At 50.4% G+C, this 57,671-nt stretch carries 49 protein-coding genes and 4 tRNA genes (1 of these 53 running past the window's edge); 30 read left to right on the forward strand and 23 right to left on the reverse strand.

Translation table 11 applies throughout. The annotated features are described in order from the left end of the window. The 3 genes from QEH52_RS01000 to QEH52_RS01010 all read left to right on the forward strand — a co-directional run. The coding region (locus QEH52_RS01000; protein WP_308948061.1) for a hypothetical protein at positions 1 to 1,482 on the forward strand (1,482 nt) is incomplete at its 5' end. 600 nt (positions 1,483 to 2,082) lie between these two features. Continuing rightward, complete coding sequence (locus QEH52_RS01005) at positions 2,083 to 3,096, forward strand: hypothetical protein (RefSeq protein WP_308948062.1); 1,014 nt, start codon at positions 2,083 to 2,085, stop codon at positions 3,094 to 3,096. Positions 3,097 to 3,421: 325 nt separating this feature from the next. Then, on the forward strand, positions 3,422 to 4,483 hold the full coding sequence (locus QEH52_RS01010) for a hypothetical protein (protein WP_308948063.1): 1,062 nt from the start codon (positions 3,422 to 3,424) through the stop codon (positions 4,481 to 4,483). 355 nt (positions 4,484 to 4,838) lie between these two features. On the opposite strand, the gene QEH52_RS20470 is transcribed toward QEH52_RS01010, so the two are convergent. Beyond that, a complete protein-coding gene (locus QEH52_RS20470; RefSeq protein WP_345785432.1) occupies positions 4,839 to 5,294 on the reverse strand; it encodes a GxxExxY protein in 456 nt (151 codons plus the stop codon). 252 nt (positions 5,295 to 5,546) lie between these two features. Between QEH52_RS20470 and QEH52_RS20475 the strand changes: the two genes are divergently transcribed. The 7 genes from QEH52_RS20475 to QEH52_RS01045 all read left to right on the forward strand — a co-directional run bounded on the left by QEH52_RS20475 (position 5,547) and on the right by QEH52_RS01045 (position 12,507). After that, complete coding sequence (locus QEH52_RS20475; RefSeq protein ID WP_345785433.1) at positions 5,547 to 6,530, forward strand: hypothetical protein; 984 nt, start codon at positions 5,547 to 5,549, stop codon at positions 6,528 to 6,530. A gap of 294 nt (positions 6,531 to 6,824) precedes the next feature. Then, entirely contained in the window at positions 6,825 to 8,357 is a 1,533-nt protein-coding gene (locus tag QEH52_RS01020; protein WP_308948065.1) for an O-antigen ligase family protein, read from the forward strand. A 236-nt stretch (positions 8,358 to 8,593) separates the two neighbouring features. Next, positions 8,594 to 9,055, forward strand: coding sequence for a rhodanese-like domain-containing protein (locus QEH52_RS01025; protein ID WP_308948067.1), 462 nt, complete (start codon positions 8,594 to 8,596; stop codon positions 9,053 to 9,055). Further along, the gene (locus QEH52_RS01030; protein WP_308948068.1) at positions 9,052 to 9,588 is read left to right on the forward strand and encodes a MauE/DoxX family redox-associated membrane protein; all 537 of its coding nucleotides are present in this window, start codon (positions 9,052 to 9,054) and stop codon (positions 9,586 to 9,588) included. The genes QEH52_RS01025 and QEH52_RS01030 overlap by 4 nt, the downstream gene beginning before the upstream one ends. Before the next feature lie 38 nt (positions 9,589 to 9,626). Continuing rightward, positions 9,627 to 10,019: a hypothetical protein gene (locus QEH52_RS01035; protein WP_308948069.1), complete on the forward strand. Its 393-nt coding sequence runs from the start codon at positions 9,627 to 9,629 to the stop codon at positions 10,017 to 10,019. Positions 10,020 to 10,086: 67 nt separating this feature from the next. Beyond that, entirely contained in the window at positions 10,087 to 12,012 is a 1,926-nt protein-coding gene (locus tag QEH52_RS01040) for a hypothetical protein (protein WP_308948070.1), read from the forward strand. 114 nt (positions 12,013 to 12,126) lie between these two features. Then, positions 12,127 to 12,507 (forward strand): hypothetical protein, encoded by a 381-nt coding sequence (locus QEH52_RS01045; RefSeq protein WP_308948071.1) that lies wholly within the window; start codon positions 12,127 to 12,129, stop codon positions 12,505 to 12,507. Between the two features lie 56 nt (positions 12,508 to 12,563). Here QEH52_RS01045 and QEH52_RS01050 read toward each other — a convergent pair whose 3' ends face one another. The 3 genes from QEH52_RS01050 to QEH52_RS01060 all read right to left on the reverse strand — a co-directional run bounded on the left by QEH52_RS01050 (position 12,564) and on the right by QEH52_RS01060 (position 18,976). Then, positions 12,564 to 12,854 (reverse strand): TonB-dependent receptor, encoded by a 291-nt coding sequence (locus tag QEH52_RS01050; RefSeq protein ID WP_308948072.1) that lies wholly within the window; start codon positions 12,852 to 12,854, stop codon positions 12,564 to 12,566. A gap of 2 nt (positions 12,855 to 12,856) precedes the next feature. Beyond that, positions 12,857 to 14,707: a TonB-dependent receptor domain-containing protein gene (locus QEH52_RS01055; protein ID WP_308948073.1), complete on the reverse strand. Its 1,851-nt coding sequence runs from the start codon at positions 14,705 to 14,707 to the stop codon at positions 12,857 to 12,859. A 432-nt stretch (positions 14,708 to 15,139) separates the two neighbouring features. Then, positions 15,140 to 18,976 carry an ATP-binding protein gene (locus QEH52_RS01060; protein WP_308948074.1) on the reverse strand — a complete coding sequence of 1,279 codons (3,837 nt, stop codon included), beginning with the start codon at positions 18,974 to 18,976 and terminating at the stop codon, positions 15,140 to 15,142. Between the two features lie 365 nt (positions 18,977 to 19,341). On the opposite strand from QEH52_RS01060, the gene QEH52_RS01065 reads away from it, so the two are divergent. Both QEH52_RS01065 and QEH52_RS01070 read left to right on the forward strand, forming a co-directional pair. After that, on the forward strand, positions 19,342 to 20,232 hold the full coding sequence (locus tag QEH52_RS01065) for a hypothetical protein (RefSeq protein ID WP_308948075.1): 891 nt from the start codon (positions 19,342 to 19,344) through the stop codon (positions 20,230 to 20,232). 48 nt (positions 20,233 to 20,280) lie between these two features. After that, positions 20,281 to 20,931 (forward strand): response regulator, encoded by a 651-nt coding sequence (locus QEH52_RS01070; protein ID WP_308948076.1) that lies wholly within the window; start codon positions 20,281 to 20,283, stop codon positions 20,929 to 20,931. Positions 20,932 to 21,574: 643 nt separating this feature from the next. Here the strand turns inward: QEH52_RS01070 and QEH52_RS01075 are convergent. After that, positions 21,575 to 21,665, reverse strand: a tRNA-Ser gene (locus QEH52_RS01075). 309 nt (positions 21,666 to 21,974) lie between these two features. On the opposite strand from QEH52_RS01075, the gene QEH52_RS01080 reads away from it, so the two are divergent. The 3 genes from QEH52_RS01080 to QEH52_RS01090 all read left to right on the forward strand — a co-directional run bounded on the left by QEH52_RS01080 (position 21,975) and on the right by QEH52_RS01090 (position 24,041). Beyond that, positions 21,975 to 22,050 (forward strand) — tRNA-Phe (locus QEH52_RS01080). 80 nt (positions 22,051 to 22,130) lie between these two features. Further along, a tRNA-Leu gene (locus QEH52_RS01085) sits at positions 22,131 to 22,212 on the forward strand. Between the two features lie 422 nt (positions 22,213 to 22,634). Beyond that, a complete protein-coding gene (locus QEH52_RS01090; protein WP_308948077.1) occupies positions 22,635 to 24,041 on the forward strand; it encodes a hypothetical protein in 1,407 nt (468 codons plus the stop codon). 53 nt (positions 24,042 to 24,094) lie between these two features. Here the strand turns inward: QEH52_RS01090 and QEH52_RS01095 are convergent, their stop codons facing one another. Together QEH52_RS01095 and QEH52_RS01100 are read right to left on the reverse strand one after the other, a co-directional pair. Further along, entirely contained in the window at positions 24,095 to 24,598 is a 504-nt protein-coding gene (locus tag QEH52_RS01095; protein WP_308948079.1) for an ankyrin repeat domain-containing protein, read from the reverse strand. 60 nt (positions 24,599 to 24,658) lie between these two features. Next, a complete protein-coding gene (locus QEH52_RS01100; protein ID WP_308948080.1) occupies positions 24,659 to 26,098 on the reverse strand; it encodes a catalase in 1,440 nt (479 codons plus the stop codon). Between the two features lie 130 nt (positions 26,099 to 26,228). On the opposite strand from QEH52_RS01100, the gene QEH52_RS01105 reads away from it, so the two are divergent. Further along, positions 26,229 to 27,113: a LysR substrate-binding domain-containing protein gene (locus QEH52_RS01105; RefSeq protein WP_308948081.1), complete on the forward strand. Its 885-nt coding sequence runs from the start codon at positions 26,229 to 26,231 to the stop codon at positions 27,111 to 27,113. Between the two features lie 39 nt (positions 27,114 to 27,152). Here QEH52_RS01105 and QEH52_RS01110 read toward each other — a convergent pair whose 3' ends face one another. Then, positions 27,153 to 27,413, reverse strand: coding sequence for an HPr family phosphocarrier protein (locus QEH52_RS01110; RefSeq protein WP_308948082.1), 261 nt, complete (start codon positions 27,411 to 27,413; stop codon positions 27,153 to 27,155). 89 nt (positions 27,414 to 27,502) lie between these two features. Between QEH52_RS01110 and QEH52_RS01115 the strand changes: the two genes are divergently transcribed. Then, on the forward strand, positions 27,503 to 27,919 hold the full coding sequence (locus QEH52_RS01115; protein WP_308948083.1) for a hypothetical protein: 417 nt from the start codon (positions 27,503 to 27,505) through the stop codon (positions 27,917 to 27,919). 49 nt (positions 27,920 to 27,968) lie between these two features. Here QEH52_RS01115 and QEH52_RS01120 read toward each other — a convergent pair whose 3' ends face one another. Further along, complete coding sequence (locus tag QEH52_RS01120; RefSeq protein ID WP_308948084.1) at positions 27,969 to 28,928, reverse strand: aldo/keto reductase family protein; 960 nt, start codon at positions 28,926 to 28,928, stop codon at positions 27,969 to 27,971. 178 nt (positions 28,929 to 29,106) lie between these two features. On the opposite strand from QEH52_RS01120, the gene QEH52_RS01125 reads away from it, so the two are divergent. Both QEH52_RS01125 and QEH52_RS01130 read left to right on the forward strand, forming a co-directional pair. Next, positions 29,107 to 29,805 (forward strand): DUF6515 family protein, encoded by a 699-nt coding sequence (locus QEH52_RS01125; RefSeq protein ID WP_308948086.1) that lies wholly within the window; start codon positions 29,107 to 29,109, stop codon positions 29,803 to 29,805. A 91-nt stretch (positions 29,806 to 29,896) separates the two neighbouring features. Further along, entirely contained in the window at positions 29,897 to 31,150 is a 1,254-nt protein-coding gene (locus QEH52_RS01130; RefSeq protein WP_308948087.1) for a S1 family peptidase, read from the forward strand. 17 nt (positions 31,151 to 31,167) lie between these two features. Here QEH52_RS01130 and QEH52_RS01135 read toward each other — a convergent pair whose 3' ends face one another. From QEH52_RS01135 to QEH52_RS01165, 7 genes are all read right to left on the reverse strand, one after another. Beyond that, positions 31,168 to 31,938: an alpha/beta fold hydrolase gene (locus tag QEH52_RS01135; protein WP_308948088.1), complete on the reverse strand. Its 771-nt coding sequence runs from the start codon at positions 31,936 to 31,938 to the stop codon at positions 31,168 to 31,170. Between the two features lie 149 nt (positions 31,939 to 32,087). Then, positions 32,088 to 32,555: a peptidylprolyl isomerase gene (locus QEH52_RS01140; RefSeq protein WP_308948089.1), complete on the reverse strand. Its 468-nt coding sequence runs from the start codon at positions 32,553 to 32,555 to the stop codon at positions 32,088 to 32,090. Positions 32,556 to 32,601: 46 nt separating this feature from the next. Beyond that, a complete protein-coding gene (gene cobA / locus QEH52_RS01145; RefSeq protein WP_308948090.1) occupies positions 32,602 to 34,137 on the reverse strand; it encodes a uroporphyrinogen-III C-methyltransferase in 1,536 nt (511 codons plus the stop codon). A gap of 116 nt (positions 34,138 to 34,253) precedes the next feature. Beyond that, positions 34,254 to 35,108, reverse strand: a complete 855-nt coding sequence (gene hemC, locus QEH52_RS01150; protein ID WP_308948091.1) for a hydroxymethylbilane synthase — start codon at positions 35,106 to 35,108, stop codon at positions 34,254 to 34,256. Between the two features lie 136 nt (positions 35,109 to 35,244). After that, complete coding sequence (ilvC, locus tag QEH52_RS01155; RefSeq protein WP_308948092.1) at positions 35,245 to 36,273, reverse strand: ketol-acid reductoisomerase; 1,029 nt, start codon at positions 36,271 to 36,273, stop codon at positions 35,245 to 35,247. 227 nt (positions 36,274 to 36,500) lie between these two features. After that, positions 36,501 to 36,974 (reverse strand): acetolactate synthase small subunit, encoded by a 474-nt coding sequence (gene ilvN, locus QEH52_RS01160; protein ID WP_308948093.1) that lies wholly within the window; start codon positions 36,972 to 36,974, stop codon positions 36,501 to 36,503. Positions 36,975 to 37,026: 52 nt separating this feature from the next. After that, positions 37,027 to 37,103, reverse strand: a tRNA-Val gene (locus QEH52_RS01165). A 192-nt stretch (positions 37,104 to 37,295) separates the two neighbouring features. Between QEH52_RS01165 and QEH52_RS01170 the strand changes: the two genes are divergently transcribed. From QEH52_RS01170 to QEH52_RS01180, 3 genes are all read left to right on the forward strand, one after another. Then, positions 37,296 to 37,565, forward strand: coding sequence for a hypothetical protein (locus tag QEH52_RS01170; protein WP_308948094.1), 270 nt, complete (start codon positions 37,296 to 37,298; stop codon positions 37,563 to 37,565). Continuing rightward, positions 37,566 to 37,964, forward strand: coding sequence for a YdbL family probable chaperone protein (locus QEH52_RS01175; protein WP_308948095.1), 399 nt, complete (start codon positions 37,566 to 37,568; stop codon positions 37,962 to 37,964). A gap of 100 nt (positions 37,965 to 38,064) precedes the next feature. Then, complete coding sequence (locus QEH52_RS01180; protein WP_308948096.1) at positions 38,065 to 41,088, forward strand: ATP-binding protein; 3,024 nt, start codon at positions 38,065 to 38,067, stop codon at positions 41,086 to 41,088. A gap of 25 nt (positions 41,089 to 41,113) precedes the next feature. Here the strand turns inward: QEH52_RS01180 and QEH52_RS01185 are convergent, their stop codons facing one another. Beyond that, a complete protein-coding gene (locus QEH52_RS01185) occupies positions 41,114 to 42,574 on the reverse strand; it encodes an amidohydrolase (RefSeq protein ID WP_308948097.1) in 1,461 nt (486 codons plus the stop codon). Between the two features lie 360 nt (positions 42,575 to 42,934). On the opposite strand from QEH52_RS01185, the gene QEH52_RS01190 reads away from it, so the two are divergent. The 3 genes from QEH52_RS01190 to rbsK all read left to right on the forward strand — a co-directional run bounded on the left by QEH52_RS01190 (position 42,935) and on the right by rbsK (position 46,444). Then, positions 42,935 to 44,377, forward strand: coding sequence for a sulfatase family protein (locus QEH52_RS01190; protein WP_308948098.1), 1,443 nt, complete (start codon positions 42,935 to 42,937; stop codon positions 44,375 to 44,377). A gap of 120 nt (positions 44,378 to 44,497) precedes the next feature. Continuing rightward, entirely contained in the window at positions 44,498 to 45,394 is an 897-nt protein-coding gene (locus QEH52_RS01195) for a nucleoside hydrolase (protein WP_308948099.1), read from the forward strand. 81 nt (positions 45,395 to 45,475) lie between these two features. Continuing rightward, entirely contained in the window at positions 45,476 to 46,444 is a 969-nt protein-coding gene (gene rbsK, locus QEH52_RS01200; RefSeq protein ID WP_308948100.1) for a ribokinase, read from the forward strand. Positions 46,445 to 46,508: 64 nt separating this feature from the next. Here the strand turns inward: rbsK and QEH52_RS01205 are convergent, their stop codons facing one another. Both QEH52_RS01205 and rho read right to left on the reverse strand, forming a co-directional pair. Continuing rightward, positions 46,509 to 47,069 (reverse strand): PEP-CTERM sorting domain-containing protein, encoded by a 561-nt coding sequence (locus QEH52_RS01205; RefSeq protein WP_308948101.1) that lies wholly within the window; start codon positions 47,067 to 47,069, stop codon positions 46,509 to 46,511. Positions 47,070 to 47,189: 120 nt separating this feature from the next. Next, the gene (gene rho / locus QEH52_RS01210; protein ID WP_308948102.1) at positions 47,190 to 48,419 is read right to left on the reverse strand and encodes a transcription termination factor Rho; all 1,230 of its coding nucleotides are present in this window, start codon (positions 48,417 to 48,419) and stop codon (positions 47,190 to 47,192) included. Between the two features lie 321 nt (positions 48,420 to 48,740). Between rho and QEH52_RS01215 the strand changes: the two genes are divergently transcribed. Then, entirely contained in the window at positions 48,741 to 49,838 is a 1,098-nt protein-coding gene (locus QEH52_RS01215; RefSeq protein ID WP_308948104.1) for a mechanosensitive ion channel family protein, read from the forward strand. A gap of 19 nt (positions 49,839 to 49,857) precedes the next feature. Here QEH52_RS01215 and QEH52_RS01220 read toward each other — a convergent pair whose 3' ends face one another. Further along, positions 49,858 to 50,319: an SRPBCC family protein gene (locus QEH52_RS01220; RefSeq protein ID WP_308948105.1), complete on the reverse strand. Its 462-nt coding sequence runs from the start codon at positions 50,317 to 50,319 to the stop codon at positions 49,858 to 49,860. 85 nt (positions 50,320 to 50,404) lie between these two features. On the opposite strand from QEH52_RS01220, the gene QEH52_RS01225 reads away from it, so the two are divergent. From QEH52_RS01225 to QEH52_RS01235, 3 genes are read left to right on the forward strand one after another with little or no spacing between them, the layout of a single operon-like run. Further along, positions 50,405 to 51,307 carry an acyl-CoA desaturase gene (locus QEH52_RS01225; RefSeq protein WP_308948106.1) on the forward strand — a complete coding sequence of 301 codons (903 nt, stop codon included), beginning with the start codon at positions 50,405 to 50,407 and terminating at the stop codon, positions 51,305 to 51,307. 13 nt (positions 51,308 to 51,320) lie between these two features. Next, entirely contained in the window at positions 51,321 to 52,094 is a 774-nt protein-coding gene (locus tag QEH52_RS01230; protein WP_308948107.1) for a DUF1295 domain-containing protein, read from the forward strand. Beyond that, entirely contained in the window at positions 52,067 to 53,299 is a 1,233-nt protein-coding gene (locus tag QEH52_RS01235; protein ID WP_308948108.1) for a cyclopropane-fatty-acyl-phospholipid synthase family protein, read from the forward strand. Before QEH52_RS01230 ends, QEH52_RS01235 begins: the two co-directional genes overlap by 28 nt. A 3-nt stretch (positions 53,300 to 53,302) precedes the next feature. Here the strand turns inward: QEH52_RS01235 and QEH52_RS01240 are convergent, their stop codons facing one another. Both QEH52_RS01240 and QEH52_RS01245 read right to left on the reverse strand, forming a co-directional pair. Continuing rightward, positions 53,303 to 54,097: a DUF1365 domain-containing protein gene (locus tag QEH52_RS01240; RefSeq protein WP_308948109.1), complete on the reverse strand. Its 795-nt coding sequence runs from the start codon at positions 54,095 to 54,097 to the stop codon at positions 53,303 to 53,305. Further along, positions 54,094 to 55,371, reverse strand: a complete 1,278-nt coding sequence (locus QEH52_RS01245; protein WP_308948110.1) for an NAD(P)/FAD-dependent oxidoreductase — start codon at positions 55,369 to 55,371, stop codon at positions 54,094 to 54,096. The genes QEH52_RS01240 and QEH52_RS01245 overlap by 4 nt, the downstream gene beginning before the upstream one ends. Before the next feature lie 254 nt (positions 55,372 to 55,625). Here QEH52_RS01245 and QEH52_RS01250 point away from each other — a divergent pair, with 254 nt between their 5' ends. After that, positions 55,626 to 56,147, forward strand: a complete 522-nt coding sequence (locus QEH52_RS01250) for a nuclear transport factor 2 family protein (RefSeq protein WP_308948111.1) — start codon at positions 55,626 to 55,628, stop codon at positions 56,145 to 56,147. Positions 56,148 to 56,219: 72 nt separating this feature from the next. Here the strand turns inward: QEH52_RS01250 and htpG are convergent, their stop codons facing one another. Further along, positions 56,220 to 57,671, reverse strand: partial view of a molecular chaperone HtpG gene (gene htpG / locus QEH52_RS01255; protein ID WP_308948112.1) — the 3' portion only. 441 nt of this gene lie beyond the right edge of the window; 1,452 of the gene's 1,893 nt are visible here — the last part of the coding sequence; its start codon lies beyond the right edge, outside the window; its stop codon occupies positions 56,220 to 56,222.

A 57,671-nucleotide genomic window follows, 5' to 3' on the forward strand; every position in this document is an offset into this window, starting at 1 on the left:
GCGAGGTTCCTGATTCTTACTTTTATCTTTTTGCTGCTCTCGATTGCTGCGCAAGCGCGGTTGTTGGATTTAGATGCGCGTAACAATGCCTTGGGATCCGCTAATTCTTTTGGGCATGGACGAATCGTGCGTGTATTGGGTGAGCTTCCCATGGGTGGAGCGAGTTTTCCTATCAACTTGGTTTTTAATACCAATCCTGCCGACGCTCCCGGAGCTTTCGGGCCTTACTGGCGTATCCCTTTACTGGCATCGACCGTCGTCCAATATAAACAGTACAAACTTTATTGGGATGGTCCTCACGAGCGACGTCAATTCTTCTCGCTGGATCAAAGCGGTGATACGCGGCGTGGGGAAAAGGTGTTTGTCGAACGCGGGCAAGACTGGAAGGCGACCATCGGTCGCAGGGGGGAAGTCTTGATCGAAGCGCTCGGCGAGTCAGGCTATTCGTTTCTCTACGATGAGGGGGAGCTTAAAGAGTTTAAGCTGGGCGAATCCGCAGCACGATGCCGTGTGACCTACTCGGGGAGAGGGTATCCGCTCTACATCACAAACGCTGAAACCAATCGTCGGATTTTCGAGATTGAATACCGGGGCGCGACCGACCCTGAGCGTATTCTTCTCGGCGAGCAGCGCATCGAGGTAGAGATGGGCGATGGGGAGTTAACCGCGCCCGATGGCTCAACAAATTACCGGAATTACCGTGTCAATTTCCTGCGTAGCTTACGATTTGGTGAAAACAATACGGAGTATTTTTCATACAGTAAAGCAGACGCACGCAAGCGAGAAGTGTCCATTGTGGATGAAGCGGGCAAGAAGCTAACGAAGGCACTCGATCTCGCAGTAAATCGAATGGAGATTGCGGATGCCGAGAACGGAGGTGCAGATTCGGATAATTGGATCGAGTGGGAAGCTGGGAGTGGTTTTGTGACCGCAGATGCCGGTTCCACTTACTCCGTTAAAAACAACTCATGGGACCCGAATATTAATGAGGGCAATTGGGATGTCACCCCGGACGCGGTCGAAATGACACGGCTTCCCCTTGGTGGTGAAGAGCAACGCTGGTCTTATGTCTGGAATTCCGGGGTGCGGGTGTACACTGATTTGGCGACGGGTGAAGTGATTCGCCGCACTGTGATTAGCTCAAAAGGCCCCGCTAATGGAAAGTTGCGTAAGCGCGAAGTGCTCAAAGATGGCAAATGGGTGCTTGATCGTCAGAATTCATACGATCCGAAGGGGAGACCCATTCGTGCCGTGCATGGCGACTCGATGCGTATTTGGAGTTGGGAGGACACTCGTGATGGAAGCGAAGTGACGGAATACTTGAATGGCAGTCTCACTAGTTTAACTGCCTATGACCAAAATGGGATTTCGCACGATTTAATTTCAACAGATTCTGAAGGGAATATTTTCGAAATTTTTGATGACGGGCTTGTCATTAGAGTAAATAAAAATGGTAAAAATATATATGAATATGAAAAATAGCGTTATAAAAACAATAGTTCAACTCGGCTTGATTGTGGTACCTGTTATATCAGCAGTGGCTGCCGATTGCACCAGAAATACAACGCCGACAGGTGACTGCTGTGGCTGGCAAGTTACCGTACCATCACATGAAAAGAGTTTCATTCTGGAGTCGGAGTCCTGTGACTCCTGTAATAGTGGAATCTGCGTCTACAGGCTGTCAACCATGGAAGAAAGTTCCGCGAAGTTCCCTGAGGTCGATGTGACTTGGACTCCTCCCGCTAGCGATCCGAACTGCACATGCGATTCTGACGGAATATCTTGTGAAGGGACTGCGTGCGAAACCAAGACCGAATCTTCGCTAGTGCGGACATTTGAAAATTGTGGGTCTTCTTCTTAGGATTCGTGCTGCCTTCTCCGCTGAGAAGCGCATGATATTGTTTAATTCGCCTTGCCGCATTGGTATTCACATGCAGTCAACTGCTCACTCTGTATCTTAATAGCGATTTAGGGTGTTTTTTTGGTCTGACTAATATAAAAATAATTCTTATGAGACTGTTTATCCTATTCTTGATCCCTACCTTAGCTTACTGCCAGTCGTATGATAGCGCTAAAAAAATAATGTCTCCAGGTAGTCCAATGTATCAGTTTACTTGGGAGCTCTTGAAGCAAAATTCGGTTGAAACAGTTCGTTCTCGCGTTGTAGAAATTGACAATGAAAAGGTAGATGTTTTTGATTTGAAAGGCTTCGTGCAGACTAAGAACCTATTTATCTCCCATTCTTCTGGTTCTCTATCTGATTATAATCCTAGGGAAATGTCCTTAGGCTCGTCGGATAAGGTTACGTATCGCTATTACTGTCCTGATGGAGTTTTTCGCATGGATAACGGAAGTGGTCACGTCAAAGAGTATACCAGAGTTTTTTCCAGCTCTACTGATAATGCCGATCTTTTCGTTAAAGCTGTTGCTTATGATAAGTCTGACTATTTAAGTGATTTGAGAAATGTTTTTCTATTAAGATCCTCAGTTTATCAGGAACAGGCAGATCACCTGACTGCCGCAAGATACAGAGATGCTGCTCAAACGATGTTAAATGAGTTTAAGCAAATTCCTTTTTGTAAGTCTTCTAGTATGAGCCTTATGGGTTATGATGTAGATCTGAAACTGACTAAGCTGGGGCTCATTTCGTCATTGTCGATCGCGTCGGAAGATCGTGGGAAGCTAATTGAGATAACGAATCAATATGATACGCTCCAAGATTTTCCTGTTTTCGACATGTGGGATCCGCTTGACAGTATAGAGCTACGCAGGCGTTCTAGCGATAGTTTTGGTCTCGAGTTAACCAAAAACTCTGACGGCCAAATGAAGTTACACCCATCTGAAGTATGGAGCACTTACCTTTATAGTTTCGATGATTTTAACTTTTTAAATGATTTCGAAGTCGTTGCAATTAACGGTGAGTCGGTTAATCCTTTAACTCAGATAGATGATATCTCTGATGATATTTACCTTCAAGTCACATTCAGAAAAGGTGCCACATCGATTATTAGAAAGTTCAATCGAATATCTGCTCGTGAGGCTGAGATTTTAGAAATTTTGGAGTCAGTAAATTTTCCATCGTCTCATTTATTTTAATAGTGCTATTGTATGCTCAGCATGTTTGGTGGCGTGACGAGGAATAATGATTGGTTCATCTCTATTCGTCTGAGGCGGTGATGCTTTTTCGTTAGTGTCCGAAGATTAGGCAGGAATGGGGGCAGTCAGATCAATGGTGTCAAACGCGGGCGTGATTAAAAGCAGGAGGAGCCTTTGCGTTGGTTGGAGTCCCGCCTTTAGGCGGTCATTATCATGGGCTCATGCACGGTAGCCGCCTAAAGGCGGGACTCTGACAGGTGCATAACTGAACTAATTCCCCGCACTTTTAATCAAACCCGTCAAACGCAAAATATAAAGATTCTACGTGAACTACATTTCTAAATTTACCTTCATTGCAGGGCTGTTGTTCTTTTTTCTGATTCACTCGAGAGCTTTTGCGGCTGAAGAGATTTACGAACTCGTTGAGCCAACCAAGTTAGCTCGTTTCAGTGATATCACTTACTATGTTCGATTCCCACAAGGGCGTGGCTTTGAAGATCCGGGGCGAGCTTCTTCCCGAAAGGAAGTATCGGTCAGAGGGGTGCTCGCCTTAGTCACTTGGAGTACCGAACTAGAGGATGTACGGACTAATATCATGTCGGGAAAGCGTTTTCAAAACTATGTAAAGTTTGCCGATAAACACAACCTAGCTTTGATTACTTGGACGAATTTTAAGGGTTACAAGACGGGTGTGAGTGGTGATGTGATGGATGAGGATCGCCTAAAAGATTACGAAAAATCCTATCGGGAGCGAGCGCGCGAGTGGAAGAATGGTTATCGGCGTTTGTGCCGTCGTTTTTCTCTGCCGGAAAAGAACCTGATGATTTATGGGATCAGTGGAGGCGGTCAGATGTCACACCGCCTCGCGCTCCAAGAACCTGACTATTTCTTTGCAGTGCATATTCATGTCAATAGTAGCTACGACTCCATACGTAGAGATGGGGAGCAAATTCTTTGGTTGGTGACCACTGGCACGCGTGAGTATGGCTACCCCGCGGGTATTCGTTTCTATCGTGAGGCACTCTCGCGAGGTTACCATATGATTTTTCGAGCCGAGGAGAACCTTGGGCATGCGGGGAGCCCGGCGACGGAGCGCACCAGTTTGGCTTTTTTTGAGTATTGCATGAATTTCTTGCCCGATGCCAGTGACCCTGAATGGCGTCCGCCACCTGTGGATCAGTTTTACCTGATGAAGTATCCCACCTACATTGGGGATTATTTAAACAGTGAAGCATTCACTACGGCAGAGGCACCCAAATACATGGCACCCGAAGTGATGGTCGCGCTACCGAATAAAGCAATCGCGGAAGCCTGGGGCACAGTGTTGGATTTTAATCAGCCTGAAAAGAGTCAGCCTAGTGCTCCATTGCTGAATACGATTCGCTAGTATGGAGATTCACGCACATAGCATGAAGGATTGTGATCGCCGCGTAAAAAGACTTCGTCTCACGCGGCAGGGTTTAACTACGCTTCCGTTTTTATTGCACTACACCGTGACGATGAATTTACGCTTAACTTTGTCTCGGTCTTATTCTTCTGCAGTGTGCTGGTTTAAGCGTTCTTTAAGCGTGATTAAGCGGTGTGATTCTGTGCGTTTGATTGGTACAGATTACGTGGAAATAGAATCTATGACTTTTGACCGCTTAACTACGCTTAAACTACGCTTAACTTTGGCTCGGCTTTATTTTTATGCGTTGGGTTGGTTTAAGCGTTCCTTAAGCGTGATTAAGCGGTTGGAAAATTTACGTTTGATCGGTGCTAGGAATGTATTCCTTCAATATGTAGCGTTTCCATTCGACAGATTTCGGAGTGCTGAAGTTAATCAAATACCCGACTGCTCTCCTAGTGACATGCATGTAATTGAGCAGTTGTTGTTCATGTTCCGGAAGGATCGTTTTAACGGCTTTCAATTCGACAATAATAGAGTCATGCGTGATGAGGTCGGGGACGTATCGTTTTTTAAGCTCTCTACCTTTGTAGTAAACCTTCAAGGTTTGTTGCGCAGAAAAAGGAATGCCCCTGTCGCGAAGTTCCATCTCCAAGCTTTCTTGGTAAATCTCTTCACTCATTCCCGCACCCATTTCTTTATAAACTTCAAATGCTGCGCCCATCAGTGCGTAACCTTCATTACCAAGATATTCCGTATTTTTAGTCATAGCATGTATGGTGATTGTATTCTCTTTGCCATGCGATCTCATTTTAATTCAGTAATTTGGGGGCACCGCTTAAAAACGCTTAAATCACGCTTAACTTTGAGTTCCCTCACGTCGTGCTGGTTTAAGCGCAATTTAAGCGTGATTAAGCGGTTAGAAAATCCGTTCGATCGGTCAGTGCTTTGGTTCGGTGCCCTGAATTTAGACCGCCGCGTAAAAAGACTTCGTCTCACGCGGCAGGCTTTAAAAACGCTTAATTTTCGCTTAACTGCTCCAGCGTGGCCGATATCTGTGCCTATGATTACGTCTGTTTGGTTTAATCGGTTTAAAAATGCGTCAGCCTTGGTCTTACTCTTTGTCTCTGGTTTGCAGCCTGCAGCTGCGGCGGATGTTTACGAATTCACCGATCGTTCGGGGCGAAAGTTGGAAGCCATTATCGTTAAATTTAACGAGACTGAGGTGGATGTGCAGCGAGTCAGTGACAGACGTTCTTTTACTCTCGCACTAGAAGATTTAAGCGACGCGGATCAGCGTTATCTTAAAAAGGCTTATTCGAGTGTTGCTGCGGATGAGGCTGGGCAAGCTGACGCGCTCATCCCAGGAGAAGTGATCACCCTTGATTTTCCAGAACTCGGTTCGATGGCAAAGGGCAAATCTGCGCAATGTCAGTTGAGTGTGCCTAAGCACTACGATCCGCTTAGACCGACACCATTGCTTGTTTGGTTTTCAGGTGGTGCTGGCTCGCATTTAGTTCAGAGTGCTCAAGGTCTGGTAGATTTTGATGGATTTTTAGTACTGACCTTGCCTTACCCCGACGGTCGATTGCCTCGTTTAGCAGTGAATGCTGGTGAGGACGAGATCAATGCATTCTGGGATTTCCAAAAGCCTATGTTGGATAGAGTCATTGAACTGGTTCCTAACATCAGTGAAGAGATTCGGATTGCTGGCGGCTCTAGTAGTGGTGGTCATTTAGTGGGCTCTGCACTGGATCAAAAGTGGCGCGGTTTTTGTGATTACTTCACTGGGTATATTTTGCATGAGGGTGGGCATTGCCCAGAGATGAAATTTTCCGGCACACGAAGCAGTCACCACATTCTCGTCATCTATGGCGAGAAATCGACCTCTCGGGAGTGGCAGGATTTTTTTATGGAGCGTTTCGACCAAGCGCGTGGCCGCATAGAGTATATTGAAGTTCCAAACGCCGGTCATGGTCTCAATGGCGATGGGAAAGCGCTGATTCGTGAATGGATTCAAGCGAAATTTGGAAAGGATCTTGGTTAGCATGGATGGGCGATTACATATGAGTGAAGAGATTTACCGCTTAATCACGCTTAAATTGCGCTTAACTTTAATAGGTGCTAAAATGAGGGAAAGTTTGTCATTTGGTTCTGATTCTATCTCTTATTTAATTTTGGACTCTTTGGTTATATTTAAGCGGTCTGCAATAAGGATTCTGTGGAATGAGGGGCACCGCTTAAGGACACTTAAATCACGCTTAATTTTGAGTTTCCTTACGTTGTGTTTGTTTAAGCGCAATTTAAGCGTGATTAAGCGGTTAGAAACTCCGTGTTCTCTATGCCTAGCTCACTGATGGAATTTCTTTTCCCAGAATACCGCCTCGATTGGTTCGGGGCGGGGCCTTCGAGTCCGAATAAGACGGGTGCTTTGTTGGCGATTGTCTTCATTGCTGCTTGGTGGCCTGCGTTACGCTTTCGCTGGGGCTATTGGCTGAGTCTGCCAGTCGCGTTTGTGGCGGCGGGTATCTTATTGCAGACTGAATCGCGGGGAGCAATTATGAGTGCTGTTTTTGGGCTGCTGATTTTGGTTGTTGGGGGATTCTTAACTAAAACTAAAGTTGACCGCTTAAAGACGCTTAAAAAACGCTTAAAAAGTAATGCTTTTATGCTACGTGCACTGTCGCTCGTGGTTGCACTTTGTTTGCTGGTCTTTTATTCGCAGCAGCTTGGGGTCAATGATCGAATGACTGCGATGACTTCAGGTGAGGATGGTTCGACGAATGTGCGCTTCGCACTCTATTCGGCTGGTTTGCAAATGATCGCCGACGCGCCCTCGGGCTGGGGGCATGGGCAGGCTGGAAATGCTTATGGGCAATGGTATCAGGAGGTCGGTGACAGCCGATCGTATCTGTCTTTAGTTAATTCGCACCTTACTTGGATGGCGGATTATGGGATGTTGTTTCAGTTCGTCTACATCGCTGGATGGGTGTTGGTTCTTTTGCTTTGTTGGCCGTTGGGACCGATGCGTGATCGAGAAGACGCCATTGGCATGGCGTCGCTACAAGAGATTGAGTGGAGCGATGTCTCGATCGAGAGGTCCTCTGGGCGGACTGGCGCCTTATCGCTGAGGTTGATTGCTTTTGCGGCTTGGGTTGTGCTGGGGCTCTGTGGCGTCTTTAGCTCGGTGTTGACCTTGGTTTGGCTGTGGGTGATTCCTTGTTCGCTCTTACTGCTGTGCTTGTTTCAGCGTATACGTTCGAATGACTGGCCGTCGGTCAGGCAGGCGCAGATTGCTTGTCTTGTTCTGCTCCTTGGCTTCTTTGGCTTACAAGCTGTGGCGCATGCATTTGCCTGGGGGAATCAGATTGCCGTTGATCATGAATCGATCAAGCTGGGTGAAATGCCTGAAACGGTCGCTATTGTTCAACCCGATCGCCAAATCGTGGGCGACAAATTTGGTCATACGATACGTGAGTATTTAGAGGACACGGGTGGAATGACGGTGCTGCGTGACGACTCAGCGCAGGTGGACCTGAGCCAATTTGAAACATTGGTATTCTCTGGGAGCCTGCCGCAGATGGAGTTATCAGAGCGTACTGGCAGTATCGTGTGGCTGAATCCTCCAGCCAATGTTGACGACGCCACACTAGAAGTGCTTCGCGAGCGGCCCCTGACTATTGTTGTCGGAAGCCTCGGGGATTGGAGGCGTGTGCGGCTCTGGCAGTCGCTAGCTGATGAGAACCTGAAATGGGATTTAATCGAGCTAAGGGGCGTGGCTGATTTTATACCGAACTGGCCGAAGTATATGGAACCGTCCCACCTACGCCAAGGTTTCGGTGGGCAAGTAATGGACATGAATGAACGTGAATAAGCCAATGCGACCGATGGAAGAAAATTATGGATATGATCGTAGTCGGGTTGCTTTAGCGCCCAATTTAGCTTGGGCAACCGGCTACACGCATGAACAGGGCGCTAAAGCAACCCTGCTACGGTGTAAGCCTGTATCGTTTTGGTTTAAGCGTAGTTTTAGCGTGATTACCGTGTCCTCCGAAGCCTTTAGGCGTAGGGGGAAGCGGTCTGAGAAATTGGCAGTCGGAGGTGCTTTGTATGCGTAAATGCTCATATATTTCTAAGCTGTGTCTGCTGTTTCTGTTGCCGATTCCGTTCGCGGTGGTCAATGCATGGCTGAACCCGAGTGCGCCTTCGTGGAACCCGATGCAGTTGGGAGAGGGCGAAGTGGCGTTGGAGCATTTGTTGAACTGGGAGGATGATTATATTCTAGTTGATGCGCGGGCACCCGAGGCATACCAGGGGGCGCACATGCCGGAGGCTATCAATCTTTACTTGGGGCAGTTCGACGCGCAAATACTTCATTTTCTGGATGTTTGGTCGCCTGATCGCTCCATTATTGTCTATTGCGACAGTCGTCAGTGTGGCGCGAGCGAGGAAATGGCTACTCGCCTAAGGGAAGATTTTCAAATGGAACGAGTCTTTGTTCTTAAAGGTGGTTGGGAAAGCTGGCTTGAAGCGACTCAAGAGATCAAGTCGAGCCTAGGAGGTGCGCTATGATGGCAGCATGGGCTCAATACATCGTTCGGGTGATTCTAGCGGGACTGTTCATCTACGCAGGAACGATTAAATTTTTACAGCCAGACATCTTTCTCTTCGATATCGAGAGCTATCGGATGATGCCGTATGCATTGGCTTGGCTGGTGACGTTTTATCTACCTCCGCTGGAAATTCTTTGTGGGCTGGGTCTGCTGCTGCCAAAGTTCCGGAAGCCTTCGGGCTACCTGCTATTACTGCTGATGCTTGTTTTTATCATCGCGATTTCTGTCGCTTGGGCACGTGGATTGAATATTTCGTGTGGATGTTTTGGAACATCGGAAGAAGCGACCAATTATATCTGGCTAATTGTGCGTGATCTGCTTATTTCTGTTGCGTTGGTATTTGTGCTGCGCGCGAGGAGGCAGGGAGGAGTGTGTCCTAACGCATCATCTGAAGAGAGGCGTCCGGCGAGCGGACACGCTACGGGAGCTGCGGACGTTACCACTGTGACAGGCTCAGAGATTAAATTAAATGAAGCCTCTACTGAAAATTGAAAACTCATTAACCGACAATTGGAGAATCAAATACGAATATGAAAACTAACTCAAAATCTGGCAAGAGTCCCTTGCTCTGGATGGGCGTAGTCGCTGCGATTGCAGTGATGGCTTTGATCGGCATCGTTGCCTTGCGTAGTGTCGGGGGCGGCACACATGCTCCGCTGCCTGTGGCCGACTTCGCGCAAACTCCGAAAAACTTTTCGGGTAACCGCTACGAATTCGAAGGGCGCATTGATCGCCAGCTCGGATTTGAAGAGGGGGTAGGGCGCATTATCTTGACGCAAGCTGTCGATGATGAGTCACCCGTGCCGCTCTATGTTGCTGCGGAGCATGACAACTTTAGCCCGAACCCTGGGCAGGTCTATCGTTTCTCGCTCCGGGTTGACGGTGATGGAATCCTTAACGTTGAAGAATATGAAAAACTGTAAACTATTTCAGAACGTAGCGGTGTGCTTTAGCCACCGTATATCTTTAGGCGTAAGGAGCTTCGGAACGGTGGCTAAAGCACCCCTAGGGCATTTAACACACCGCTACGCTTGGCTACTGCTGGCGACTTCTGTCGTCACGCTGAGTGCGCAAGACTCCGAAACTCCAGTCGAAGCCACTCCATCGCCAGCATCCGCATCCGAACCTCGGCAGTCATCCCCATCGTCGAGAGATGACTCCGCCGGTGTGCAAAGCACTCTGGATTCATTCAATCTCGGGAGTGGCGCAATGGATTGGCGAGGCAAGCAATTCAATCTAGGGGATGCGGAAATGGCTCAGGCTCGATTTGAAAAATATCTGAACTCTCCGCCTTCGACATCAGAAGAGGACCTCACCTACGATACTTTGCTGACGGAAATCTCCCATCGATTGATCGGTAAAGGGGGCGGCACGGATAAGCAACGCGTGAGTGAAGCTTGGCGTATGCTTTACCGCGCGTCTGAGTTTCCGATGGATGCGGGGCTGAGTGAAATTCTTGCAGACCGGATTGTCAGTTTTTGGCAGACCAATAATAAAGTCGCCGCTCTTGGTTTACAAACCGAGCGTTTAGAGACGGATCGTCAGTACCGTGAATCGAAGATCCGTTCGATTGCGGATCAAGATCGTCACGAGTTTATTCGGCTTACGCGAGGTACTGGAAACCAAGATGCCGCTCCGCCTCCCTCTATGGATCATTTGAGTGAGCCAGAGAGGAAGCGGTTGGAACAGATCGAAGAAAAAATCGAAGAGAATGAAAGTTATGAAGCGACTTCTAGAATCACTCAGAAACTGGAGTATCAGAGCTTGATCGTGCAATTCTTCGTTCAGCGTCGATTTCAGCACGCATTAATCGCCAATGATTTCTATCGCTACATGTTTAATGCCGAAGACAATGCACTCGAAGGTGCGGATGCGTTGAAAGGGCAAGTCTTCGGAGACTTGGACGTGAAGATCACCACCTCAACACTGGATGCCCTTTCGAAAGAAGCTGTTTCCGACGTAGAAAGCAGTCTGGACACCATCAATTTCCTGCTGGAGCAAGGTGAAATTCACAATGCGACAAAGCGCCTGATGGAGGCATTTTATCTCGGCGAATATCTGCCTGTCATTAAACGTTACCCACTGGATAAGAAGCGCAAGATTGCTGGTTACATCCGTGACTTGACGAGCTTGGCCAGTTCCTTGGAAGTGAAGAGCTTTGACCGTGCCGAAAAGAAATTGGAAGAGATTGAAGGCTACGTCCAAGACTTTGACGGGGGCAAGGCGGACGCATTTATTCAGACTTCGAAGCAACTGAGTAATCTCGCCATACAGCGCGCACTTAGTGCTGCTTACGAGCAAGACCGCAGCGGCATCGAAGCAGGATTGGAAGAAGCCGTAAAATACTGGCCGACTAATCCTGGAATTCAGGAGTTCTCAAACAAACTGTTGGAAAAGACCGATATCAAAGACATGGCCGCGCTGGATTTTGACCGCTTCATCAAACAGGACGATTACAGGGCGATATTCAACGACCGCTTTCGCTTCGCGGCTGCGCTTGCCATGGATGAGGGGCGTAACGTGGAGTTTCTTGATATTATGAAGCGGATGGAAGTGATTGAATCAGCAATGGCTCAGGCTCAGGAGCTCTCACGGATACAAAATACCTTTGGAGCCTGGGAGGTCCTGGAGCGCGTCTATCGCGAATACCCCGAAGATCAGGAACTCAATCGCCTGCGTGGTGACTATGCCGTGAAAGCGGCTCAGTTCGCCTCCGTCATCGCCAAGGCCGAGCAAGCGCGCAAGAAGGAAGACTTCGGTCAAGCACTGTTCGCTTACCTGGAAGCCCAAAAGTTGTATCCCGCGAGCTTTTTTGTCGAGGAGGGCATTCAGGAATCCGTGGATGCTATTCTGGAGGATAGAAGTGATCTCTCAGGGAAGGACGTCGCGATTGAAGCGTCTGAGGCCGAAGTATAATTCAATTGTGCTGATGTTTTATATTTCGTTAGAGACAACCTAGCTATCGCTAACGCTCTGACTGGGACGTAATTACTCACGTTTTAATTTATCTTTGAATCAGATTATAAGTTTATGTCATTTGTAACCAACGCCATCAATCGGGCTGCAAGCCTTGCGCAAGGATGCGAAGAGCAAGTTGTTCTCGAATTCCTTATCTCAAATGCTGTGGGCAGTTCCAATGCACAACCTTGGAGATTAATCGAAGCTCATCTAAAAACGAAAGGTATTCTAATGAGTCAGCAGCGTTTTCAACAAGGTATTTTAAAACGTAATAGAGAGAACGATGTGTTTATCGGTTCCAATGATCACGGTGCCGCTAGAGGATACTTTTTAATCGATACCATCGAAGACGCGCGGAAAATGAAAGGCTGGTATCAAGATCGCATTAATTCCGAGCAAGCGAGGGTAGATAATCTGAGGATTCAGTCACTTTCGCATGGTTGGGTTATTTGAATAGGTTAGCGACTGGGATTTATCCCAGAATATTAGACTCCAGATAACTAGAAAATTTAAAAAAGTCGATTTAGGGATATCATAAAACGCCTGCCTTCTACCGAGTAGAGTGATGCATCGTATCCATCGGCAAAGGCACCGGCGGCGAAGGGAGGGGCTTCGTCGGTGACGTTCTCGATTCCGATAGTCAATGCGCTATCTTTGAGCATCCACGAGGAATCTGAACTCCAGGCGTATTGAGCGGCGAGGTCGAGCGAAGTCCAAGCGTCGATCTTCCGGCTTGTATTGTTGGAGGTGAATGAAGAATTGTCGTCGAGTGAGTGGATATAGTTGATTGTCGCGGCCACGGTCAGTTGCTGGTGTGCCCAAGTGAAGCGTGCGTAGCCCTTGTATTCAGGTATTGATCCGGGGCCACAGTCAATTGCTGGTGTGCCCAAGTGAAGCGTGCGTAGCCCTTGTATTCAGGTATTGATCCGGGGCCGGCGATGTTCTCGTTGGATGCTCGTGGGTCGACCAGGCGTCCTAGATAAGAGACGTAAGGGGAGTTGGATGTGGTCTTGATGTCGTAATTGAACACGTGGTTCACGCCCAACTCAGCCTTGAGTAAACCTGTTGTCGTGGGGTGGGTATAGCTGACTGTCAAGTCGATGCCGTCAGTCTTGACCTCTGCGGCATTGAACCAGTTTGCGTAAACCAGGATGAGCTTACCGTTGCCGTCGCGGAGGGCGCCTCCGGCGTTTTGATTCACGACGTCTTGCCCACTGTTGACGATGGAATCTTCGGTGCGGAGATGATAATAGTTCAGGTTCAGTTTCCAACCTCGACCTGGATGTGGCTGGTAGGCGAATCCGAGGTGGACGCTTTCCGATGTTTCGGGTTCTAGATCTGGGTTCCCGCTGATGAAGGTGTAGACACGTGTCGCTGCGGGCGTCTGTCCGGTCGGGTCGTCGTAAATATATGAGGCCAATTGATCGCCTCCATAGCTTTCGGTCAAAGTCGGCGCTCGGAAGGAGGTGCCATATGAGAGATAGAAACTGAGGGCGCTATTAGGTTCATAGAACAGGCTACTTTTATAAACAAAAGCTTCATACTGGTTGGCTGGTGCGCCGGCAGAGGTCGATTGGTCGTGGTAAGCTTCGTAGCGCCCGGACAATTGTAGATCGAGCGAGTGCGAGCCTTGCTGAACGAGCGGAATATTCGATTCTAGGTAGAGTGCGGCGACTTCACGCTCGGCCCCGAATGAAGCGGCCTGTATGCCGCCGAGGTTGTTGCCGCTTTCAAAGAGATCGTCAATGGCGACTTGGATCTCTTCGGATCGAAATTCCAAGCCGGTCGCGACATCAATCAGGCCGGCATCCAGTTCAAATGGGCTGCCGGCCAGCTTAATATCGTAGGTCCAGAACGTCTCATCAAACTCGTTGACGGGGTGGCGCTCGGCGGCTTGGAGCGCGGCTGCGTTGTCGTAGCCAGTGCCTGTCGCGAAGGCATTGGCAAAGGGGTTAAAGGAGCCATCGTTGATCGCGCTAATGACGGTGTCGCTGTCGGCGATCCCTGAATAATGGTCATCTTGCTCGGTTCGGATGTAGAGTAGGGCAGTTTCCCAATTCCATTCTTCGATATCGCCACGCAATCCGAGTAGTCCGCGAAAGGCGTCTTTTGCTTGTTTGTATTCCAGGTTACCGAGCTCGAAACTGCGGTAGTTGAGCTGCGACAGATTATTAGGGTCTATGTCGGCAGGGCGATAAGGGCTGTTTTTCGCCGCGTTCAGAATGCCGGGGTTGTAGGCGGAACTGGACCAAGGTGCTGGTGCGAGGCCGTTGTTGAATTGGGAGCGTGTGAAGAGTAGTTCGCTCCAGACTTCTATGGCGGGGTTGATTTGGTGGCTGATCTGCGCCATGACGTTTTTACGCTCTATCTCTGGGATTGATGGGGCGCTGGCGCTGAAATTGTAGAGATCTTCAGAGCTGTCGAATACGCGATAATCATTGATGCTGGCGGGGGCGCTGACTCCGTCTTTGAGGATATATTCCGTGCCTGCGTAGTTTATCCGCCCTGGGAACGTCGGACTACCTTGATTTTGCCCGCCTTGGGCACGCCGGTCGGCGTTATCTGATATGCCGCGGTCACGGGCATAGATCGCGTTGCGTTGATACCAGCTTCCGGCGAGAACGAAGTGCGTATGCTCTCCGATCGCCAGCACGGCGCCCGTTTATTAGCGTCAAAGTGGACAGGTTGCCTAAGCCGTGGATGTTGGCATCGGCGGAACCCGAGCCGCTGTTGCTTTCGTTCTCGTTATTTGCGAATCCAAATGAATAGGGCAGGTCGCGGATCGCCTGCGCTGGTGTGGGATCGCCCCAAAGCTCTAGCTCGCTCGAATCAACTGTCCTGTGTGGAATGGCCTGATTGTGGATATCCAAATGGCTGCCCGTGACAGTGAGCGTCGGGAGTTTCAGTATTCGTTCGTCCGTATCTACGGCGACAGCAAGGCTATTGGGAATGGCAATGTATAAGAGCGACAGGGGAGTGCGAAAAGCCATGGATCTAGGTCTAAATTCGTTTCAGAGCTAGATAGAAAGAGGTGAAGCGGGCATTAAGCAAACAGTTAATTTTAGCCAGTTAGCTTGATCGTTTTTCAGTGAATCTGGTCAAGCACTTCGTGAATGGCCGCTTTGATATCTGCTTCCGGAGCTGTTTGTTTGACTGCATTGGACAGCCGGTAGAGTTTGTCTGTTAATTCCACGTCTTTTCGGATGGATGTCAGCCCGATGAGCTTATGGATGATGTCTCGTAGCCTAGGGATGTCTTTACAGTTCCATGCTTGCTGAAGTTCTTGAAGCCCCTCTTTTACGCTTTGATTGTAATTGGTTTCGAGTTCCGCCATTACGGTTGAGTCTCCGTTGGCAATGTAGTCCAGCATGCTGGATGGTACATTTGATTCAAAAATACGATGATGACCTAGCAGGCAGATCAGTTTCGAGGGTTCAAGTGGTTTTTCCATGAAATGGTCGAATCCTGCATCAAGGCATTTTTGCTCCATTTCGGGGGTATTGTATGCGCTAAGCGCAATCAATTTTGGCGGATTTTTGGGTTGGTCCGCCAAATACTGTCGGACGAGGTCCAAACCAGTCAGTCCAGGCATGTTGACATCGAGTAGCGCAAGTTCGCATTGACACTCACTAAGATGTAGCAAGGCCTCTTGGCCATTGCTGACTGTATGGGCTTTCGCGCCCATCCTCTTGAGAATCTCCGAGTGGAGATAACGATTAAAGTCCAGATCGTCTGCGACAAGAGCGCTCTGTCCATCGAGTAGGTTGGGATTTGTATTTATGCGCGTTGAGGTGACTGCTGCATAGAGATCTAGCTCCAGCGAAATCTTGAGTAGGAAGCGTGCTCCCGTTGTGTAACTTGGGTCGAGACTAAGAGTGCCGCCCATTAGTTTCGCCATCTCCGAGGCGATGGCTAGTCCTAATCCTGTGCCAGGGATGCTACTCTCACCAGGAAGCGATAGGCGAGTGAACTCTTCGAATATGTATGAACGCTTATCCTCTGGAATACCTGGGCCAGTGTCTGTGACTTCGAATGTCGCTAAGACTGTGTCCTCATCTTTTTGATGGCTCAGTTTCAGGCTGACCGATCCCTTGTCCGTATATTTAAGAGCGTTCGATACCAGATTGGCCAGTATCTGTCTGAGCAGCACGGGGTCGCCTTTGCAATAGCAAGGGCGATCGGGGGTCTCGCTGAGCAGGCTTAAGCCCTTTGAGTCGGCCATACTGCGATGCATATCGACTACATCGTCGACTAGTTTGTAGACTTCAATGGTTTCAATTCGTGCGCGAAGCTTGCCGGATTCTAGGCTCGAATAATCCAGTGTTTGTCCCAGCAACTGGTGGAGGTGGCTAGTGCTGGTATATAAATGAGTTACTTCCTTGGATTTATTTCCGAGCTGTGATTCATTCTCGTGCATGAGGCGTACGATGCCTAAAATGCCATTGAGCGGATTCCGAATCTCATGGCTCATGCTGGCTAGAAAGTTCTGCTTTGTCCGGTAGGATTGCTCTAGCTCCAGCTTTTGGCTCTCAATTTTACATGTACGCTCGTTGATTAGTTCTTCTAGTTCCTCATTTCGCTGGGTCAGATGCTGATTTCGGAGTCTAATCAAATACCATACAGAGAACGCGAGCGTAACGCATCCGGCTGCGTAGGCGTAAGTTGTTCGATACCATGGCGGATGTATCAAGAAACCGAAACTGCTTATTGTGCCATTTCGCCCGAATTCATCGATCGCCCTGACCTCAAATCTGTAGTCGCCCTCATATAAGTTCGTGAAATCGCTGAAAGTTTCTTGGCTGATCTCAGACCACTTTTCGTTAAACCCAATCAGCCTTGTTTGGTAGCCATCAACCGCAATTGTGGATGGCGGGCTCGCGTATTCGATTCGCAGCGACTGTTGTGGATACTCCCATTCGTAGGACTCGTTAACCGAGCCTGCGCCTCCAAAGTATGTTTTTGATTTCGAGCGTTCACGGATTGTGGTGATGACAGTCGGCAACAGTTCAATCCGTGGCAGGGCGGAGAGGTCATAGCGTAATAGACTCTGGCTGCCTCCCACCCAAAGCACTTCAGTGCCGTCTGTCTCTTGGTGTAGGAGTGCTTCGACCTTCCCAGCCTGATTGAGCGAGGGTAAGTTCCATGATTCCCATCGGAGCTTGCCTTTCGCGTCTAGAATAAGTCTCCCGACTCGGTTTTTCTTTTTCCCTTGGCTGTTGTATGTTTCCAATCGCAATGCCCAGCCTGAGCCATCTGCAAGGGGGCAAGATTCTAGCCCATACGCGTCGGAACCTAGGTTGTTACCCAGTGCTGGGACGTAATGAAACATTTGCGTGTCATTGTCGTAGCAGTAGAGCCCTTGGTCGGATATGACGATCACTGTGTCTTGAATGCTCAGGCAATGGGCCCAGATGAATCCATCTGGTAGTCCGTGCTCAGCTCCTAGTGAATACAACACTTTCCATTCGCTATTGCTGGAGTATAGGTTCGGTGAATTGGCTATATACACTGATCCCTTAGAATCTGAAATCATCAATCTAGAGTCGGATAGCTCGATGAGAGAAGCCGCTCCGGAATTGAAGTTTTGGAGAGTATCCAGCATTTTCCAGCTCTCATTTATTTTCTTCCAGACACTGACTTTAGGAACGTCTGCTGTGTAGATTGAGTCAGGGGTTAGTTTACTCGGGAATATTGATGTGATTGCCCTGGCGCTTGGTGTTGAAGACTTGGAACTTTGGCTATTGAGGCTTCTTAGTGCGGATGTTGTGCCATAAACGATATCTTCATTCACGCGTTCGATGTCCCACAGTGATGCGGCCTCATCGAGCACTCTCAGTGCAGGCCATTGGTTTTGGATCTTACGCGGTATTGATTTTAATTCGTGTCCAGTTGTGTAATAGATTTGATTGCGAGCACTGAGGATGTCTTGAGTTCCCTCATTTACGAATGTGAGGAATCTGTTTTTAACTTGATATACTTTGTCGACTCCCACCACCCAGATGCTGCCATCGCGACTCTCGAAAGTTTTATAGATGGGCTTTGGGTTGACAGCGACTTGATTTGTGACTGCCCCCGTTTGATCTAGGATCTTAAGTCCTTGGGCAGCAGTTCCGATTGCAAGATCTCCATTTTTGAGCCTTATCGCGTGTGTGATTGTGGTTTGATGTATATCATACTGGCTTCGAGTCAGATGTTGATCCTTAAGCCAGAATAGGCCATTGGATACCGTAACGCATAGAAGTCCCCTTTCGGTATGATCGATGATATTTATTATGCCGGAGGCAATTTCGGGCGTGTCTGACACTATTAGTTCAAAATCATTTTCACTAAACCTGTATAGCCCTTTTCCACGGTCATGAATGTAGAGCTCATTGTCGTGCCAGCTTGGTAGAATTCGTCTCTCGTCTAGAAATGCCCAAGTCTTCCACTTTTCATTCTCCCATTGTAGAACATAATTTGATGTAATTAGAAAGATGCAGTCTCGGAAGTGTTTAATTTTCCAAAACGTGCCTAGGTTTCGATTTTCTGGCAGCGAACGTAGTGATTCAGTGAGATCGATGAATTGGTATGTGTTGTTATCCTCGGAGTCGTAGTAGCCGATGGAGCCGATGCCAGCGATCCAAATTCTATCCTTCGCATCAATAGTGGCGGACGTAATTAATGAGGCATAGCCAGTTGCGGGCATCCCGCTCCATTTTTCTCCATCGTATTTTAATAGTCCTGCTTCGTTGATTAGAAAGATTGTGCCTGAAGGAACTTGTAGGATATCGCTGGAAATTGAGCCGCCTCCGTGGTCATCGTTAGTGAATTCTTCGATGAATAGACTGGTTGTTTGAGCTTTTAATACTTGAAGGCAATGAATCGCGATCAGCGTAAGGATGATAATCCGCTTATAAAACTCACTATTCGAGACAGTTGTCATTTTTCGATTTGAAAATTAGGGTTACTTTTTGACTGTAGTCTAACTGGACTAGTGGTGTGGTTTGTTTATCTCAGATAATGAGGCATAAGTGCAGTGCTCTCACAATGAGGGTATAACTGAAAGGATTAAAACAATATGAAATCATTATTAAGCACTCTCTGTTTAAACTTGGGGCTAAGCAAGCTAGCAACACGTATGGACTCTGCGGTCAATCGTTCTGTTGAGCAAAAGTCTGTGAATGCGGCCATGCCGTCATGCATGCCTACCGTAGAAGGAGTGAGCGTCTAGATCTATTGAGGTAAAATCAGTGTCTGAGTCTAGACGTTTGCACGTGTAGGCTCAGACGCTTTATTATATTTGCCATTATGTTGAGTTTAGCCCCCATACGATACGCTCAGGTCATGCGAGCGCAGGGCGGTCCCATTGATCGTCTTGAGCACACTGTCGGTCAGATTTGGGGGAAGCCTCGGGTGCAGGCGGTGGCTTATCTTCGCGAAGAACTCGTGCCCATAGAATTTTCTCAGAATCGAGTGTCAGAGCAACCAGATGGAGCGGGAGCGCATGAAACGCAGCAAGTTGCCTGTCACATGGCGATTTCTGAGGCACTTGAACGGTGGGCGGTGTATCATTGTCGTGGTTCTGAGGCAGGCGATGTCGGAGGAATGGACCTAGACAGCAGTTCTAATGGGTTTGCGGCTTATCCTGGGCTATTCAAGCGTCAAGCACGTGCCGCCGCATTTCGTGAATCTATTGAGCGGCATTGCCTGATTTCTTGGTGGGAAGAATTGCTGGGGCATCGAAGTTTACCTGACCCTCTCGCTGGCGTGACTGCGATTAAACTAGAAAACCCCTTTAGCCGACATGAGGTGGCACTTCTTTGGACTGAAGTCGAAGGCCGATACGCCTACGCCTTCGGTGCCGGCAGCAACGAGTTGAATGCGATTCAACGTGCGCTTGTTGAGTTGGATCGAACGATACAACTGCTTCGAGTCTTGAGTCCTGAAAAGATGGCTGATCATCTATGCACGGGGGACGTCTTTGAACGTCGTATTGTCTTTTTTGCATCGGAGGCGGGCAGGCATCGCTTTATGAAGCGGCTCGCCTCGATGAGAAAAGTTGGAGCTCCTAAAATGAATTTACTGTTTGATGCCGCAGTCAATGGGCCCTGGGATCGATATGTAAGCGTTTGGCGGACAGTCATCGAAGCACCGAGCCGAGAGTATTTAAGTGACTCCGAGGACTATTTTTTTTGGTGAGCTGCTTTTTAGGCTGGAGGCCTGCTATTGTTAATGCTTGTTTGGGTTATGAATGCTTTGATTGTTGAAGATGAAGGGCTTACGCGGAACTTGTTGTCTGGTTTGCTCCGGCGCGAGTTTGATTTTGATGAAATTGTTCAGGCGGCAGATGGCGATGAGGCTTGGGAGCTCTTTTTAGGAGACGAATTTACGTTCATAATGATTGATTTGATCATACCGAAACTAGATGGATTGAGCCTTGCTCGTAAGATTTTAGAGCATGGCCGAGGGAAAAAGATTATTGTACTATCAAGTGAGTGTGACGACTACACAGTAAAAGAAGTGAGTCGAAGTGGGATTTTTGGCTATATAGATAAACCTGGCATGTCGGAATTCGTATTATTAGAGGCGATACGGACTGTGCTGCAGGGGCGAATCTATATGTCTGCAGCAGTTCGAAAAGTGATGGATCGAATTGCTGTGGATCCAGATGCCTATTATAAGGTCTTGTCAGATCGCGAGATGGTAGTGCTCCGTCTGTTGTCTAAGTGCGAGACAGACGAGTCCATTGCTCAAGAACTGGATATCAGTCCTTTCACAGTTCGTCGCCATCGACTAAATATTATGAATAAGTTAAATCTTAAGAGCGTGGCCCAACTTATACGGTACGCGCTTGATCAGGGTATCGTTAAGCATAAAAGCGGTCTGGGCTGGTCCTGATATGATAGAATCAGGGGGGGGCGCTGTGTGCGCAGTTGAAGTCGAGAGTGGGGAGCTCTTTCGTGGCGTCGCCGCTCGCGGCGGCCTTGGTGAAACGCATGCAAGTCTTTGAGGCCCGGCGTCCGCGAGCGGACACGCCATGTCTTTATTGTACCACTTCTAAGAATATATGATCTATAAGCTTGGCCTTTGCGTAGCCTCGAAACTTTGTTTCCATGCGTCGCCTTCGGCTATGCAGGACACAGTCGGGGGGCGATCGGCATCGACCCGGTTCCTAGAACCGAGGTTACAAAAGATATATTCGGACCAAACTTTTTTCGAATTGGTATAAGTAGACACAAAAAATCCCCAAATGCTTTTTTACGCGCAAATTTGGGGATTAATAAATGGCGGAGAAGGCGGGATTGCTTCGCCATCTTCGCTTCGCTGCGTCGAACCCGCGGCAGGTTCGACTCCTCGACTTCTCATCGCCCTTTTAGGCGACTGCGTCTTAAAAATGGCGGAGAAGGCGGGATTGGTGGCTGCGCCATCGCTTCGCGATCCTCCTTCGGAGGCCCCTTCTTCAGTCGCTGCGCTTCTTACGTCGAACAAGTTCTCATCCCTTATTCCGGCTAAGCCGGATAATTTGTTTTGCGGAGCAAAATGGCGGAGAAGGCGGGATTCGAACCCGCGGAACCCTTTTGAGGTTCACTTCTTTAGCAAAGAAGCGCTTTCGGCCACTCAGCCACTTCTCCTTACCAGACCGAGGAGACAATCTCCCCGCTGGCAGAGTTCAACCCTAAATTTCGATATTTTTCAATTTTTTATGCGGCCGCTGATTTAGGCTGTGCCCCCGGGGTTTTGGCGATCAGATAAATCAAAGTGTCTAGTCCGACTTGTGTGTAAAAAGATAATGAAGGAGCGCGGAAGCTGTTGAACTGCGCGCCCTATACAGATTGTAAAATGGAGACGACCAACGCTTGTTCGAAAATAAATGAAAAAAAGTAAAAAACTCAGTTGACGAGTTTAAAAAAGGTTCCCTTAATCCCGCCTTTCTCAACAGTGGCCGGATAGCTCAGTCGGTAGAGCAGAGGACTGAAAATCCTTGTGTCCCCAGTTCGATTCTGGGTCCGGCCACCATTGAGAGAATATTAAGTCGCCTCGCTTAATTGAGCGGCGACTTTTTAATTTTCAGCTCAAACCTCGTTTGAGTTCCATCTGCTCGGGTGGTGAAATTGGCAGACACGCCAGATTTAGGTTCTGGTGCCGTAAGGCGTGAGGGTTCAAGTCCCTCCCCGAGTAGTTTGATTGAAGCGCTCCGATTCGTTGGAGCGCTTTTTTTGTTTTTGTGTGCTAAGAATTCCGCGGGACTTGACCCTGCGGGTGGTCCGGTCAGCAAGCTGCCGGTCTTGTCGCTTCGCTCGGAACAAGTCCCTCCCCGAGTAGTTTGATTGAAGCGCTCCGATAACTCGGAGCGCTTTTTTTTTGGCGTGCTATGCTTGGCAGCAAGCTCGTGCCCGCGATCCTTGATCGAATGGGGGGAATGCGACAGGTGTAATCAGAGATGGAATAAAGTGGTGCGCGGCGGGTCTAGTCTGCGATAATACTGTTTTTGATCTGTTTATAATTATGTTGAAAGTGAATCGTGGTCCTTTGTTCGTCGCTGCGCCGAGTTGGCGGGTTGTTTTGGATGCTAAGCTGCTTGGCGAGTGGGCTTCTGTGCTATGAATACGGAGCATACGATTGCGCTGTGGCTCTTGGCCTTGGCCTATATGGGGATCATTTGGTGGAAGGCTCCTAAACAAGTCAGCGCATCTGGCTTCTTTAAAGGAAAGCATGCAGATGGCAAAGATCCCTCACTGGGCTTGCTGATCGCGAGTGCGGCGATTTCCTGGATCTTTGCTAAATCGATCGTCAACGCGGCCGACCTTTCGCAGGCCTTTGGCTTCTGGGGCGGTGTGGGTTATGGCGTTTATTACTTGAGCTTTGTGGTCGCAGGTATTGCGTTTTATCTGATTCGTACCCGCACTGCCTATACATCTTTGCCTGCTTTTTTACGCGGTAAATATGGCTTAGTGGGCATGCGCCTGTTTTTGTTGGCGGTGGGAATTCGGCTCTATAACGAAATTTGGTCCAACACCAAGGTGGTCGGCAGCTTTTTTGGTCCGGAAGGAGGGAGTCAATATTGGCTGGCGGTGCTGGTTTTTACGGTCTTTACCGTGATCTATACTTGGCGCGGCGGCCTGCGCTCCAGTCTGCTGACCGATGCATTTCAAATGGTGTTCGCTGGGCTGTTACTGGCGATCACGCTCTTTGTGATTTCACCGCCTCTGATTCGGGAATGGCCACAGGCGACACCGGATATGACAGGCTCGGCTTTGACCTTTGCTTTGTTAGCTTTCTTGCAGATCTTTAGCTATCCCTTTCACGATCCGGTCATGACGGATCGCGCCTTTATTACGAGTCCGCGGACGATGTTGAAGGGCTTCATTGCCGCAGGACTGCTGAGCGGCGCTTTTATCGTGTTGTTCAGTCTGGTCGGGCTCTACGCTCGTTTGCAAGGGGAGGGCAGTGGGCCCGCCGTCTTGAGTGTTTCGGCTGCGCTGGGCTTGCCGATGTTGCTGATTTTTAATGTGATGATGCTGACCAGTGCGGGCTCCACTTTAGACTCCACTTTTTCCAGTGCGGGCAAGCTCAGTATTTTGGACTGGAAGTCGCGCCAAGCGATCGCGCCGAACAGTGTTCGACGCGCGCGTGGAGTCATCGTGGCGCTGGCGATTTTGGGCAATTTGCCACTACTTACAATTTACATGGGCGATCAAATTGGCCCTGCGGTGATTGCAGCCACGACCATTAGCGGCACCATGGTGATGGGCTTGGCGCCGATTATCTTGCTCAGTTTTCTACCTACCAGTGCTTTGAATTTTCATTTAGCCTTTTGGCCGGGCTTGCTTCTTGGCGGACTGCTTGCTTTTACGCCTAGCATTTTTCCTGCATGGGTGGCGGTTGGCTCTGGCAAATATGCCTTGGCCACGGGCGTGAATCTTTATGGTTTGGGGCTCTGCACGGCAGGCTTTCTGATCGGCAGTGGCGTGAATCTTTACAAAAAAAAGAGCCCTGAAACTACGTGAATGACGTAGTCTCAGGGCTCTGGATTCGGAAGTCCGGCGGTCGCTTTGCTTAATTAAGCTGCCTGTAAGCGAAAGAGGCGCCGGACCCCCTTGGTGAATCGGACTAGGGTCTCAACTTTCATGCCCCAGATGCGCGAGCTGTTGGCGCTGTGAATGCGTGATTCCAAAAAGTCGACCATCGCATGGTGGCCAAACATTGCAGCGAACATGACGGGTGTGCGACCTCCGCCCTGATCGGCATTGGCATCTGCGCCCAGATCGACTAACAACTTGGCAACTTCCAAGTGCCCCTTGAAGGCGACTCCGGCGAGCGGTGTTTGCTGGCGATCGTTGCGTGCATCGGGATCGGCGCCGGCGGCTACCAACATACGCACGGTCTGTAGTTCGCCATGATAAGCCGCTAACATCAGTAAGCTATTTCCTTTTTCATCTTTCAATTCCACAGGCAAGCCAGCTTGCACCATGGGAGTCAGTGTATCCAGATCTCCATTGCGGGCGGCATCGAGGGCAATCTGTTGCAATTCGGCATAGCGGTTTTCTTCAGTTTCGGTAATCATAGGAATGTTGCTTAAATGTTTTTATATTGAGTGTGGCAGCCCAGATTGAATGGCTGGGTCTTAGGCTTGTAACGCGGCTCGCACGCCATCGCCATAGGCGGGGTCGGCTTGGTCGAAGTGCGCCAATTGACGCTCTACGATGTGCTGCGGCACGCCTTGCATGGCAGCGGCGATGTTATTGAAGAGTTGCTGCTGTTGATCCTCGCTCATCAGGCGAAACAAGTCGCCGGCTTGGCTGTAATCATCGTTGCCCTCGCGATGATTGTAGCGATCGGCGTCGCCCGAGATCTTGAGTGGTGGTTCGGCGAAACGTGCATCTTCGGTGGCGCCGCCCATTGAGTTGGGCTCGTAATATGCGTCGCTACTGGAGGGCGTCGCCGCATTCATCGAGCCGTCCATGTGGTAGGTGTTGACGGGCGACTTGGGACGATTGACCGGAAGGGATTCATACCAGGTGCCGACGCGATAGCGGTGGGCATCGGCGTAGGAGAAGATGCGAGCCTGCAACATTTTGTCGGGCGAGAAGCTGATGCCAGGCACGATGTTGGAAGGCGAGAAGGCGGCCTGCTCAATTTCCTGGAAGTAATTTTCCGGGTTACGGTTGAGCTCCAAGGTGCCGACATCAATCAAAGGGTAGTCCGCGTGCGGCCATACTTTGGTCAAGTCGAAGGGATTGATCGAGTAGTGCTCCGCATCGGCCTCGGGCATGACTTGGATCTTGAAGTCCCACTGAGGGAAGTCGCCTGCTTCGATCGCTTCGTAGAGATCTTTCTGTGAAGACTCACGATCCTCGCCGATCAGTTTGGCGGCCTCCTCGTTAGTCATAGTCTGAATGCCTTGGCGTGTCTTGAAGTGGAACTTCACCCAAAAGCGCTCGTTCTTGGCATTGATGAAACTATAGGTGTGTGAGCCATAGCCATTGGTATGGCGGTAGCTCTTGGGTAAGCCGCGGTCCGACATTAAGATGGTGACTTGGTGCAAGCTTTCGGGGCTCAAGGACCAGAAGTCCCACATCGCAGTGGCGCTACGCATATTAGTCTTTGGGTGGCGCTTTTGAGTGTGGATGAAATCCGGGAATTTGAGCGGATCGCGGACAAAGAACACCGGAGTGTTGTTGCCGACCATGTCCCAGTTGCCCTCGTCGGTGTAGAACTTCAAGGCCCAGCCACGCACGTCGCGCTCGGCGTCGGCCGCACCACGCTCGCCTGCCACAGTGGAGAAGCGTAACAAGCAATCCGTTGCTTTGCCGATCTCTGAGAATACGGCTGCTTTCGAGTATTGGGTGATATCGTGCGTGATGGTCAATTTGCCAAAGGCGCCGGAGCCCTTGGCGTGCACGACACGCTCCGGGATGCGCTCGCGATTCTGGTGCGCCAATTTTTCCAACAGCTGATAGTCCTGCATCAAAACAGGGCCGCGGGCGCCAGCTGTCATCGAGTTTTGATTATCAGCGATCGGATTGCCCGCTGTGGTGGTCATTTGCTTGTGTGTGTGATTCATAGATTCGTGGGTTGGTGTGATTATTGATTAACAAGAATCTGTAAGCTTTTTTGGTATAGGTAAAACATTTTGTAATAATACTGAATATAGGAATTGCCTATGGGGTGAGTGTCTATTTTTTTTCGAATACATGGATTTACGACAACTGCGCTATTTTACGGAGACCGCTGAGGCAGGCTCGATGACTGCGGCGGCTAAACGCTGTCAGATCAGTCAGCCTTCCTTGAGTCAGCAAATCATGTCTTTGGAGGAGGAGATCGGGGAGCAATTGATGGAGCGGCGTCCGCGCGGCATCGAACTCACCGCAGCGGGGGAGTTATTGTTACGACATGCCAAGCGACTCTTGCGCGAGGAATCGGTCTTGCGGGAGCAATTGCGCGCGCGCAGTGAATTACAGCGGGGCAAGATACATTTCGGAATCATCCCGACCTTGGCGCCTTATCTTTTGCCTCGGCTGTTCACCACCTTCCAGCGTGAGTATCCGAGCATCGAAATTGAATTCATCGAAGACCGCACCTCATCACTCATTCAGGAAGTTGTGGCGGGGCGTATCGAGTTCGCGATTTTGAGTGATGTGCCTGAGCAGGATTTGAATAAATACTCCTTGCAGGTCGATGAGCTCTTTCAAGAAACACTACTCTTGGCCGTGCCCGAGGGGCATCCACTCGCGCAGCAAAGCGCAGCGCCCACGGCTGAATGCTTGCCCGCCGAGGAGTTGATCCATCTGAAGGATGGCCATTGCTTGCGCGATCAAGTGCTGCAGGCCTGCGGGCTTCGCCGCTGTGATTCACGTTTGCAATGCGATCAGTTGGAAACCGCGATCGCCATGGTGGCGGCCAATCTAGGCGTGGCCGTGGTGCCACAATTAGCCGTGGAGGGGCGCAGCGTTCCGAATGTGAGCTTTCGCGCCTTTGCCAGCCCGGTGCCTCAGCGTCAGATCTATCGGCTCCAGCGCAGTGGCACGCATCTGACCAAGGCAGCGCAGAAATTGCTCGAAGCGAGTTTGTTCCAGTGATCGCTCCGGCTGGTAACTATATTTCTGCGTCTGTTTGAATCATTCGCTGCTAGTCTCGAAGTATTTGTGAATCTTTTGAGAGGCTTCATCTTCGTCTTCGCCGTTCACTTCTATTGTGAGTGTGGTGCCTACGCTCGCGCATAGCATCAGTATGGACAGGATGTTCTTTATGTTCGCGATTTTGTTGCCCGATTTGATGATAATCGAGGACTTCGCTTGTTGACCGAGATGGACTAGATCGGTGGCAGGCCGGAGGTGGAGGCCTTGTTCCCAAGGAACGGTGACTTCGGATTGTTTCATGTTGTATTAGTCTGCAGAATCGCGTTCTTGTTCAATTTTCCAGTGAATTGAAAATCACTTTCTGATCCCTCATTTGTATGCATTTAAAAATGATGAAATCTATTTGTACCACGGCTGCGATATTTGCGATGACTTGGCTGCTGAGTGGCTGTCAGGCGCGCTACGGAATCAAAAGTCACCGTGTGGTGGAGGCCGATTTGATGGGAGCGTTGCAGTTTCCAACCGTCACGATGGAAGTGGGGGATGTGATACGTGCCACGACGCCCGCTAAACGGCCGATGTTTGGTGGTTATTGGCTGGGCGTGTACGTGGAGCAATCCGAGGTTGCACGCCACCGACCACGTGAGGATTCTTTTCTGCGAGGTACGGACATCGAAGCCATCTCGCCAGGCCGCAGCAAAGCGTATTATTTAAGTGCGGTGCATTTGCTGGTAGAGCCAGTGGAGATCAATGAATGGGAGGGCAACAACTGGTTTTGGATCGAGGTGCTGCCACTGCAAGAGTGAGTGGAGAGATCCGCCAAGGATAATTCCTTGGCGGATTTTCCTTGGCAAGCTAGGCAATTGTGGCGGGATCTACGGTGCTGCGCTTAGCTTCCTTGGGCGCGAGTGCGTTGATCTTTGCGATCTGTTCGTCGCTTAGTTCGAAGTCAAAGAGTTCGAGGTTTTGTGCCATGCGTTGCGGGTTGGAGCTCTTGGGGAGCACGACACGGCCGCATTGCAGTTGCCAGCGTAAGATGACTTGCCCGGTGGAGCGTCCGGTCTGTTGGGCGATCTCGCTGATGACTGGATCTTTGAGAATGCCATAGGCTCCGGAGGCGAAGGGCGCATAGGCCTCCACCAAGATGCCCTGGGACTGACAGTAGGCTTCCAGTTCCGGGTCTTGGCAATAAGGGTGAAGTTCAAACTGGTTGACCGCAGGCACGGTACGGCCTGCGGAGATCAAGTCTTCGATGTGGTTGGCAGTAAAGTTACATACGCCGATTGCATGTGCGTCGCCGCGTTTGTTGAGTGATTCGAAAACCTCCCAAATGGCGAGCCGTGCTTCGCGGCCAAAGCCTTTGTCCTTATTTACAAAATCGCCTGGCCAGTGCATCAACAATAGGTCGACGTAGCCCATGCCGAGCTTATCTTTCGATGCTTCAAAATCGTCCATTACCCGCTGTTGGATGTCTTCGACGGAGGTCCAGTTCCAAGTCAGGCGATGCGAGATCGCGACATGGGGTGGTGCGGCCGGGTGGGCAAGTTTGGTGGTGATAAATAAGTCTTCGCGTTGCAGCTTTCCTTCGCTCAGAGAGCGTCCGACGATGTCGCCCACGTGGCGTTCGGTGGCGTAGCAGTGCGCTGTGTCCAAGTGTTGGTAGCCGGCTTTCAAAGCTTCGGTGACTCCATGCCATGCGAGTTCCGGGCGAAAGCCTTGCATCTCCGTTTCGTCTGTCCAGTTGCCAAAGGCACAGCCAAATCCTACTGCAGGGATCTTTTTACCAGTGTTGAGTGTGAAATAAGGTTCAGTCATGCTGCAGCTTAGATGCAATGTGATCAAATGCAAGTGGGGCCGAGAGAGATTTTTGGGCTAGGTCAGGGAGGGGGGCGCAGGTTTATGACAAAAGTGTCATGTAACTTTATGGTATATCGCACGATCTATTTCCTAACAGCCGCCATTCAGGCGCTGCGCAATATAGAAGTAAAATATTATGAAATACCCAACAGTAAATAAAGCATTCCTCTTGAGTCTCACTATGGTTCCTTTGTGTGCGATGAGTCTTTCAGCGAAACCACATAGCCCTTCGAAACACTCGCATGCGCCTGCTCGCGGGCCGAGCATCGGTGCGTATGTCGGCATACAAGCACCTAAAGGATCTGTGGAGATTCGGGTCGGCAATTTCAGCTTTCGCTATAATAATGGGACATTTTATAAGCACACTAAGCATGGCTATGTGGTCACTAAGGCACCTCGCGGTGCGATCATCCATACATTGCCACCAGGCTGTTCGCGCGTAGTGGTGGGTGGGTATGTGTATTATTCTAGTAATAATGTCTATTACCGACAAGCACCTAACGGCTATATCGTAGTGGAAGAGCCGGTGCTTGTGAGCTCGGGGTCTACAGTTGTGAACACGCCGGTGGTTGTCAGTGAGCCCGTTCTTTCTGAATTATCAGTCTGGCAAGGCGAGCAGGAACTGTTGGTGCGGGATGGTCAGTTCTTTAAGAACACGGCTGAGGGGCTCGTTTGGGTCGAGCAGCCAGTGGGGGCCTTGACTCGAAGCCTGCCTGAAGATGCTACTTCAATTTGGTATCGAGATATTGAATACTTTGATGTCGATGGAATCCTCTTTCGTAAGACGCCCAATGGGTATAAGGTGGTGGATTCGCCTTGGGAGGCTGCTTCGTAGGGGCTTTGCGTAATGGATTTGCTTGCGGCTTCGCGTTAGTCGTGAGTTTTACCTTGATCACGTTATTTATTTCTAATAAATAACGTGATCAATGGACTTTTGGAGAATAGGTAATTTTGCACTGTTTACATTGCTGTTGTCGCTACTCTCGGTGAGTGCGACGCAGTATACGCTAACAGATCCTAAGGGGCGAAGTATTGACGTCGTTTTACTCGCGAAGACGGATCGTTCTGTGTCTGTGATGCGTTCGGATGGTCAGACATTCGAGATTGGCTATGATTTGCTTTCTAGCGGTGACCGAGAATTTATATCACAGTGGGAGCCGCCGGAGCTGCCTCTGGCAGAGTCTGCAGTCGATGCAGTCGTGATTATTCAGACAGAAAAGAGCACCGGGACAGGCTTTTTCGCACATGATGCAGGAAATACCTACCTTTACACAAATCAGCATGTGATTGCTGATATTGAGAATGTGAAGGCTATAGACTCTAGGGGGAAACATATTGAATTAGGCGTTTTTCAAATATCCAACAGTAAAGATATCGCTCGTTTCGAGGTGAGCCGGCGGCCCGCCTTGGTGATTACGGATCGTGCGGATCCGCATGCGGAGGTTACAGTGCTGGGAAATAGTGAGGGCGCTGGTGTGATTACCAGCGGCCTTGGGAGGATTCAGGGAATTGGGCCGTCCGAAATCGAAGTTGATTGTGATTTTGTGCCTGGCAATAGTGGTGGCCCTGTGATCGATTCTGAAAATAGTGTGATCGGCGTCGCGACATATATTTCCGCTGGGGATGACGCTCCTGATTGGGTCACTAAAGATACGCGTTATGCCAAGGCTCGGCGATTTACAATCAGACCTTCGCGTATTGAGGATTGGCGGGAGATATCGCGTGAGGCTTATGCGAGGCAGGTGCACGATCTTGAGTATGCGATCGATCTGTTCAATCAAGTTTATTGGACTTATCTGATGCTGGACGAAGGGGCGGGTTATTTGTCAACAATACCAGATCATTGGCATCGTGATATTTTACAGATATTACGTAATCATAATTCCCGTCAAAGACGTCCGGATGCGACGCGAACCTACTATTATGAAAATGGTTTCTTGAATACTAGTACCAAAAGTCACGCAGGCAAAAAGGAAGCTTCTCGCCGCACCAATTTACGGGCATTGATGCGGGTGATTGAGGATGAATTTGGTGATTTATATAACCTGAAGAATCGGCAATTGGATGTCGGGTATCTGTTGCAGAACAAGTATGAAAGTGCGGCCGTGCTTGAGGGCTGGTTGAAGTCGCTTAGAAAGCAGATTCAAAATGAGATCGGTATGAGTCAGCGCTCATTTTAGTGGTGCTCCCAGTTCGTTCACGACTCTAGCGCTTGCAGAAACTGGCGAACGAGCTGTGCGCTCGCTTCGGGCGCTTCGAGATGTGGCGCGTGGCCTGCGCCCTCGATGATCCGATGCTGCCAAGGCAGGTCGAGTGGGGGCGCACTTAAGGATCGCATACGCTGGGCGATGGCGGAGTATTTGCTGTCTTGTTGACCAGTGATTAGTAAAATGGGCATCTTCAAGCGGCTGATGTGAGGCCAGAGATTCATGACTGCGCCTTGGCCGAATTGGCGTAGGCTATTGGCCAAACCGATTGCGCTATGTTGGCGGCGGCTTGCTTGCATGGCATTGCGCCATTCGCTGGAAATGTTCTGCTGACTACGAATCATGGGCGTGTTTTGCCAAAATTCTAAAAATGCGGGCACGCCCTGAGTTTCGATGGCGTCAGCCAGGTCGTTATCTGCGCAGCGGCGCTGGCTGCGTTCCCTTTCGTTTTCGATGCCGGGGTTGGGGCTGATGAGTATCAGTGCATCCCATGCCTGCGGATCTTGGCAGGCGTGAAGCAGGGCAGCGCGTGCACCCATGGAATAGCCGAGCAAAAGCTTTTTGGCTGTGCCCACGGGGGCGCCGAGCGAGGGGATTTGCTGCTGAATGTAGGCGGCGGTCGCTTGGGGGCTGCAGTCGAGTGGCTGCTCATTGCCGTGGCCAGGCAGATCGGGGCATCGCCATTCGCCACCGCATAGTTTCGCGAAGGGGGCGAAGTCGCTGCCACGACCGGTAAAGCCGTGAAGTGCTAGAATTTGCATTTGAATGGAGTGGAGCGTGGGAAGTGGAGAGTCGGGAGGCAAGCATGGCTTGTTCCATCGATTAGACACAAAAAAAGACGGCTCTTTGCGAGCCGTCTAGTATTTCAGTTAAAAATCTGACTTCGGATTTTTGCCCTCCGTCTTCTGGACTACTCGCTGACTGTCGCAGAGATAATCTTTTGATCTTCGACTGGACGATCGCCTGCGCCTTTTTTGACTTTTTCTAATTTCTCAACGACATCCATGCCTTCCACCACTTCACCGAAGATGGTGTGATTCATGTGGAGCCAAGGTGTGGCTGCGGTTGTGATAAAGAATTGGCTGCCGTTGGTGCCGGGGCCTGCGTTGGCCATGGCCAAAATACCAGGCTTGTCAAAAGTGAGGTCGCGTGCGCACTCATCTTCGAAGTTTTTGCCCCAGATGGACTCGCCGCCGCGGCCAGTGCCTGTGGGGTCGCCGCCTTGGATCATGAATTGCTCGATGATGCGGTGGAAGATGACTCCGTTGTAGTAGCCGTTCTTACAGTGAGTGGTGAAGTTTTCGCAGGTCTTGGGAGCGACGTCGGCGAAAAGTTCGAATGTGATAGAACCTTGTGTGGTTTCGAGTGTGACTTTCATAGTATTGTGGTTTTGATTGAGATTATTGGGAGCGCGCGTGGCGGTTTTATTGTGCGTTGAGGGAACTGATCGTCTCGACGACGAAGTGCTCTAGGCTGGCTTGTGGCGCTTCGAAGGCAATCGGAAGTTTGAGTTCTTCGAGTGTTTTGGTGGTGAGTGGACCGATGCTGCCGAAGGCAGGCTTACGGGCGCCGGGTTCGAGTGTGAGGGCTGCGTGTTGCTCAACGAAGGACTTAACTGTGGAAGAACTGGTGAATAAGACCGCGTCGGCGCCTTCCTTGCGGAAGCGTTCGGCGGCAGGATTTTGGCTTAGGTCGGTTTTAGTTGTCTTGTAGAGCGGGAGTGTATCGACGATGGCACGGCCTTCGTCGGACTCTAGGCGCTTGACTAGGTTATCGCGGTTTTGGTTGCCAGTAATTACCAATATTTGTACGCTTTCGATCCCTTCATTTTCGATCAATTCGTCAGCCAGTGCGTCGGCATTTGCCTTCTGTGGGACCAGATCTACTTTGAGTTTGTGCTTTTTCACTTCACGTGCGGTGGCGGCGCCGACTGCTGCGATGCGCATCGGCCCGAGGCAACGAATGTCATCGTAGGCCTTATAAAATAGTTCGAAGAAATTCTTCACGCCATTGGCACTGGTGAAGATAATCCACTCATACACCGCGATGCCGGCAAAAATTTCGCTCAGTCGTTGCGGATCGAAATGTTGTTCCACGGAGATGAAGGGCAGTTCGATGACTTCGGCACCCTGGTCGCTTAGGATCTGGCTGAGTTGCCCCGCTTGTTCACGGGCACGTGTGACGACGATACGCTTGCCAAAGAGGGGGCGACCTTCGAACCATTCAGTCTTTGAGCGTTGGGCGACGACTTGTCCGATGATGATCATGGCGGGCGTGCCGATGCCGGATTGCTCGATATCTTCAAGAATACTGTCGATCGTGCCAAAGACAGACTTCTGGCGGCTGAGTGTGGCCCATTGAATGATGCCTACGGGCATATCACCCGACATGCCGCCAGCTTTGAGCTCTTTGATGATGCGCGGTAGTTGGCCCACGCCCATGTAGAGGCAAAGTGTGCCATTGGTTTGGCCATACAGTTTAAAATCAATGCTGAGGCTGTGCTTTTCGGGGTTCTCGTGTCCGGTGAGAAAAGTGATCGAAGAGCTGTAGTCGCGGTGGGAGAGGGGGATGCCTGCGTAAGCGGCGGCGGCGAGTGCGGCGGTCACACCGGGGACGATTTCGAAAGGAATCTTGTCGATTTGTAGTTCGCTGGCTTCTTCGCCCCCGCGCCCAAAGACAAAGGGGTCGCCGCCTTTGAGGCGTACGACTTGTAGGCCCTTGTTGGCACGGTCGACTAAGATCTCTTCGATTTCATCTTGTGGGATCGAGTGCATACCAGAGCGTTTGCCGACGTAGATTTTCTCTGCGTCTGTGCGGGCCCAATCCAGCAATTTTGGATTGGCGAGATAGTCGTAAACGATGACGTCTGCGAGCTCGATGAGTTCACGTGCGCGAACGGTGACTAGGCCAGGGTCGCCTGGACCTGCGCCGATGAGATATACTTTTCCTTGTTGAGACATGCTACGAAAATTAGAAATTGGGAATTAGGAATTGGGATCGGCTGCTTTAGCTGCCGCGTGGCTCTGAAAAAAAAGGAGGCGACTTAGCTGCTTGCAAGCAAGCAGGCTATAATTCGCTAGAGTTTGAGTGCCAGCATGATCGCATCCAGATCAGGCTCGATTTGATCCATTGTTTCGAGTTGGATTTCGAAATTCTGGTGCCCGACTTCGGGGTGATAGACGCGGAACAAGCCAGGCTTGTAATAGGCTCCGACTGGTATTTGGCAGCCGCTGCCGAGGCGTTTTAGGAAAGCTTTTTCGAAGGTGACGGCCAGTTTGGTCTGTGGGCAGAAGAGCTCTTGATAGTCGGCTAGGTCTTCGCTGCGACATTGCACGGCGATTGCGGCTTGGCCCGGTGCGGGTACCACCTGGTGCACGGGGAGTTCAATGAAATTTAATCCTTCGTGGGCCTCGATGGAGAGGCGATCCAGTCCGGCGGCTGCAAGTAGGCTGGCTTCGCATTCGCCGGCGGCGATTTTGCGTAAGCGGGTGCCGACATTGCCGCGTATAGTCGTCCATTCTGCGGATGGAAAGAGTTTGCCGATTTGCGCTCGGCGGCGCGGGCTGCTGGTGGCGATGCTGCGCGGAATCGGGCAGTCTTTGCGATGCACCAGCACGTCATTGACACGTGCGCGCGGTAAGTAGCCGGCGATGGCGAGCCCGTCGGGGCAGGTGGTGGGCATGTCCTTGGCGCTATGGATGGCTAGCCGTGCACGCTCGTTGAGTAGGGCGTCTTCCAGTTCTTTAGTAAAGAGGCCAATGCCGCCGCGTTTCTCTAACGACCAATTCAGGCGTTCGTCGACCTTAGTGGTCAGCTCTAGATTGGCAAATGACTGCGTGGGCAGTTGTTCCGCTAGGCGGGCACGTACCATTTCCGTTTGTTTGAGGGCAAGCGGACTTTTGCGAGTGGCGATGAGAATTGGATCGGACATTGTTTGAAGACGTCGTGACTGGGCAGGAGGCTTTTAAAGCGCGATGGGCGACAAGCGTGGAGCTTGTCACTACAAACTAAAAAAGCGGTCGTCAGTATATTCCGACGACCGCTTTGAATTTCAAATGTGAAATCGCTTAGTTGTAAGAAGCTTGTGTGCCCTTGATGTTGCGCTTCTTGACCCAAGGCATGAGTGAACGGAGGCGTTGACCAGTCTTCTCGATCTGGTGGTTTTGGCCGTCTTCGATGAACTGCTTGTATTTTGGCAGGCCATCTTTGTATTCCTTGACCCAGTTCTTTGTGAACTTGCCAGTTTGGATGTCCTTGAGGATCGCCTTCATCGCCTTCTTGGACTGTGCGTTGATCACGCGAGGACCAGAGATGTAGTCGCCCCATTCAGCAGTTTCAGAGATGGAGAAACGCATACCGGAGATACCAGACTCAACCATAAGGTCGACGATTAGCTTCAACTCGTGCAAGCACTCGAAGTAAGCCATTTCTGGTTGGTAGCCTGCTTCGACCAAAGTTTCGAAACCAGCCATGACGAGTGCGGAAGCACCACCACAAAGGACGGCTTGCTCACCGAAGAGGTCAGTTTCACACTCTTCTTTGAAAGTTGTTTCGATCACGCCGGCACGTGTGCCGCCTACGCCCTTGGCCCATGCCAAGGCTACCTTCTTGGCATCTTTAGAAGAGCCTTCGTTGATTGCAATCAGTGCTGGGACGCCCTTGCCCTCGACATATTGGCTGCGAACCACGTGGCCAGGGCCCTTAGGTGCGACCATGATGACATCGATGCCCTTAGGAGCTTCGATGAGGCCGAAGTGAATTGCGAGACCGTGTGTGAATGCAAGTGTCTTGCCTTCTGTCAGGTTTGGAAGGATGTCGTTTTCGTAAACTTCAGCCTGCTTCATGTCGGGCACTGCGATCATGATGACGTCAGCACGTTCGACGGCTTCCGCAGTTTCGAATACCTCGAAGCCTTGTTTGCGGGCTACGGCGGCAGATTTGCTCTTCTTATAGAGACCAATGATCACATTCAGACCGCTGTCCTTGAGATTTTGGGCGTGTGCGTGGCCCTGAGAACCGTAGCCGATGATGGCGAGGGTCTTCTTTTTGATAACTCGTAGGTCGGCGTCTTTATCTGTATAGACTTTAGCAGGCATATTTATCGTTGATTGTGGAAGTCGATGACTCCCTGGTTAATGAAAAACTTAAGTGTGGTATTGAGGGATGGCTGAAATGTGCGGTGACGTGCGTGAGTTCGGCAATAAAAAACCGAAAAGTGTGCCTTTAAGTTTCCAAATTACATAGGTGAAACAGCTAAGAGCAGCTTGCAGCTAAGAGCAGCTCGCAAGTCAGAAGCAAGAAGAACCAAGGGCGCAGAGTTCATTTAGCCACGTTTGAGGGCAAGATTACCAGTGCGTGCCATTTCGACGATTCCATAGGGCTCGATTAGATTGAGGAAGGCTGTTACCTTGCTGGCATTGCCTGTCATCTCGATGTTCACACTTTCGGGGGCGACGTCGATAATCTTAGCGCGGAAGATATCACATACTTGGACCACTTCAGTGCGTTGATTTGCTGTGGCGCTGACTTTTAGCATCACAAGCTCGCGCTCTGTGGCTTGTCCGTCAGAAAACTCTGTGACCTCTAAGACGTTGATCAACTTGTTGACTTGTTTGATCGCTTGGTCGAGTGCTTCGCTATCTCCGATAATCGTGGCCGTGATGCGCGAAAGCTTGTTGTCAATCATGGGGCCCACATTCAGTGTCTCGATATTGAATCCGCGACCGCTGAACATTCCAGCAATGCGAGCGAGAACTCCAAATTTATTTTCGACAAGAATTGAGATGATGTGACGCATAATAGAAGAACGGGGATTAATTGCTTAATCCCCGGTTCGACGTTTTAAAAAATGGTAGACGGTGAGGGATTCGAACCCACGACCCCCTCGGTGTAAACGAGGTGCTCTAACCAGCTGAGCTAACCGTCCTCTAGATTTGAGAAAGCGAACAAAGTGCGGCTTGATCGGCCTGAATCAAGCCTATTTTTTAACTTTTTTGAATTTTCTTCAGAATTCAATTCGAAGAAGGATTGCCAACAGTCGACTGACTAGGTCTAATGCGGACTTGTGAATACGATACCCTGCAAACGAACTCTATCGCGTCCCGCGAGGTCTACACAGATGCTTGCACCGCTCTTAATCGGGGCTTGTTGTGTGGCCAGTCAAATGACCACGGGCTGTGTGTCCGTGAAGACGGAACACCGCATTGAGCCGATCCAAATCACAATGGATGTGAATGTGCGCTTGGAGCGCGAACTAGAAGAGTCCTTTGCGGAGCTAGATGCTCGCTCGCGCGAGATTGCTGCCAAGCATTCGGGCGAGCGTGGTGATTTTGACGATTTTGACGAATTGGATGGGATGGGTGTCACTGATGAGAAAGGATCCGAGTAAATGAACATTTATAAGAAAATAGTGAACTGCCTATTGTTAGGCTTAATCAGTTTGTTTTGTGCACAAGTGCCGCTGTCGGCGAATACAGTAACTTCCAGCGAAAAAGCCCTACGGGCGACGATGGGGGAGCGCTTGCCCGCCTTGATGGAGTTGAAATTGAGTGGTTTGGTGGGCGAAACGAATCTGGGCTTGGTTGAGGCTCGTGGCTCAATTTCGCTTGAGCAGCGCCGCCTCTTGTCGGACGAGAACCAAGATCGTCTGGCCTATTACAAATTAATATCCACTCGCTTAGGCGTTTCTATTTCGACGGTGCAACGCAAGCGCGCCGAGCAGATTCGTAAGAAATCTCCTAGAGGGGTTTGGATCGAATCACAGTCTGGGGAGTGGCAACGTAATTAGTTTTGTTGTGGAGTGTTCTTGGCCGAATCTTAGAGCTTTTTTAGGTTCCCCTTGTTTGGCATTATTTTATAGTCGTATTTGAATACGTCCGACCTGTTGAATGAAGAATCATACCCTGCGTTTTGCTCTGAAGTTCTTGTGCTCCGCAATCGCAGTGGCTTTTGCTGCTCAGATTACCGTGGCACTTGCCGATCTTCGTTTTGGTGATCACATCCGGCAGATTGCGCCCGTATTTGGCGTCGCGATTGCCATCGTTTTGCTTGGGGGGTATCGTTATCTGGCGGCCGTATTTGTCGGTGCGTTACTGCCGTCGACTTTTGAAGAACAGCAGTATCTGTTGTTATTCAGTATGCCATTTTCGGTAACTTTGACAGCGGCCTTGGCTTATCGAGCCCTTGCTTTGCTGGAGGTTGAGTTGCAGATGGAACGTATACGTGATGCTCTGTGTGTAATTTTTGTTGGGCTGGTGCTAAGCACTTTGTTGGGGGCCTTAGTGCAGACCTTATTTTTAAGTCGAGCCTGGAACCTGATAGTTTGGGACGAATTTTTGCATTTGTTCCTCACTAATTGGCTCTCTGCTGCAGTGGGTGCAATTATCGTGACACCTTTTATACTCACATGGTTTAAGCCTGCAGGTTTTCGGCTTACAGGCTATCAAGGTGTGGAAGTTTGCCTCTGGTTTTTGGCTTTGTTGACTTTTGGGCATGTGACTTTTCAAAATTGGGCGCCGACGGATACCTTGCTCTATCCTATGGAATTAGCGATTTTTCCGATCATGGCGTGGTCCGCTATTCGATTTGGCTTACGTGGCGCATCAGCGGGTGTGCTGGCATTGGCATTGCTGGCTGGATGGGAGATTGTCGCTATTTTATCCGGGACCGGGAATGGTATGAGCCAGAGCCCTGCGAATGTTTGGATTTTTGTCGGTATTGTTTCGGCAACTTCAATATGCTTGGCTGCCGTGATGACGGAGCTACGGATGCGAGAGTCACAAATTCTGGAAAATGAAACGCGCCTGAGTGCATTTACAGAAGCACTTCCAGATATTGCCTTTGTTTTAACAAGAACTGGAAAGATTCGCGATATCTTTGCTGGAAGTGCCCGTATTGAAGCGAATCACCGCATCGTGTCGGCTGAGCGAGCGGTTGGCCGTAATATTGCTGATATTTTTGAGCCGGAGGTTTGTCGTGGTTTTTTAGATACAATCGAGAAGACCATTTTGAGTAACGAAATTCGTAAGCACGAGTATTCGTTGATGTCAGCCGATGTCGGGACACATGTTTTCGAGGCACGTGTGACGCCTATGCGTCGCTCTGTTGGCGGAGCATCCAGTGTGGTATGGGTTGCTTATGATATTAGTGAGCGAAAAGTTGCGGAACTTGCGATCCGTGATCGAGATCGGATTTTACGAGCGACGGCACGTGCCAATAATAATCTGTTGACGACTCAAGACGTCGGTCAGGCTGTGGAAGCTGCGATGCGTGAAGTTGGGCAGGCATTAGATGTGGAGCGTGGTTTTATATTTGAGATTTCAGATCGCACACATGAGGCATTCCAAAGCTTCTGTATCAAGCATGAGTGGCGTGTGGATGAAAGTTCTCCTAAGATGGTGGGAGAGTCGCTTTATCAAGATTCTCCTCTGGAGGAATTTTGTCCTGGTTGGTATCAAATATTAGCGGCAGGGCGGCATATTCAAATTGATGGTCTGCGCAAAGAGCGTCAGTCGATGGATATTTTGAGACATTTCAATAGCCGGTCTATGTTGGTGGTGCCCATGTGGATGGAGGGCAAACTCTACGGCTTTTTTGGAGTGGATCATTGTAGTCGTGCGCATGAATGGAGTGATGGCGAAATTTATGCAGTCCGGGTGTTGTCGACTAGTTTGTCGGGCTTGATCCTGATCCGGGAGCAGGAAAAATTGTTGCGTGCTGCGAAGGAAACTGCGGATGCAGCAAGTTCGGCCAAAGGTGAGTTTCTTGCAATTATGAGTCATGAAATTCGGACGCCGATGAATGCGATCGTCGGTTATACTGACTTGCTGGCGCAAACAGATCTCTCAGAGGTGCAGAGCGAGCATGCTGCTATCATCAAGCGTAGCGGTCGTGCTTTGTTAGATCTAATCAACAATATCTTAGATTACTCTAAAATAGAGTCACGCGCACTGGAGCTAGAGACGGGCGATTTCGATCTGGAGCAGGTGGTTTGCGAGTCGCTTGAAAGCATTTTAGTGACTGCGAAAAGTAAGGGGATCAAAGTTGATTATGACATTGATGACGCGGTACAGGAAACTTACCTTGGAGATGCGCACCGCATCCGGCAGGTACTCTTAAACCTTGCGAATAATGCAGTTAAATTTACCGAATCAGGTGAGATCATCATACGAATAGAGGTGCAACCTTCGGGGGAGGATTTGTCTTATGATCGATTGCATTTTGAGGTTAAAGATACTGGTTGTGGCATAGCTAAAGACAAATTCGAGCGACTCTTTCGAGCTTTTAGCCAAGTCGATTCTTCCACTACACGAGTGTATGGTGGTAGCGGTCTCGGCTTAATTATTTCAAAGCGCTTGATCGAACGAATGGATGGTAGGATTTGGGTGGAAAGTGAGGTGGGGGTTGGCAGTCAATTTCATTTTGAGATTCAATTGTTGCGGACTGATCATGAAGTGCGTACGCGAGTGCCCTTCGATACTGCAAACGAGAGCGACGATAGTTTAGAAGTGAGCTTCGCTGCCACCTATCCCTTGCGTCTCCTTCTGTGTGAAGACGACAAGGACAATCGTTGGGTGATTCGTGAGTTGCTCGAAATGCTTGGTTATCGCCCGAATGTTGTTGAATCCGGCGAAGATGCTTTAGAGCAATTGAAGCATCGTGCCTATGATGCGGTGCTGATGGATGTGCGCTTGCCAGGCCTGAGTGGTCTCGAATTGACTCAAGCTATCCGCAGCGGTGCCGAGAAAATAGAGAAAGATGATCAGTATATCATTGCCGTGACTGCATATGCGATGAATGAGGATCGTGAAAAGTGTCTCGCCGCGGGTATGAACGACTATATCCGCAAGCCTGTGGAGATTATTGAGCTCAAGGATGCGCTTCGTCGCGCCTCGCAGAGCCGTTCTGCATGATCGTTCTGAAGGTCTGAATGCTCGCTTATTTACGGTAGTCGAGTGGAGGATCTCGGTCTCCCAATAGTGGCACATATTTAAAGTCTTCGCCGCGATCTGCCTCCCATTCTTCGCGTGCGGCTGCGATCAAATCCGGGTTTTGCATGAGTTCGGCCGCGGTCATTGCGAGCACTTTGGACGCATTGAGCATGCCTTTGTGAGCGATACTAGAGCCACCAGCTGCTACGGCTTGCCAAGTGTGGAGGTAAGAGCCTGGAATGAGGCAGGCTGTCGTTAGCCCAGCTGTGGGTACTTGCCAGGAGACGTCGCCCACATCACTGGAAGCACGACCTGCGGACGGAACGAAGGGTCTGATCTGCTCTTGTGAGCCGAGCTTAGCGTCAGGTTTATAAAGCGTCGTGTAGAGCTCTTCGGCGAACTTTTGCTCATCGGCATTGTAAGTCACTCCACCGACTTCGACTAGATTGTTGTAGGTGATCTGCGATAGGGTGGTGTTGGGTAATATATTGTAGGAGCCATTGATCACCTCAAAATCCATCTTGGTTTCGGTGCCCATGGCCGCGGCTTGAGCAGTCAGCACCAGGCGGTCAAATAACTCTTGTACGGTTTTGAAGTCAGGATGCCGGATGTAGTAAAAGACTTCGGCGAACTCGGGTACGACATTGGGTGCTTCGCCGCCCTGAGTAATCACGTAGTGAATGCGCGATGATTCCGGCACGTGCTCACGCATCAGGTTTGCCATGAAATTCATCGCCTCGACTGCGTCCAAGGCTGAACGCCCTTTTTCTGGCGATAAGGCCGCATGAGCGGGAATGCCATGAAAACGAAATTTAGCCCCTTTATTTGCATTGGTTGAGCGGGGGGATGCATCATTAAAACCAGCTGGATGCCAGTGTAGCATGACATCGACATCGTCGAATACTCCTGAGCGTGCCATATATACTTTGCCCGCGCCGCCTTCTTCCGCAGGTGTTCCATAGAAGCGTATGGTGCCGGAGAGCGTGCCATTGGCAATTTGTTCTTTGATCGCTTTAGCGGCAGCCCAAGAGCCCGCTGCGAACAGATTGTGACCGCAGGCATGCCCCGCGCCCCCCTTGATATGTGCCTCGCGGTGCTGCGAGACCTTTTGAGAGAGCCCAGGCAGCGCATCGAATTCGCCTAGGATGCCGATGATCGGTTGGCCCGAGCCATAACTCGCAACGAAGGCTGTGGGAATGTCGGCCACGGCTGTCTCGACTGTGAACCCTGCCTCTTTTGCCTTTTGTTGTAGCAACTTAGAGCTTTCAAATTCTTGGTAGCCCAGCTCAGCTAAATCCCAAATAGTTTGCGCGATTTCGATGCTTTCTTCTGCATCGCGGTCGATGGATGCCTGTAGTTTGTTCTTCACTTCATTTGCATTGCTGGTCGGAAATGCCACGAGGCAGCATAAGAGTGTGCAGCAGCTGAACTTAATGTGGCTGAAAGGTGTGCTTTTTTTCATAGTCATGCGTGTCTGGCCTTAATTGAGGACACAGTTGTGAGCATGTGTTATGCCGATCGAGCTGCTTGAGGTAGTTTGTATTCAGTTTTAGGCGACAGTTTCTTTAAGCTGACGACAGTGGATGCCGGCACTCGGAATGACGATTTTTGCAATCGGCTTCCTGTCGCTACTTTGAACTTAATCCACTTTGATACGAAGTGCTTTGCCAAACATCATCGTGGATTATAGTCTTGCAGCCCAATTCAATGGATCACTTGCTAAGGGTATTGCGTTTGCTTTTTTAAGGTGCCAGCCGTTGTTTTTTACCGCTTGGTTTTCCTTTGACGTAGCCAATTGCTTGAGCTGTTCCATTAGAAAAATACTTGTATGCCCCCGAATACGAAGAAACCAAATGTTCTGTTTATACTCGCCGACGACATGGGCGCTTGGGCCATGGCTTGTGCGGGGAATTCTGAAGTCCGCACTCCGAACTTGGATCGTATTGCTGCGCGTGGCATGCGCATGGAGAATGCTTTTTGTGTCTCTCCCGTTTGTTCGCCTGCACGGGCCTCGTTGTTGACGGGCATGATTCCCTCACAACATGGAGTGCATGATTGGATTTGTCGGGGTAATTCGCCTAGCGAGTCCTCTGATGGGGCAATTATTGATTACCTTGATTCGCGTGAAACCTATACAGAAATTCTTGCGCGAAATGGTTATGAATGTGCCTTGTCTGGAAAGTGGCACTTAGGCAATGCAGTGGAGTTACATTCCGGACATCACTATTGGCGTGTGCATGCGCGTGGTGGTGGACCTTACTATAATGCGCCGATGATTCGCGAAGGCGCTGAGATACATGAACCTGCTTATGTGACTAATGTGATCACGGAGCATGCGCTTGAATTCTTAGCTGTTCGCGATACGCAGAAGCCCTTTTACTTGGGGGTTCATTACACTGCGCCACATAGCCCATGGGAGCGGGAAGAACATCCGCCGGAGTTTTTTGATCCTTATTTCAATGACTGTGCGTTCGATTCGGTGCCCGATCTACCAATGCACCCTTGGCAGATTAATACGGCTACTTTCGGAAGCACGCCTGAGAAGCGTCGTGAATTATTGAGTGGCTATTACGCCGCTATTACGGCAATGGATTCTGATGTTGGGCGTATTTTGGATCGCTTGGAGCAGCAACAATTATTGGAGAATACTTTAATTGTTTTTACCAGTGATAACGGCATGAATATGGGGCATCATGGCATATATGGTAAGGGGAACGGCACCTACCCTCAGAATATGTATGACAGTTCGGTAAAGGTGCCTTTTTTGGTGGCGCATGGCGATCGGATTGGCCAGGGGCGGGCGCAGGCAGCCTTATTCAGTCACTACGATTTTATGCCGACACTTTTGGACTATCTTGGTTTGGAGTCAGACACTCCAGCGGATTTGCCGGGGCGCTCGAGGTTGAATCTTTGGAGTGGGGGGACTGAAGTGCAAGATGCACCCTTGTTCGTCTTCGATGAATATGGGGCCGTGCAAATGATTCGAACAAGTAGTTGGAAGTATGTACATCGCTATCAAAAAGGGCCGAATGAGCTCTACGATTTATGCCAAGATCCCGATGAAACAAGTAATTTGTTGGAGCCGGCCGCCAGTCATCCGATGGCGGAAGAATTACGTGTTCAGATGCAGGCGTGGTTCGAGAATTATGCCGATGAAGCCCTGGATGGGCGTAAGCTCAAAGTTTATGGTCGCGGTCAAAGAGAAGACTTGCGCTTGTCTGCCGATGATTGGTTTAAATCTGATTACGTCTATTTATCGAAGGGAAGCTAGGCTCGCCTATAACGCAGTACTGCTGCGTTTGTGAAATGGACCAGTGACGGCACATTTTTTCGATTCTGATTAGGCTTCTTTGTGTGTTTTAAGCAGTTGATTACTTTACAAATAATAAGGATGGAACGAGCCACTTTACTTGAACTGCCCACTGGGCGCGTGCGCGCGGTGTTGGATACCGATGCGTATAACGAAATTGATGATCAGTTTGCGATCGTTTATGCCATGCTAGCTCCAGAGAGTATCGAATTGGAAGCGATTTATGCTGCACCATTTTTGAACAATCGCTCGCAAAGTGCCGCGGATGGTATGGAGAAAAGCTACGACGAAATTCAACGCATCCTTGAATTGATGAAGTCTACGGATTGTATGCCGATTTTTCGAGGATCCGAAGCTTTTTTAGCTGATCAAGCCGAGCCTGTGTTAACGGCTGCGGTGCAGGATCTGATTGAGCGTGCACGGCAGCGTGATAAAGGTCCGCTTTACGTCATGGCAATCGCAGCCATCACTAATGTGGCTACTGCCTTATTGTTGGCGCCGGACATTATCGATAATATCGTCGTACTGTGGTTGGGCGGGCATGCTGATTACTGGCCACACAATCGGGAGTTTAACTTTCAGCAAGACATCCCTGCGGTTCAGGCCTTGCTGGACTCGAATTGTGCTCTTTTTCGTGTGCCTTGCGTCCCAGTTGCGGATCATCTGCAAATCTCACCTTATGAGCTGGAGTATTATCTGTCGGGCAAAGGTCCGCTGGCGGAATACCTCTGCAAAATATTCCAAGACTATCGGGAGCACGAGGGCGCATGGACGAAAGTTATCTGGGATATCGCAGTCGTGGCTTGGTTGGTGAATCCAGATTTCGTCCCGAGTGCGGTGGCAGGCATGCCGGCCCTGCGAGCAGATGGCACATGGCAGCAAGTTGAAGGACGCACAGAGATTCGTAGCGCAATGCAAGTGCGGCGTGATCCGATTTTTACTGACCTATTTACACGTATTTCGCGTGCGGGCTTATAAACTCGGGCATGATTTTATTCGCCTGGTTCAGATAGACTGTTCGTGTCTTTACTATCTTGAGCTTTATCATACTAAAAGAGAATGAGCCCTAAGATTACAGTCATTGGTAGCGCGAATATTGATTACATCATGCAAATGGAGCATTTGCCCAGTCCGGGTGAAACGGTCACGGATGGTACATTTGCTCAAGCTTTTGGAGGCAAGGGAGCCAATCAGGCGCTCGCTGCAGCTCAAGCGGGAGCGAAGGTGAGTTTTGTGGGCGCCTTGGGCCACGATCAGACAGCGCTCGATTACAAGCAAAGCCTCGAGGCGCATGGCATTGATTGCTCGCAGCTTTCGCTCGAAGATGAATGGCCCAGTGGGAGCGCGTTTGTGATGATTGATCGTCAGGGGAACAACTGTATCAGTGTGGCTGCGGGGGCGAATGCGGCACTTTCTCCAGAGCGTGTGCATGCGGTCGAGGCGTTGATGTTACAGAGTGACTGGATTATTTTACAGCAAGAGATTCCACAAGTGAGCAATCAAGCGGTGCTGGCCTTTGCGAGGGAACACGGACTGCCTGTATTGCTGAATTATGCACCCGCCCATGACCTTAGCTTACATTTAGACGCGGCAGTGCATGGACTCGTGGTGAACGAAATCGAGGCGGCCGATCTCTTGGACCAAAGCTTTGAGCCTGGAGATCGCGAGGCCGTGCTCAAACTCGCCGAGGCATTGCGTCGGCGAGGAGGGCACCGATTTGTCGCGATTACTTTGGGCGCGCACGGAGTGGTGCTGTCTGATGCCGCTGATTGTACTTATTTGCCCGCCTTTGAAGTCGATGCGGTGGATGCCACGGCGGCTGGTGATACCTTTTGCGGGGCGCTTGCGTTGGCACTCGGAGAGGGCCAGTCGCTTCCCAACGCGGGACGCTTTGCATCGGCTGCCTCCGCACTGGCGGTGACTCAGCTCGGTGCTCAGAGCTCTATTCCGACACGTCAAGCGATTGACGCTTTTTTACTGTCTCAAAAGGGAACGGATGCTGAGGGGGCGTCAGACACGCGCTGTTAAAGTAAAAAGCCGTTGCAATCGTAGCAACGGCTTTCGTTCGGGCTTATTGAGCTATTAATTCTATCTATGCGCTGCGGCGTTTAAGCGCAACAAAGGCGAGGCCTAAACAACCAGCGATCAAGGCGTAGGTGCCTGGCTCTGGAACAATGGTAAAGTCGGCGGTATAGTCGAATCCGCCGTTGTTTAAGAAGATGTTACCCGCTGTGTCTACACCATTTGTGTAGCCTTCGAAGTAGGCTGCAAAGGTGTGAGAGCCTTGTGCTAGGGCGCCGATACCATTGTTGGTGACTAGGTCTTGGGTGGAGGAGGTGATGACCCAGTTGCGATCATTACCAACTTTAGCAGGCGCAGGAGTCAGCTGGATTTGGTGCGTATTGTCGAAGCCGTCCACAGTCCAATGCATAGTCATGTGAGTGATTTCAGATCCATTGTCTTCAAATGTGTTCAAGTTGAAGCCTTGAATCTGGAAAACTGCCGATTGGTCGATATTGCCAAATGATGTGAGGGATGCAGTGTCTAAGGTGTCACCGTCTACAGTAATCGAAGTTGTTCCGAAGTAGCCTGTTGCCGCATTGAGTGAAATCGCAGCCAACAAGCTGGAGGCGAAGAGAATGGGTTTTTTCATGATGTGTATGAGTTAATATTTGGGTATTTCTAGGTGAAAACGCCTAGATCATTAACAAATTCTTAACTTTTAAAAATAAAACGCAGTTCAACAGTACAATAGACTGTTTGCATGCACCCATTAGCGCTGTAGCAGCTTCAAAAACTCGTCGTTTGTTTTGGTCTGTTGGAAGCGGTCGATCATGAGCTCGGCAGCGTCTTCGATCTTTTGACCTGCTAATGCGCGACGTAGGAATTGGGCACCTTCCAGGTATTTACCTGAGAGTAGGAGCTCTTCCTTACGCGTGCCAGAGGCGTTCAAGTTGATCGCAGGCCATAGGCGGAGCTCGGCTGCCTTGCGATCGAGCACCATTTCCATGTTACCCGTGCCTTTGAATTCCTGAAAGATCAGCTCGTCCATTTTGCTACCAGTCTCGATCAGCGCGGTCGCAATTATGGTGAGGCTGCCGCCTTCTTCGCAATTACGTGCGGCAGAGAAAATTTGACGTGGTTTTTCCAGCGCGCGCACATCGAGGCCGCCAGTCATCGTGCGGCCCCCTTTGCCCGAGGCGGCATTGTAGGCGCGTGCGAGGCGAGTGATGGAATCGAGCAGCAGCACGACGTCTTTACCAGCTTCCACTAATCTTTTAGCACGCTCAATGGTGATTTCTGCGATGCGAAGGTGATTTTTAAGGTCCTCGTCATTGGAGGATGCGTAGATCTCCGCGTTCACACTACGCTTAAAATCAGTGACTTCTTCCGGCCGCTCATCGACCAGCAGCACTAGGCAGTGGCACTCGGGGTGGTTTTCGATCACGCCATGTGCGATGTCGTGTAGCAGTGTTGTTTTACCTGTGCGTGGTGGGGCGACGATTAGACCACGGGTGCCTTTACCGATGGGGCAAAAAAGGTCCATGATTCGCGTGGTGACACGTCCATCTTTGGCTTCGAGCCGGATTTGTTCGTCGGGTGCGATGGAGACCATTTGTTGGAAAGTATAACGACCTTTGCGCTCTTCGAGTTCAGCGCCATCGACTTTCTCAATGAAGCGTACTTTGGGATTAGGAAAACGGTCATTCTGATGAGCATTGCCTTCGATAAAGCTTCCCTGCTTGAGCTTGAAGCGTTTGATTAATTCGCGTGGCACAAAAGGATCGTTAGGCTTTGTCTTACCGTTACGCGAAGGGTCGATTAGCTGACCGGTCTTGTTTTCTAAGATTTCTAAAATGCCCGAAACCGCCACTTCCTTGACTTGTGGCTTCTCCTTTGAAGGCTGCTTATTCTGCTGAGCTTTTTCCTGTTTAGGCGTCGCTGAGGCGACTGCTTCTTCGGTAGGCGCAGGTGTTTCCGTCGATGAATTATCTTGGCTCATGTGTCGGCGTTTCGGTACGTAGTAGATTAATTAAAAGAGAAGTATCGCAAGAGTGCGGATCTTTGGCGCAAGTTTGAGTTCTGGCGCGAAGGAGGTCTAGCGTCGGAGCGGAAAGTCCGACTACCAGTCGGGATTTAATACGGATTGTCGGTGGAGAACACCTTAGACATCGTATGCTGTTCGCTATGGTTGCATTTAAGGAGCAATCATTTCCGGCTGTCAACGACTATAATTGAGGCTCGTTCGGGCTGTTTGAGCAGCATCTGGCTAATTGTCTCCATTTTTTGACAGAGCGGCCCAGTCTGTGCTACTTGCTGCTCTATGACAGTTTGGTTAGACAAAATCTATCACATAGAAATCGCAGGCAATGGGCTTGACCATTGGATCTATGCACTTGGAACGATTTTTGTGCTTTTTCTTAGCTTAAAATTGCTCTTTGGAGTACTCAAGCGGCGGATCAGTAGCTTGAGCAAAAGAACTTCTACGATTGCCGACGATCTGCTCGCTTCTGCGCTGGAATCGACTAAAAGTTTTGTTTTGTTTACGGCAGCAGTATGGGGCGGTGCTCGCTTCTTGGATAGTGGAGAGTTCGACACGTATTTGGATTTCGCCCTATTGATTGCTGTGGTCTTACAGGCGGCGATTTGGGCCAATCGTATGGTGTCCACCTATATTACCTTTTACACGGATGCACGTCGCGATGAGAACCCAGGCGCAGTCTCTGTAGTGCAAGGCGTCTCCTTTTTGGTGCGCTTAATTATTTGGTCAGTCGCGTTACTCTTGGTGGTCGATAATTTAGGTTACGATGTGACTGCATTATTTGCTGGCTTGGGAATCGGTGGGATTGCGGTGGCCTTGGCGTTGCAAAATATTTTGGGCGACCTGTTTGCATCGCTTTCAATTGTCTTGGATAAGCCTTTTGTGATTGGCGACTTTATCATCGTCGGTGACTTGATGGGGGTGGTAGAGAAAATTGGTCTAAAGACCACCCGTTTGAGGAGTCTTTCTGGGGAGCAGCTCATTTTTTCGAACACCGATCTACTTAGCAGTCGTGTGCGTAACTACAAGCGTATGCAGGAACGTCGGGTGCCCTTCGAGTTTGGCGTCATTTATCAGACGACTCCCGATCAGTTAGAGGCGATTCCAGCGATGGTTAAATCTATCGTGGAAAGTGTAGAGGGGCTGCGCTTCGATCGTGCCCACTTTAAAAGTTTTGGAGCGAGTTCTTACGATTTTGAAGTCGTTTACTACATCAATACGCCTGACTTCAATGCCTACATGGATGCGCAGCAGAAGATCAATTTGGCGCTCTGTCGTCAATTTGCTGAGCGTGGCATCGATTTTGCCTATCCTACACGCACAATTTTTATCAATCGCGAAGAGGAGGCAAATATTCCAGGTGAAATGGCTGAACAATGACCGGTCGCGCGGACAAGCCTTAATTCGCTAGATGCGCAAGCATCGCTTTTTGACGATAGTCGAAAATACGTTCGAGCTCCTTTTTCACATAAAGTCCACGTGCAAGGGCGCCGAATGGGCCGAAGGGCATCACATAGCTCACGCGATCGTTGAAGCGCACGCCCCCTGCTACGGCTGTGATCTCGTGGTAGTGATACCATAGCCGATAGGGGCCGATGCGCTGCTCGTCGACGAAGGAGTGTTGCTCACGAATATGTTTTAGTTCGGTCAGCCAAGTTTGTTTGCCGATGAGTGGAATGCCGACTCGGTATTCGATAAGCAGGCCGTTATACATTTGCTCGGGAAGTTTGCTGACGATCTCGAAGTCCATATCGTCGGGGGTGATCCGATCGAGATTTTGGGGCGCGCTGATAAAATTCCAGGCTGTTTCGAGCTCGGTTGCGATGGTTTGTTCGCGTTCTAATTGGTGGATCGTTGGCATGATGACCAATCGCAAATGTCAGTTCGGCCTTACGCAATTTTTGTTGTAAGTTCAATCATTGAGGGGCGTTTACTCCACAACGCCTATGCCTAAATTTCAATCCATTCTGCGACATGCACTGCACGATGAGGACAACCGTCTGCTGATGGCATCATCCCCAATATTCATGATGCATGTGCTCGCATGTGGGGCTCTGTTTACGGGGTTTAGCTGGGCAGCGGTGATTGCTTTGCTAATCACTTATGTAGTTCGGGTTTTTGCTTTGACCGCAGGCTTTCATCGTTACTTTTCCCACCGGGCATTCAAAACGAGTCGTGCCTTTCAATTTATCTTGGCGTGGGTGGGCACTTCATCGGCGCAATTGGGTCCAATGTGGTGGGCGGCGAATCATCGGCACCATCATCAACATTCGGACAAAGAAGAGGACATTCATTCCCCAGTGGTCAACGACGCTTTCTGGGCGCACATTGGATGGGTGCTGTGTCGTGCGTATGGCTCCATTCAGCACGATCGCGTTAAGGATCTAAATAAATACCCAGAGCTTCGTTTTATTGATCGTTTTCACATCTTACCCGTCATCTCGTTGATCCTATTGCTCTATGGGGTGGGGGCGGGCCTGGACGCGTTCTATCCTGGTCTTGAAACCAGTGGCTTACAAATGGTTATGTGGGGCTTCTTTATGAGCACGGTGTTGGTCTATCATGTGACTTTCTGTGTGAATTCAGTCACCCACATCGTGGGCAGTAAGCGTTTTAAAACTGACGATGAAAGTCGTAACAGCTGGTGGGTGGCCTTACTTACTTTTGGGGAAGGCTGGCATAACAATCATCACCGTTGGCCACTTTCCGCTCGGCAAGGAATGTATTGGTGGGAGTTGGACTTAAGCTATTGGGGGCTGCGTCTGTTAGAGAAACTTGGTGTCGTTTGGGATTTGAAGGTCTATCCCGAAAAAATCTATCAGGAGGCCGCCGTAGGCAACCACACTTAATTTGAATGAGTGTATGTTAAATTTTTGGATCAGTTTCTTTGTTGTCGGGTTTGTTATTGCCAGCTCAGTCTATGGATTGGCCCGCAGGCTTAGCTTGATGGCGCTGGTGGATACGATTTGGACACTAGGCTTAGGCTTGATTGCGCTGGCTTATCATCGCTATGCGGAGCTGAACTCGATCCGCTCCTGGGTGGTCGTATTGTTGATTATGATTTGGTCTTTTCGCTTAAGTTATCATTTATTCGCAGATCGTATTTTGCTGGGGAAAGAAGATCCACGCTACCAAGCGCTGGCAGAATATTGGGGCAAGCAGCAGGCGCGTAATTTCTATTTTGTCTTTCTGGCCCAGGTCGTTCTGGTTGCGCTCTTCTTTTTGCCTGTGAGTGTCGCCATGAGTCGTGAGGGCGCTTGGGCGTGGCTCGATATGTTGGGTGTTGGACTTGCAGTCTGTGCGATACTTGGTGAGGCACTGGCTGACCAGCAACTCGCAAAGTTTCGTGCGCAGCCCAATCATAGAGGAGCTGTATGTCGTGTGGGTCTGTGGCGTTATTCACGGCACCCGAACTACTTTTTTGAATGGTTGCACTGGTTTGGCTACGTGCTACTAGCCGCAGGCGCGCCGCTGGCATGGATCGGGCCTATCGCCATGTATGTCTTTCTCCGTTATTTGACCGGCGTGCCTTTTGCTGAGCGATCATCGCTGAAGAGCCGTGGGCAGGCCTATCGCCGCTACCAATCGACCACTAACACCTTTTTTCCATGGATACCACGAAATCAGTCAAATTAGTTCAAGCTGCAAGCACCTTGCCACGTATGAAACTCATGGAGCGTGCGCTTGCATGGATGTTGCGCGATCTGCAGTTTGGGAGTTTGCAAATTCAATTTCCCAGTGGCGCGGAGTGCGTCTTAGGTGAACAGGGAGATGCTCAGATACAACTGAAGATCCATCGGGCTGCATTTTTTAGTAAAGTATTCTCTAGCGGCAGCGTTGGTTTGGGCGAGTCCTATGTCGATGGCGATTGGGATACGCCCGATCTCTCAGCACTGCTCTTGCTGCTCGCCAAGAATCAGCAGGATTTAGGTCGCGTGGGACGTGGCTTCTCCTTGCTGACCCAACAAATGAACCGTCTCTACCACCGGGCGCGTCGTAACACGCTGGAGAAAACTCAGACCAACATTCAGGAACACTACGATTTGAGTAATGATTTTTACCAAAGCTTTCTCGATCCCACGATGACCTACTCCAGTGCTTACTTTCAAGACCACACTGAAAGCTTGGAGCAGGCGCAGTTGCGCAAGATCGACCGTATGCTCGACCTCGCTGGGGTGGCTGCGGGCGACTCGATTTTAGAGATCGGGTCCGGCTGGGGCGCGTTGGCCCTACGCGCTGCGCAGCGGGGCTGCCACGTGAAAACGATCACTCTTTCGGAAGAGCAGTTTACATATTCTAAAGAGCTCTTTGCCCGCGCGGGCTGCGCCGATCGGGTTGGAATTGCCTTAGAAGACTATCGCCGGCAGCAGGGGCAGTATGATGCGGTGCTCTCGTGTGAAATGATCGAGGCGGTCGGGCGCGAATATTTGCAAAGCTACTTTCAAGTCATTCGCCGCTCGCTCAAACCAGGCGCACGTGCGGTTCTGCAGGCGATCACGATTTCCGATGATCGCTATGATAGCTATAGTCGTAGTTGTGATTGGATACAGAAACACATTTTCCCCGGAGGTCACCTGCCTTCGCCGGGAGCGATTCGTGCGCATGTGGCCGATACCAAGGATATGCAAGTGCTCGGTCTACATCTCTTCGGCCGTGACTATGCAGAGACATTGCGCCGTTGGGCGCAGAGCTTTAATGCCGCGGAAGGCGATGTGGATGCGCTGGGTTTTGATGCCCGCTTTCGTCGTAAGTGGAATTATTATTTCAGCTATTGTGAGGCAGGCTTCGATGCCGAGCTGATCGATGTGCAGCACGTCGTGCTGGAGCGGAGTGGTTGCTGATCCTTATACGATCGGATGCTGTTGCGTTTGGTCGCGGTCGATCAAGGTTTGTTTGGACTGCGGGCTGGGCCGAGCGTGCACAGCTAGCTTCTTTTTGTAATACAGCTGTGCAGCTTGATACAAGATACGTGGCATGCTGTTGAGTGCGGTGTCGAATGGTTTTAGGAGCGCGTGTTTCCAGATTGCAGCATTGGTGATCGGTTTGGCCTTTCCATGTATCCATGTCTTTAATACGCATTTACCTTGGCGATGCAGGTCGACGCCTAAGAATATGGACTCTCGCTCAATGCGAAAATTAAAATGATACTCGCCCGCGAGGTCGTTGAATGGGGATACATGAAAGTCTTTGGCGCAGCGAGCGGTCCACTGGTGAGTGCCTACTTCTTGCAACTGAGTCAGCGGGTAAATGTGGCGGTCGCCGAATGTGTTATTCACTTCCGCCACGACGCTGAGCAGAGCATCGCCAGCCATGCGTAGGTGAAAGTTGACTGGGTTGAAGGCGTAGCCGAAGTAACGCGGTGAGCTGATCAAGAGCGTGCGTTCACCCGGGCGTTCGGGTGGCAGTATGTGGTTGAGCTGTTCGAGGATGGGCGCATCTTTTCCGTAGAGGTAATCCTTGTCACGCAGCGTGAGTGGTCGTGCCTGCGGGTGCCCGAACAGTGAGATTTGCTGAGTGAGTGGCTTGAGCTCGTTTAAGTCGAAGCCGAAGAAGGTGGTGGGATAGCTGAAGCTGTGGGCGCATGGCGTCAGCCGCTGGTGGACGACTTGCCCGCGATAGATCTGTGAGTGTTGGATCATAGGGATATGCCAAAGCCTGCGGCCACTTCGACAGCCGATTGCACCGCATCTTCATGGAAGCCGTAGCCGAAGTAACTACCGCAATACCATGTGTTGCCTTGGCCATTCATCGCGCGTAGGCGTGCTTGTGTTTCCAAGCTGGCTTGTGAGTAGAGCGGGTGCATCAAGGTCGTGGTGTTGATGACTTTCGAAGCCTCGATCGGTTTTGCCGGATTGAGGGTGACGATGTAGGGCGCCTCTGTGTGCAGATTTTGCAGGCGGTTCATATAGTAGCTGACTGACACCGGGCGGTGGGCGGCATCTCCTTGAGCGCGCACAAAATTCCAGGAGGCCCAGAGCTTTGAGTCGAGGGGCAGTTGGCTGGCGTCGCTGTGTAGCACGACTTGATTGGCTTGATAGCGCCAGGGACTGAGATTTTGAATTTCCTCTGGGCTGGGATCGGCCAGTAGTTGGTAGGCTTCGTCGGCGTGGGCGCCAAGCACGAGGTGATCAAATTCCAGTTTCTGTCCGTCCTGCATTTCCAGGGTCACACCTGCTTGGTGACGGTGAATACATTTCGGAGCGGATTGTAGGTTGGGAGGGCGTTGAAAGCTTTGTAGCATTGCGCGCACATAGTTGCGTGAGCCACCTTTGACGACGCGCCACTGGGGGCGATTAGTCAGGCGCAGTAAGCCGTGGTTTTCCAGAAAGTGTAGATAAGCCTGGGCTGGAAAGGCGCGCATCTCTTCAATCGGAGAGGACCAGATGGCGGCGCCCATCGGGTAGAGGTAATTTTGCAGGAAGGGCTGGCCGAACGCACGTGCTTGGCAGTATTCGCCCAGTGTCTTGCCGGCCAAATAGCCAGAATTGAGGTCGCGGTAGCCCACCTTCGCAAAACGCCAGAGGTCACGGATGAAGCTCAAATGTTTAGGCTTAAAATAGTAGCCAACGGACGGAAACAAGCTGCCTAGGGAATTGCCCGAATAGCCGTAATTTGTGGCACGATCGTAAAAACTAAATGTCATCGAGCTGTCCTCTAGCTCCACATTTAGTTGCCGCAGCACTTCGGTGAACTTGGGGTAGTTGCGGTGATTCATGACAATGAAGCCAGTGTCGACCGCGGTGCCGGCATCCACACCGTTGGGCACGCGCAAGGTACGTGTGTGGCCGCCCGCGTAGTCGTTTTTCTCGAAGAGGTGCACCTCGTGCTTTCGCTGCAGTAGCCAGGCGGCTGTGAGGCCTGCCACGCCACAGCCGACGATTGCGATTCGTTGTTTAGAGTTCGTTTCGGTCATGATGGCGTTGTCAATTTAAGAGGGGCCCCGGCCGTAGTTGTGAGGGCGAGGTGGGGCAGCGACGCTTGTTCACGTGCAGGATGCTTGTTTAAGAGATCGCTGCAGTGCTGGCTAACTTACTCGGCACAGATCTTTTTGTAAGGTTTCTCGCGCGACTGCGCTTGATTAGGGTGAAAGTTAAACGATCCATCGCATGCTGCCTTGTCAGCCTCTCTCTGCTAGGCCTGTTTTCGGGCTGTAGCTCATCGAATACCATGCATACGCAAACTATACCTGATTCTACTTACCGTGCCGCACTCGAATGGACGGATCCCAGTCAATTTGAGCTGCCCGCAGAGGGGAGTCCCGAAGAGGCGCAGATGCTCGCTCGGGTGGAAACGCTCTTTACCGACTACAGCGAAGATGCGTTGGCTGCTAATGTGGAGCAGGTCTACGCCGACAAAGTTTATTTTCGCGATGCCTTTCGGCACTTAGAGTCTGCGGCCGAGATTCGCGAATATTTGATCGAAGGTCTCGCTCCCTTAGAGGGGGCAGAATTTGTTTTTCATAAAATTCTGCGCAGCGGGGGCGATTACTATATCGATTGGACGATGCGGCTGGACTTCAAAAAGACGCCCACCGGCACATGGGAGGAATCAATTGGCATGACGCGCATGCGCTTTAACAACGAGGGGAAGGTGATTTTCCATCAAGACTACTGGGACCCCACTGATATCGTGTATCAGCGCATTCCCATCGCTAAGCAATTGATCGCCTATGTGAAAGGGAAGATGTAGGTCTTTTTGAACACAAAAAAGCCGCGACTCCTGTGAGGAATCGCGGCTTTGTTCTAAATAAACGGAGCTGTCTTACTTGGCGCTGAGCTTTTCCAGAATCTGGTAGCTGCGCTGCACCATTTGGCTGGGATCTTCGAGCAGACCAGCCGACATGCGGGCGTTGTCGAGCAACTGCTGACAGATCAGGCTGGCCAGTTCGCCGTCGTTGGCGTGTAGACCTGCTAGATTTTTAACCAGCGAGTGGCGTGGATTGATTTGCAACTTGACGGGAGGCTCGCCGCCCATGCCGGGCATTTCGGGGCCGCCTGCTTTTTGCTGCATGGCCTTCATCATCTTGCGCATTTGAGCCGTCATTTGCTTGTCGGCGTTGACGATCATGGCCGGGCTACCGACGAGGCGGTCGCTGGCGGAAACTTCACTGACTTCTTCACCGAGCTTTTCCTTAATGAAGCTGCAGAGGGCTTCGGATGCGTCGGCGGCGAGGGCTTCGGCCTTGTCGCTTTCGGTTTCCGGTGCGATGGCGTCGAGATCGATCTCGTCGTTGTCGGCAGACACGAAGTTCTTTTCATCAAACGCGCGGGCGTGGTTCATGACGAACTCATCGATTGGCTCGTAAAGGTAGAGCACCTCGATGTTGCGGGCCTTGAATGCCTCGATGTAAGGACCGCTCTCGATGGCTTCGCGGCTAGGGCCGAAGAGGTAGTAAATTTCCTTTTGGCCTTCTGGTGCGCGTGAGAGATAGTCGGCTAGGCTGGTGGTGCTGCCGGCTTCGGTGTAAGAAGACTCGTAGCGCAGCAGCTTGAGCAACTGATCGCGGTGTGTGAAGTCGGTGGTGACACCTTCCTTGAGGAATAGGCCGAAGTTGCTCCAGAAGTCGTTGTAAACTTCGGGCTCTTTCTTGGCTTTTTCTTCCAGAGTCTTGAGGAAGCGCTTAGTGATGACCTTGTTCAGTTTTTGAATCAGGCTGCTGTCTTGCATGGACTCACGCGAGATGTTGAGCGGCAAGTCAGCGCTGTCGACCACACCACGCACGAAGCGCAGCCAGTCGGGCAGCAAGTTCTTGGGCTCGCTGTCGATTAGCACCTTACGGCAGTAGAGGCCGACGCCGGGCTCCATGCGGCCAAAGCCGAAGCCTTCCATGTTTTCAGTGGGCGCGTAGAGCAGGGCGTTGATTTCCAGTGGCGCGTCTGCGTTGAAGTGTAGCCAGAAGCGAGGCTCGTCAAAGGCCTTGGCCTGGAATTTGTAGAATTCTTTGTATTCTTCTTCGGTCACGTCGCTTTTGCTCTTGAGCCAGATTGCGCCGATGGTGTTGAGCTTTTCGCCGTCGACCTTGACGGGGAACTGTACGAAAGCGGAATACTTTTTAATGATCTCCTCGATACGATCCTTCTTGGCAAAGTCCTTATATTCGTCCTTGAGGGAGATGACGATGCGGGTGCCGCGGCGTTCGCCTTCGACCTCTTCGATTTCGTAGGCGCCGGAGCCATCGCTGGACCAGCAGTAGCACTCGCCTTCTTTTTTCCA

This window comes from Thalassobacterium maritimum, from assembly GCF_031127805.1.
Lineage (GTDB): Bacteria > Verrucomicrobiota > Verrucomicrobiia > Opitutales > Coraliomargaritaceae > Thalassobacterium > Thalassobacterium maritimum.

Bases quoted from the DNA above. Each gene is read 5' to 3' on its own strand.
- QEH52_RS01005 (WP_308948062.1), top strand. From the start codon at position 2,083: ATGTCTCCAGGTAGTCCAATGTATCAGTTTACTTGGGAGCTCTTGAAG.
- QEH52_RS20470 (WP_345785432.1), bottom strand. From the start codon at position 5,294: ATGAGATCGCATGGCAAAGAGAATACAATCACCATACATGCTATGACT.
- QEH52_RS20475 (WP_345785433.1), top strand. From the start codon at position 5,547: ATGATTACGTCTGTTTGGTTTAATCGGTTTAAAAATGCGTCAGCCTTG.
- QEH52_RS01020 (WP_308948065.1), top strand. From the start codon at position 6,825: ATGCCTAGCTCACTGATGGAATTTCTTTTCCCAGAATACCGCCTCGAT.
- QEH52_RS01025 (WP_308948067.1), top strand. From the start codon at position 8,594: ATGCGTAAATGCTCATATATTTCTAAGCTGTGTCTGCTGTTTCTGTTG.
- QEH52_RS01030 (WP_308948068.1), top strand. From the start codon at position 9,052: ATGATGGCAGCATGGGCTCAATACATCGTTCGGGTGATTCTAGCGGGA.
- QEH52_RS01035 (WP_308948069.1), top strand. From the start codon at position 9,627: ATGAAAACTAACTCAAAATCTGGCAAGAGTCCCTTGCTCTGGATGGGC.
- QEH52_RS01045 (WP_308948071.1), top strand. From the start codon at position 12,127: ATGTCATTTGTAACCAACGCCATCAATCGGGCTGCAAGCCTTGCGCAA.
- QEH52_RS01060 (WP_308948074.1), bottom strand. From the start codon at position 18,976: ATGACAACTGTCTCGAATAGTGAGTTTTATAAGCGGATTATCATCCTT.
- QEH52_RS01065 (WP_308948075.1), top strand. From the start codon at position 19,342: ATGTTGAGTTTAGCCCCCATACGATACGCTCAGGTCATGCGAGCGCAG.
- QEH52_RS01070 (WP_308948076.1), top strand. From the start codon at position 20,281: ATGAATGCTTTGATTGTTGAAGATGAAGGGCTTACGCGGAACTTGTTG.
- QEH52_RS01090 (WP_308948077.1), top strand. From the start codon at position 22,635: ATGAATACGGAGCATACGATTGCGCTGTGGCTCTTGGCCTTGGCCTAT.
- QEH52_RS01095 (WP_308948079.1), bottom strand. From the start codon at position 24,598: ATGATTACCGAAACTGAAGAAAACCGCTATGCCGAATTGCAACAGATT.
- QEH52_RS01100 (WP_308948080.1), bottom strand. From the start codon at position 26,098: ATGAATCACACACACAAGCAAATGACCACCACAGCGGGCAATCCGATC.
- QEH52_RS01105 (WP_308948081.1), top strand. From the start codon at position 26,229: ATGGATTTACGACAACTGCGCTATTTTACGGAGACCGCTGAGGCAGGC.
- QEH52_RS01110 (WP_308948082.1), bottom strand. From the start codon at position 27,413: ATGAAACAATCCGAAGTCACCGTTCCTTGGGAACAAGGCCTCCACCTC.
- QEH52_RS01115 (WP_308948083.1), top strand. From the start codon at position 27,503: ATGATGAAATCTATTTGTACCACGGCTGCGATATTTGCGATGACTTGG.
- QEH52_RS01120 (WP_308948084.1), bottom strand. From the start codon at position 28,928: ATGACTGAACCTTATTTCACACTCAACACTGGTAAAAAGATCCCTGCA.
- QEH52_RS01125 (WP_308948086.1), top strand. From the start codon at position 29,107: ATGAAATACCCAACAGTAAATAAAGCATTCCTCTTGAGTCTCACTATG.
- QEH52_RS01130 (WP_308948087.1), top strand. From the start codon at position 29,897: ATGGACTTTTGGAGAATAGGTAATTTTGCACTGTTTACATTGCTGTTG.
- QEH52_RS01135 (WP_308948088.1), bottom strand. From the start codon at position 31,938: ATGCAAATTCTAGCACTTCACGGCTTTACCGGTCGTGGCAGCGACTTC.
- QEH52_RS01140 (WP_308948089.1), bottom strand. From the start codon at position 32,555: ATGAAAGTCACACTCGAAACCACACAAGGTTCTATCACATTCGAACTT.
- cobA (WP_308948090.1), bottom strand. From the start codon at position 34,137: ATGTCTCAACAAGGAAAAGTATATCTCATCGGCGCAGGTCCAGGCGAC.
- hemC (WP_308948091.1), bottom strand. From the start codon at position 35,108: ATGTCCGATCCAATTCTCATCGCCACTCGCAAAAGTCCGCTTGCCCTC.
- ilvC (WP_308948092.1), bottom strand. From the start codon at position 36,273: ATGCCTGCTAAAGTCTATACAGATAAAGACGCCGACCTACGAGTTATC.
- ilvN (WP_308948093.1), bottom strand. From the start codon at position 36,974: ATGCGTCACATCATCTCAATTCTTGTCGAAAATAAATTTGGAGTTCTC.
- QEH52_RS01170 (WP_308948094.1), top strand. From the start codon at position 37,296: ATGCTTGCACCGCTCTTAATCGGGGCTTGTTGTGTGGCCAGTCAAATG.
- QEH52_RS01175 (WP_308948095.1), top strand. From the start codon at position 37,566: ATGAACATTTATAAGAAAATAGTGAACTGCCTATTGTTAGGCTTAATC.
- QEH52_RS01180 (WP_308948096.1), top strand. From the start codon at position 38,065: ATGAAGAATCATACCCTGCGTTTTGCTCTGAAGTTCTTGTGCTCCGCA.
- QEH52_RS01185 (WP_308948097.1), bottom strand. From the start codon at position 42,574: ATGACTATGAAAAAAAGCACACCTTTCAGCCACATTAAGTTCAGCTGC.
- QEH52_RS01190 (WP_308948098.1), top strand. From the start codon at position 42,935: ATGCCCCCGAATACGAAGAAACCAAATGTTCTGTTTATACTCGCCGAC.
- QEH52_RS01195 (WP_308948099.1), top strand. From the start codon at position 44,498: ATGGAACGAGCCACTTTACTTGAACTGCCCACTGGGCGCGTGCGCGCG.
- rbsK (WP_308948100.1), top strand. From the start codon at position 45,476: ATGAGCCCTAAGATTACAGTCATTGGTAGCGCGAATATTGATTACATC.
- QEH52_RS01205 (WP_308948101.1), bottom strand. From the start codon at position 47,069: ATGAAAAAACCCATTCTCTTCGCCTCCAGCTTGTTGGCTGCGATTTCA.
- rho (WP_308948102.1), bottom strand. From the start codon at position 48,419: ATGAGCCAAGATAATTCATCGACGGAAACACCTGCGCCTACCGAAGAA.
- QEH52_RS01215 (WP_308948104.1), top strand. From the start codon at position 48,741: ATGACAGTTTGGTTAGACAAAATCTATCACATAGAAATCGCAGGCAAT.
- QEH52_RS01220 (WP_308948105.1), bottom strand. From the start codon at position 50,319: ATGCCAACGATCCACCAATTAGAACGCGAACAAACCATCGCAACCGAG.
- QEH52_RS01225 (WP_308948106.1), top strand. From the start codon at position 50,405: ATGCCTAAATTTCAATCCATTCTGCGACATGCACTGCACGATGAGGAC.
- QEH52_RS01230 (WP_308948107.1), top strand. From the start codon at position 51,321: ATGTTAAATTTTTGGATCAGTTTCTTTGTTGTCGGGTTTGTTATTGCC.
- QEH52_RS01235 (WP_308948108.1), top strand. From the start codon at position 52,067: ATGGATACCACGAAATCAGTCAAATTAGTTCAAGCTGCAAGCACCTTG.
- QEH52_RS01240 (WP_308948109.1), bottom strand. From the start codon at position 54,097: ATGATCCAACACTCACAGATCTATCGCGGGCAAGTCGTCCACCAGCGG.
- QEH52_RS01245 (WP_308948110.1), bottom strand. From the start codon at position 55,371: ATGACCGAAACGAACTCTAAACAACGAATCGCAATCGTCGGCTGTGGC.
- QEH52_RS01250 (WP_308948111.1), top strand. From the start codon at position 55,626: ATGCATACGCAAACTATACCTGATTCTACTTACCGTGCCGCACTCGAA.